49 protein-coding genes and 2 tRNA genes (2 of these 51 running past the window's edge) are annotated in these 57,671 nt (G+C 42.9%); 31 read left to right on the forward strand and 20 right to left on the reverse strand.

Translation table 11 applies throughout. From position 1 onward, the window contains the following. The 4 genes from FN831_RS19750 to FN831_RS19765 all read right to left on the reverse strand — a co-directional run. Positions 1 to 56, reverse strand: the start of a protein-coding gene (locus FN831_RS19750; RefSeq protein ID WP_142529919.1) for an amidohydrolase family protein. It extends 775 nt beyond the left edge of the window; the window shows 56 of its 831 coding nt (coding positions 1–56); the start codon lies at positions 54 to 56; the stop codon falls past the left edge of the window. Between the two features lie 11 nt (positions 57 to 67). Continuing rightward, on the reverse strand, positions 68 to 1,312 hold the full coding sequence (gene fucP / locus FN831_RS19755) for an L-fucose:H+ symporter permease (protein ID WP_142529920.1): 1,245 nt from the start codon (positions 1,310 to 1,312) through the stop codon (positions 68 to 70). A gap of 213 nt (positions 1,313 to 1,525) precedes the next feature. Continuing rightward, on the reverse strand, positions 1,526 to 2,842 hold the full coding sequence (locus FN831_RS19760; RefSeq protein ID WP_142529921.1) for a hypothetical protein: 1,317 nt from the start codon (positions 2,840 to 2,842) through the stop codon (positions 1,526 to 1,528). Positions 2,843 to 2,909: 67 nt separating this feature from the next. Further along, a complete protein-coding gene (locus FN831_RS19765; protein WP_142529922.1) occupies positions 2,910 to 3,485 on the reverse strand; it encodes an RNA polymerase sigma factor in 576 nt (191 codons plus the stop codon). Positions 3,486 to 3,713: 228 nt separating this feature from the next. Between FN831_RS19765 and FN831_RS19770 the strand changes: the two genes are divergently transcribed. Genes FN831_RS19770 through FN831_RS19785 form a run of 4 tightly spaced genes read left to right on the forward strand, consistent with a single transcriptional unit; the run spans position 3,714 to position 6,512 of the window. Then, entirely contained in the window at positions 3,714 to 4,577 is an 864-nt protein-coding gene (locus tag FN831_RS19770; RefSeq protein ID WP_142529923.1) for a hypothetical protein, read from the forward strand. A 19-nt stretch (positions 4,578 to 4,596) separates the two neighbouring features. Beyond that, positions 4,597 to 4,950 (forward strand): cytochrome c, encoded by a 354-nt coding sequence (locus FN831_RS19775; RefSeq protein WP_142529924.1) that lies wholly within the window; start codon positions 4,597 to 4,599, stop codon positions 4,948 to 4,950. Between the two features lie 48 nt (positions 4,951 to 4,998). Beyond that, positions 4,999 to 5,541: a YceI family protein gene (locus tag FN831_RS19780; protein ID WP_142529925.1), complete on the forward strand. Its 543-nt coding sequence runs from the start codon at positions 4,999 to 5,001 to the stop codon at positions 5,539 to 5,541. 2 nt (positions 5,542 to 5,543) lie between these two features. Then, the gene (locus FN831_RS19785; RefSeq protein WP_185960550.1) at positions 5,544 to 6,512 is read left to right on the forward strand and encodes a DUF5777 family beta-barrel protein; all 969 of its coding nucleotides are present in this window, start codon (positions 5,544 to 5,546) and stop codon (positions 6,510 to 6,512) included. An 8-nt stretch (positions 6,513 to 6,520) separates the two neighbouring features. Here FN831_RS19785 and FN831_RS19790 read toward each other — a convergent pair whose 3' ends face one another. Together FN831_RS19790 and FN831_RS19795 are read right to left on the reverse strand one after the other, a co-directional pair. Next, positions 6,521 to 7,711: a DUF1015 family protein gene (locus FN831_RS19790; RefSeq protein WP_142529926.1), complete on the reverse strand. Its 1,191-nt coding sequence runs from the start codon at positions 7,709 to 7,711 to the stop codon at positions 6,521 to 6,523. A 334-nt stretch (positions 7,712 to 8,045) separates the two neighbouring features. Continuing rightward, the gene (locus FN831_RS19795; RefSeq protein ID WP_142529927.1) at positions 8,046 to 8,633 is read right to left on the reverse strand and encodes a GNAT family N-acetyltransferase; all 588 of its coding nucleotides are present in this window, start codon (positions 8,631 to 8,633) and stop codon (positions 8,046 to 8,048) included. A 116-nt stretch (positions 8,634 to 8,749) separates the two neighbouring features. Here FN831_RS19795 and FN831_RS19800 point away from each other — a divergent pair, with 116 nt between their 5' ends. Then, the gene (locus FN831_RS19800; RefSeq protein WP_142529928.1) at positions 8,750 to 9,712 is read left to right on the forward strand and encodes an energy transducer TonB; all 963 of its coding nucleotides are present in this window, start codon (positions 8,750 to 8,752) and stop codon (positions 9,710 to 9,712) included. A gap of 26 nt (positions 9,713 to 9,738) precedes the next feature. Here FN831_RS19800 and FN831_RS19805 read toward each other — a convergent pair whose 3' ends face one another. The 5 genes from FN831_RS19805 to FN831_RS19825 all read right to left on the reverse strand — a co-directional run bounded on the left by FN831_RS19805 (position 9,739) and on the right by FN831_RS19825 (position 16,238). Next, positions 9,739 to 10,842 carry a PepSY-associated TM helix domain-containing protein gene (locus tag FN831_RS19805; protein ID WP_142529929.1) on the reverse strand — a complete coding sequence of 368 codons (1,104 nt, stop codon included), beginning with the start codon at positions 10,840 to 10,842 and terminating at the stop codon, positions 9,739 to 9,741. A 107-nt stretch (positions 10,843 to 10,949) separates the two neighbouring features. Further along, a complete protein-coding gene (locus tag FN831_RS19810) occupies positions 10,950 to 13,370 on the reverse strand; it encodes a TonB-dependent receptor (protein ID WP_142529930.1) in 2,421 nt (806 codons plus the stop codon). 139 nt (positions 13,371 to 13,509) lie between these two features. Beyond that, positions 13,510 to 14,175 (reverse strand): GIY-YIG nuclease family protein, encoded by a 666-nt coding sequence (locus FN831_RS19815; protein WP_142529931.1) that lies wholly within the window; start codon positions 14,173 to 14,175, stop codon positions 13,510 to 13,512. Between the two features lie 106 nt (positions 14,176 to 14,281). After that, positions 14,282 to 15,835, reverse strand: a complete 1,554-nt coding sequence (locus tag FN831_RS19820; RefSeq protein WP_142529932.1) for an alpha-L-arabinofuranosidase C-terminal domain-containing protein — start codon at positions 15,833 to 15,835, stop codon at positions 14,282 to 14,284. A gap of 31 nt (positions 15,836 to 15,866) precedes the next feature. Then, positions 15,867 to 16,238: a DUF6717 family protein gene (locus tag FN831_RS19825; RefSeq protein ID WP_142529933.1), complete on the reverse strand. Its 372-nt coding sequence runs from the start codon at positions 16,236 to 16,238 to the stop codon at positions 15,867 to 15,869. A gap of 203 nt (positions 16,239 to 16,441) precedes the next feature. On the opposite strand from FN831_RS19825, the gene FN831_RS19830 reads away from it, so the two are divergent. After that, positions 16,442 to 16,942, forward strand: coding sequence for a hypothetical protein (locus FN831_RS19830; protein ID WP_142529934.1), 501 nt, complete (start codon positions 16,442 to 16,444; stop codon positions 16,940 to 16,942). Here FN831_RS19830 and lepB read toward each other — a convergent pair. Then, positions 16,932 to 18,041 carry a signal peptidase I gene (gene lepB / locus FN831_RS19835; protein ID WP_142529935.1) on the reverse strand — a complete coding sequence of 370 codons (1,110 nt, stop codon included), beginning with the start codon at positions 18,039 to 18,041 and terminating at the stop codon, positions 16,932 to 16,934. The two genes, FN831_RS19830 and lepB, sit on opposite strands and share 11 nt — an antisense overlap. 207 nt (positions 18,042 to 18,248) lie before the next feature. Between lepB and FN831_RS19840 the strand changes: the two genes are divergently transcribed. Next, positions 18,249 to 19,595 carry a glycosyltransferase gene (locus FN831_RS19840; RefSeq protein ID WP_142529936.1) on the forward strand — a complete coding sequence of 449 codons (1,347 nt, stop codon included), beginning with the start codon at positions 18,249 to 18,251 and terminating at the stop codon, positions 19,593 to 19,595. Positions 19,596 to 19,603: 8 nt separating this feature from the next. Here FN831_RS19840 and FN831_RS19845 read toward each other — a convergent pair whose 3' ends face one another. Continuing rightward, positions 19,604 to 21,982 carry an ABC transporter permease gene (locus FN831_RS19845; protein ID WP_142529937.1) on the reverse strand — a complete coding sequence of 793 codons (2,379 nt, stop codon included), beginning with the start codon at positions 21,980 to 21,982 and terminating at the stop codon, positions 19,604 to 19,606. 223 nt (positions 21,983 to 22,205) lie between these two features. Between FN831_RS19845 and FN831_RS19850 the strand changes: the two genes are divergently transcribed. From FN831_RS19850 to FN831_RS19875, 6 genes are all read left to right on the forward strand, one after another. After that, complete coding sequence (locus tag FN831_RS19850) at positions 22,206 to 23,189, forward strand: glycosyltransferase family 2 protein (protein WP_142529938.1); 984 nt, start codon at positions 22,206 to 22,208, stop codon at positions 23,187 to 23,189. Beyond that, on the forward strand, positions 23,164 to 23,982 hold the full coding sequence (locus tag FN831_RS19855) for an acyl esterase (RefSeq protein WP_142529939.1): 819 nt from the start codon (positions 23,164 to 23,166) through the stop codon (positions 23,980 to 23,982). The genes FN831_RS19850 and FN831_RS19855 overlap by 26 nt, the downstream gene beginning before the upstream one ends. Beyond that, complete coding sequence (locus FN831_RS19860) at positions 23,982 to 24,869, forward strand: glycosyltransferase (protein ID WP_142529940.1); 888 nt, start codon at positions 23,982 to 23,984, stop codon at positions 24,867 to 24,869. The genes FN831_RS19855 and FN831_RS19860 overlap by 1 nt, the downstream gene beginning before the upstream one ends. Positions 24,870 to 24,876: 7 nt before the next feature. Next, entirely contained in the window at positions 24,877 to 25,824 is a 948-nt protein-coding gene (locus FN831_RS19865; RefSeq protein ID WP_142529941.1) for a glycosyltransferase family 2 protein, read from the forward strand. A gap of 64 nt (positions 25,825 to 25,888) precedes the next feature. Beyond that, on the forward strand, positions 25,889 to 27,463 hold the full coding sequence (locus FN831_RS19870; RefSeq protein WP_142529942.1) for a M81 family metallopeptidase: 1,575 nt from the start codon (positions 25,889 to 25,891) through the stop codon (positions 27,461 to 27,463). A 407-nt stretch (positions 27,464 to 27,870) separates the two neighbouring features. After that, complete coding sequence (locus FN831_RS19875; RefSeq protein WP_142529943.1) at positions 27,871 to 28,704, forward strand: SDR family oxidoreductase; 834 nt, start codon at positions 27,871 to 27,873, stop codon at positions 28,702 to 28,704. A gap of 124 nt (positions 28,705 to 28,828) precedes the next feature. Here the strand turns inward: FN831_RS19875 and FN831_RS19880 are convergent, their stop codons facing one another. Further along, positions 28,829 to 29,380 carry a hypothetical protein gene (locus FN831_RS19880; RefSeq protein WP_142529944.1) on the reverse strand — a complete coding sequence of 184 codons (552 nt, stop codon included), beginning with the start codon at positions 29,378 to 29,380 and terminating at the stop codon, positions 28,829 to 28,831. A 145-nt stretch (positions 29,381 to 29,525) separates the two neighbouring features. On the opposite strand from FN831_RS19880, the gene FN831_RS19885 reads away from it, so the two are divergent. From FN831_RS19885 to FN831_RS19915, 7 genes are all read left to right on the forward strand, one after another. Then, positions 29,526 to 30,803, forward strand: coding sequence for a M20 metallopeptidase family protein (locus tag FN831_RS19885; protein WP_142529945.1), 1,278 nt, complete (start codon positions 29,526 to 29,528; stop codon positions 30,801 to 30,803). A 205-nt stretch (positions 30,804 to 31,008) separates the two neighbouring features. Further along, on the forward strand, positions 31,009 to 31,956 hold the full coding sequence (locus FN831_RS19890) for a methionyl-tRNA formyltransferase (RefSeq protein WP_142529946.1): 948 nt from the start codon (positions 31,009 to 31,011) through the stop codon (positions 31,954 to 31,956). Between the two features lie 35 nt (positions 31,957 to 31,991). After that, complete coding sequence (locus tag FN831_RS19895; RefSeq protein WP_142529947.1) at positions 31,992 to 32,531, forward strand: phage tail protein; 540 nt, start codon at positions 31,992 to 31,994, stop codon at positions 32,529 to 32,531. Between the two features lie 8 nt (positions 32,532 to 32,539). Next, entirely contained in the window at positions 32,540 to 33,043 is a 504-nt protein-coding gene (locus tag FN831_RS19900) for a phage tail protein (RefSeq protein WP_142529948.1), read from the forward strand. 37 nt (positions 33,044 to 33,080) lie between these two features. Beyond that, a complete protein-coding gene (locus FN831_RS19905; protein WP_142529949.1) occupies positions 33,081 to 33,611 on the forward strand; it encodes a phage tail protein in 531 nt (176 codons plus the stop codon). A gap of 175 nt (positions 33,612 to 33,786) precedes the next feature. After that, the gene (locus tag FN831_RS19910) at positions 33,787 to 40,455 is read left to right on the forward strand and encodes an MBG domain-containing protein (RefSeq protein WP_142529950.1); all 6,669 of its coding nucleotides are present in this window, start codon (positions 33,787 to 33,789) and stop codon (positions 40,453 to 40,455) included. A 121-nt stretch (positions 40,456 to 40,576) separates the two neighbouring features. Continuing rightward, the gene (locus tag FN831_RS19915) at positions 40,577 to 41,458 is read left to right on the forward strand and encodes a PorP/SprF family type IX secretion system membrane protein (RefSeq protein ID WP_142529951.1); all 882 of its coding nucleotides are present in this window, start codon (positions 40,577 to 40,579) and stop codon (positions 41,456 to 41,458) included. Positions 41,459 to 41,569: 111 nt separating this feature from the next. Here FN831_RS19915 and FN831_RS19920 read toward each other — a convergent pair whose 3' ends face one another. Next, positions 41,570 to 43,060, reverse strand: coding sequence for a RagB/SusD family nutrient uptake outer membrane protein (locus FN831_RS19920; protein WP_142529952.1), 1,491 nt, complete (start codon positions 43,058 to 43,060; stop codon positions 41,570 to 41,572). 24 nt (positions 43,061 to 43,084) lie between these two features. Next, positions 43,085 to 46,261, reverse strand: a complete 3,177-nt coding sequence (locus FN831_RS19925; protein ID WP_142529953.1) for a SusC/RagA family TonB-linked outer membrane protein — start codon at positions 46,259 to 46,261, stop codon at positions 43,085 to 43,087. A 416-nt stretch (positions 46,262 to 46,677) separates the two neighbouring features. Between FN831_RS19925 and FN831_RS28285 the strand changes: the two genes are divergently transcribed. Further along, positions 46,678 to 46,812, forward strand: coding sequence for a hypothetical protein (locus FN831_RS28285; RefSeq protein WP_262711891.1), 135 nt, complete (start codon positions 46,678 to 46,680; stop codon positions 46,810 to 46,812). Here FN831_RS28285 and FN831_RS28465 read toward each other — a convergent pair. Then, a complete protein-coding gene (locus tag FN831_RS28465; RefSeq protein WP_142529954.1) occupies positions 46,771 to 47,037 on the reverse strand; it encodes a helix-turn-helix domain-containing protein in 267 nt (88 codons plus the stop codon). The genes FN831_RS28285 and FN831_RS28465 overlap by 42 nt on opposite strands. Positions 47,038 to 47,400: 363 nt before the next feature. On the opposite strand from FN831_RS28465, the gene FN831_RS19935 reads away from it, so the two are divergent. Next, on the forward strand, positions 47,401 to 48,348 hold the full coding sequence (locus FN831_RS19935) for a HEPN domain-containing protein (protein WP_185960551.1): 948 nt from the start codon (positions 47,401 to 47,403) through the stop codon (positions 48,346 to 48,348). A gap of 55 nt (positions 48,349 to 48,403) precedes the next feature. Next, a complete protein-coding gene (locus FN831_RS19940; RefSeq protein ID WP_142529956.1) occupies positions 48,404 to 49,159 on the forward strand; it encodes a tetratricopeptide repeat protein in 756 nt (251 codons plus the stop codon). Positions 49,160 to 49,274: 115 nt separating this feature from the next. Here FN831_RS19940 and FN831_RS19945 read toward each other — a convergent pair. The 3 genes from FN831_RS19945 to FN831_RS19955 all read right to left on the reverse strand — a co-directional run bounded on the left by FN831_RS19945 (position 49,275) and on the right by FN831_RS19955 (position 50,373). Beyond that, positions 49,275 to 49,357 (reverse strand) — tRNA-Tyr (locus FN831_RS19945). 218 nt (positions 49,358 to 49,575) lie between these two features. Further along, positions 49,576 to 50,142, reverse strand: a complete 567-nt coding sequence (locus FN831_RS19950) for a PPC domain-containing DNA-binding protein (protein ID WP_142529957.1) — start codon at positions 50,140 to 50,142, stop codon at positions 49,576 to 49,578. Positions 50,143 to 50,299: 157 nt separating this feature from the next. Continuing rightward, a tRNA-Ala gene (locus FN831_RS19955) sits at positions 50,300 to 50,373 on the reverse strand. A 225-nt stretch (positions 50,374 to 50,598) separates the two neighbouring features. On the opposite strand from FN831_RS19955, the gene FN831_RS19960 reads away from it, so the two are divergent. The 8 genes from FN831_RS19960 to FN831_RS19995 form a co-directional block, all read left to right on the forward strand. Beyond that, entirely contained in the window at positions 50,599 to 51,810 is a 1,212-nt protein-coding gene (locus FN831_RS19960) for a site-specific integrase (protein ID WP_185960552.1), read from the forward strand. Positions 51,811 to 52,028: 218 nt separating this feature from the next. Then, the gene (locus FN831_RS19965; RefSeq protein WP_142529959.1) at positions 52,029 to 52,976 is read left to right on the forward strand and encodes a hypothetical protein; all 948 of its coding nucleotides are present in this window, start codon (positions 52,029 to 52,031) and stop codon (positions 52,974 to 52,976) included. Positions 52,977 to 53,184: 208 nt separating this feature from the next. Next, entirely contained in the window at positions 53,185 to 53,496 is a 312-nt protein-coding gene (locus FN831_RS19970) for a hypothetical protein (protein ID WP_142529960.1), read from the forward strand. A 50-nt stretch (positions 53,497 to 53,546) separates the two neighbouring features. Continuing rightward, positions 53,547 to 55,373 (forward strand): hypothetical protein, encoded by a 1,827-nt coding sequence (locus tag FN831_RS19975; RefSeq protein ID WP_142529961.1) that lies wholly within the window; start codon positions 53,547 to 53,549, stop codon positions 55,371 to 55,373. Positions 55,374 to 55,870: 497 nt separating this feature from the next. Beyond that, the gene (locus FN831_RS19980; protein WP_142529962.1) at positions 55,871 to 56,383 is read left to right on the forward strand and encodes a hypothetical protein; all 513 of its coding nucleotides are present in this window, start codon (positions 55,871 to 55,873) and stop codon (positions 56,381 to 56,383) included. A 154-nt stretch (positions 56,384 to 56,537) separates the two neighbouring features. Continuing rightward, entirely contained in the window at positions 56,538 to 57,029 is a 492-nt protein-coding gene (locus FN831_RS19985) for a hypothetical protein (protein WP_142529963.1), read from the forward strand. Positions 57,030 to 57,342: 313 nt separating this feature from the next. Further along, positions 57,343 to 57,528: a hypothetical protein gene (locus tag FN831_RS19990; RefSeq protein WP_142529964.1), complete on the forward strand. Its 186-nt coding sequence runs from the start codon at positions 57,343 to 57,345 to the stop codon at positions 57,526 to 57,528. Positions 57,529 to 57,541: 13 nt separating this feature from the next. Continuing rightward, positions 57,542 to 57,671 carry the start of a hypothetical protein gene (locus FN831_RS19995; RefSeq protein ID WP_142529965.1) on the forward strand. The gene runs 704 nt beyond the window's last position, so only the first 130 of its 834 coding nucleotides appear in the window; the start codon lies at positions 57,542 to 57,544; its stop codon lies off the right edge, out of view.

Below are 57,671 nucleotides of genomic sequence, written 5' to 3' on the forward strand. Positions count from 1 at the left end.
CTGTGCTTTACCGGATCATACTTCCAAAAATGCTGATGCGAATCAATTGTTATCATATTTCTGATTGTTAGTGCGCCACACTGAGTTTGATCTTGCCAACCCTCAGGTTTGTCAATGCAAAATAAAAGATCACAGCAAAACAAACTGCCGGAACTGCGTATGCTACCTGGATATCGGTAAGGTCAGACAATCTTCCCATGAGTACCGGAAAAACTGCTCCCCCTACGATGGCCATGATCACCAGCGAAGAGCCTTCCTTCATCCTTGATCCCAGTCCGCGGATACTCAGTGAAAATATTGTTGGGAACATGATAGACATAAAGAATTCAACACCCATCAGTGCATAGACCGAAGCCTTGCCATGGAGCATTACTGCCGCAATGATCAGCAGAATATTGATCACACTGTAAACAGCCAGCAGCTTTGAAGGTGCAATATATTTCATCAGGAAGGTACCGATAAATCTGCCCGCCATAAATCCAAGCAGGGCGCCAGACAAGAACAGGGCCGCTGACTTTTCCTGGATACCTGCAACATGCGACGAAAAGCGGATGAAGAAACTGCTCACACAGGTTTGCGCACCTACATAAAAGAATTGCGCACTAACCCCAAGCATCAGGTTCTTTTCCTTTAATAACGATCCTGTAGCTTCTTCATGGCCTTTTTCATCTTCGATCTCAGGCAAAGGAGTCCTGATCAGGAAAAGTGCGATCAGCAGCACTACTGCTCCGATAATCAGGAAGGGCACCTGCACTGCAGAAGCTTCTTTATCGAGGTAAGTATTGAGCTGTGCAGGGCTCATGGCAGATTGTGCGCCGGCACTGAGGCTGTGTCCCGACAGGATAAACATCCCGCCCAGCAAAGGCGCGAGCGTAGCCGCCAGTCCGTTAAAAGACTGAGCAAAGTTTAGCCGCTGTGTTGCCCCTTCGGGATCACCTAAAACTGTGATATAAGGGTTTGCGGCCGTTTCCAGAAAGGTTAGTCCGCTTGCAATTATAAACAGGGCCGCCAGGAAGAATACGTACGATCGCGTAAGGGCTGCGGGATAAAATAAAAATGCGCCGATGGCGAAGAGCGTTAATCCAAACACAATACCGCCTTTATAGCCAAATTTCTTCATGAACCATCCGGCCGGCAATGCCAGCAGGAAATAGGCGATATAAGAGGCCGAATCGATAAAAGCCGATTGGGTATCTGAAAGCTGACATGCTTTCTTAAGGTGCGGGATCAGTATAGGGTTTAAGTTGAGGGCAAATCCCCAGAGGAAGAACAGGGAGATGATTAATACTACAGCAAAATGATTCTTTTTCATTTATTATCGTTTGTATACAGGTTTAACTATTTATATTGGCTCAGGCTAAAGAAAGGATGTTTTTGCTGAAAAAAGCAATACAAGGTTATCCAGTTATTAAGCTATTTTGTCCTCTTAACCGGATAACGCTCTCTTTTGATGCTTCAACCCTCCCAAAATGGAAGGCTGCGTTTCATTTAAGCAGAGGAATTTAATCCGCGGGGAAGGATGTTTTTAATGCAGCGAAGAGTAGCGGTTTGCGGCAAGCTTGCCTGGTTTTTTGGAAGGGAAGAGCCCGATGTTAAGAGAAAAAGCCACACCTGTGGATTTTAGGCTGACATCATAATTTCCTATTCCGGTAAGCGGCAGTTTGGCAAAAGGCTGCACGCCTACACTCAGATTGTTGCTGATCCGGTGATCGAAGCTTACGGAGATATTGGCTACGCCTAATAAATGCTGGTTCTGATTACTGAATTCTGTAGTAGTTACCTGCTGTGCCGCACCCGGTTTATCCACAACATAATCGTATTTCTCTTTCAACATAAAATAGCTGGAGAGCCCGGTATTTACACTCACAGAGAATTGTTTCTTATCCAAAACTTTGTAGTTTACGTTTACAGGGATATCAAGGACATTACAATCAGCTTTTACTTCCCAGTCTGATGATCCTGCAGATGGGGCATAAACGTTGCTGGCATCAGAACCGGCACCATAATTATAATATTTTTTGGCGTATACTGCTCCAGAAGTTAGGCTAAACTTTGATCCGAGGGCATACGTTGCCAGAACTCCTACGTTGGAACTTATTTTGGCCGACTTATTCGTATTTGAAGGGCCGGAAGTAATATCCGGGCCAGCAAGTGCGCTGAGGATCAGGCCGGGCCGCTGAGCAAAAGCGCCATCCATTTTCTTTTGCACGCTTTTGGCAATTTCATTGTGGTTGATCTTTTCCAAAGGGTCTTTACTAAGCGCCAGGGCCATTGCTTTTTGCGCCAGGATTGCGCTGTCTGTCAAAGGAGTTTTTAACGCTTCAGGAGTTTTTACCACCAGAGGCGTTTTAAACGGAACAGGGGTATAAGGAACCACAACTGTGTTTGCATTTACTAAAGCAGCAGGTGTCTGGTATGGCACAGAAGAGACATACACAGCAGGAACATCTCCGTCAGAGCCGGCCGCAATATTATTTGTCCCTGTTTCTTCATTTTTCAAAGGGGCTGCAGCAGCACCGCTTCCCGCAAGCCTCTCTGCTTTTATCGTATCAGCTCCCACAGCGGGCAATTGATTTACAGTGCCGGATTTGGCTTTACGTGCAACCAGCGGGGTTTTTATTCTTTTTTCGAACACAGAGGGGCCAGACAAAAACCAAAACAGAAAAATCAGCAATGCGGCAGCAATGCCACTGGCTGTGTACAACCAGAAGGGTAAAATTCTCCTTTTCTTTTTTTCATTCAGTTTACGCTCCATCTTCGACCAGTCCAATTCGTTGAAAGGAATTTCCGGGTCATTCAGGCCACGTTTAAATAGCTGATCTATCTCATTCTCTGGTTCCATCAGTATTTTTTATAACGTACGTATGCAGAATGTATGCGGTTGTTCATCCGGGGTAAGATCAATATCCTCATGCTTCTTTTTTTATATTTATATTATTATGCACAGATATATCATCTGCCTTTTTATCTCCCAGCGCGGCAAGCTTTTCCTGCAGCTTTTGTCTGGCCTTAAACAAATTCGATTTGGAAGTACCTGCAGAGATCTTTAAGAGCTCGGCAATCTCATCATGAGAATAGCCATCAATTGCATACAGGTTAAACACCGTGCGGTACGCAGGCGAAAGGCTTTGTACCAGCACCAGCAGATCCTTGTAGGCCAGCTGATCGTAAACTGCTGCTGCATCACCTATATGGTGATGGGTATCTACATCATCATGATCCGAAAACTTCAGGTTCATCCGGTAATGATCTATTGCAGTATTGGTGATGATCCTTCCTATCCATGATTTAAAGGGCTTTGCAGGATCATATTTTTCAATATGCGTGAAGACTTTAAGAAATCCGTCATTTAATACATCTGCCGCATCATAATCATTTAAAGAGTAACGCCTGCAAATAGCCATGCCATAACTATAAAATTCTTTATAGAGCAAATACTGACTTGACCTGTCCTGCCTGATGCACCCGTTAATTATTGCCTGCAAATTAATCCTGATTATAAGCTGCGCATTTTACCATCTCTACTACGGAGAAAACTTTAAATAGGTTGCCAAACATAGTAAAAAAATAATTTATTATTTACAAACAACTGTAAAAGAGCTAATTATTTTTATTTCATCATTTTTTTTATCCAAGCAAACAACCTTAATGAATTTCCATCCGTAACCGGTTTAACAATAAGACAAAAAATTATTCAGTTAAACTATACAACTATGGTACAAACTTTAAGAAAAACACTCCTTCCGGTATGCGTAGCTTTTACAGTATTACTGTCCGCATGCAGTGACAAAGCATCAATGCCCGCTCCTGACAATGGCGGCAGCAGCACAGGCCCCTTAAAACTGGCAGTAACACCGGATGCAAAATTCGGAAACATCCTTACTGATGCCAATGGCAGAACATTATACTTCTTTGCCAATGATCCCAATGGGACTTCTAATTGTGAAACCGGTCAGTGTGCGATTACCTGGCCATCCTACAACGCGGGCAGCGAAACTCCTCCTGCAGGCATAGATCAGACATTGATCGGAACCATCACACATGCCGATGGCAGCAAACAAACCACATATAAGAAATGGCCGCTGTATTATTATTCAGGAGATAAAATCAAAGGCGACGTAAACGGCGATGGCATCGGCGGCATATGGTTTATCGCGAAACCCGACTATTCTATTATGCTGGGCAACAGGCAACTGGTAGGATCAGATGGAAAAAACTATGTGGATGCCCTGGTAGAGGGAACGGCAAACACGGTTTATCTTACAGATGGAGCGGGCCTGACCTTGTACGGATACCAGCCGGATAAATTTAATCTGAATACTTATACCGCTGCAGATTTAAGCAATGACAGATTCTGGCCAATCTACCAGTCTGATGTGATGAATGTACCTTCAATTTTTTCAAAAGACATGTTTGCGACCATTACTTCCGTGGGCAAAAAGCAGCTGACCTACAAAGGGCATCCCCTATATTTTTATGTTGGCGATACACAAAGAGGGCAAACTACCGGCATCAATCAGCCACGCCCTGCCCCATGGCCTGTGCTCACACCAAAAACTCCGGCATTAACCCCATAAAAACTGTGCGCATATGACAATGAAGCTAAGAAAAATCTCCGCAGGGACAGCAATGGCCTACCTGCTGCTACTGGCTTGTACAAAAAAACAGGCCGAAGAATTTAAACCTTCAGCACCGGATGTTCCCGGTGCTAAAGTCAGTTATGCTGCTGTGATAGATCCGATATTCAAGGCCAGGTGCAATGGCTGTCATTCTGCAGGAAGATCCGGTACTGTAGCATGGACGTTCAGTGGTTTTAGCTCGGTAACGGCCGACGCAGACAGAATCAAAAATGCTGTAGTTGTAACCAAATCCATGCCGCTGGGCGGCAGCTTGTCTGCAGCAGACCTGCAGTCGATAAAGGACTGGTTTGACCAGGGAATGCAACCTTAAATTCGCGTAATCTATTTAAAAAATATTTACTGATAGAAACAAATCATCATGAAAACACCATTAGTAATCCTCCTTTGTGCCATGCTCAGTATTTCAGTACAGGCACAGCATATTTTAATCAGTAAAACTGCTTCCATCTCCTTTTATGCCAGTACGCCTGCGGAAGATGTAGAGGCCAAAAGTGATAAAGCCAGTTCCGTGATTGATACCAAAACACGCAACATCATTTTTAAAGTAAGCAATACTTCATTTCAGTTTCCAAAAAAACTGATGCAGGAACATTTCAATGAAAACTACATGGAAAGCGATAAGTATCCTGCATCAACCTTTAAAGGAAAGATTACTGATGATGTTGACCTGGAAAAAGACGGCACCTACAATGTAACAATAGATGGCAGCCTGGATATTCATGGTGTAACAAAAAATTATCAAACCAAAGCTACGCTGGTTGTTAACAAGGGAACTATTACCGCCAAAACCAGTTTTAAGGTTACCGTGGCAGATCACCAGATCAAAATACCTACCCTGGTTTTTGCAAAAATTGCCCAGATCGTAGATGTAAAAATCTCAGCCGTTTATCAGCCTAAATAGATATGAAGACAATACTACTTACAAAGAAATCAATATGCCTGCTTTTGGTGACGATGATGCTGGCCACTTTACAAAGTTTTGGACAACAGGACCTGGAGAAAGAACTGGGCAACACAGCGCCGGCGCACGAAAAAGTAAGCGCAACTTTTAAATCTACGAAACTCATCAACGTACATACCAATGAAACGATTTTTAAGAACGAGCTTGATTTCAGGATTGACCACCGCTTTGGGGACATTGCCGGAAGTAACGGGGGGATCAGGCGGTTCTTTGGACTGGACAATGCTACCGATGTAAGAATTGGTTTTGAGTATGGGCTGAGCGACCGCCTGAGTGTTGGCTTTGCCCGGGCCAAGGGGGCTACTGAAGTGCAGCAACTGTATGAGGGGAACCTGAAATACCGCCTGATTGAGCAAACCACAGACGACTATATTCCGGTTGCAGTTACTTTATTTGGAAGTACCACCGCTACCGGCGTTACCGCCAGCGACGATCCGTCATCAGGCACTGCCTACCGCAATTTTAGTGACAGGCTAAACTTTGTGACACAGGTGATTATTGCGAGAAAATTTAATTCCAGTTTCTCTTTTACCTTAACGCCCAGTTATGTGCACCGGAATTTCACAGCTTTCAGGGATCAGAACGACCTCTTTGCACTCAGTGCGGGCGGCAGGGCAAAAATCAGTAAACGGATGGCACTGGTGGTAGACTATACAATGCCCTTCCGTAATGGCTCAGACCAGGATTACCTGGAGCAGCAGAGCGGCATCAAGTACCGCAATGCATTGGGCGCGGGACTGGAAATAGAAACCGGCGGGCACGTGTTTAATCTCAACTTTACCAATGCGACGGCCATAGAAGAGATGCAGTTTATTCCTCAAACCACCAGCAACTGGTTAAAGGGCCAGTTTCGCTGGGGATTCAGTATTGCGAGAAGATTCTCATTTAACAAAAAAAATAAAGAGAAGTAAGTTGCTGCTTAGCAACTTACTTTTTTAAGTTTTCTTAACAGGAGGCCAAAAGGTATTTTGGGTTCAATCCAGGTAGATTTTGGGGGGAGCATAATACCCTGCTGTGCAATTTCGATCAGCTGCTCTGCATTCATTGCGGCCATGGTAAAGGCAATCGCGTTGGGGTTTTCCAGCAGAATCTTTTCCAGTTCCTGGATCGCTCCTGCCCCGCCAACAGGGATCAGCCGCTGATCTGTTTCAGGTCTTTCAATATTGAAAAAAGGCTTAAACACCATTTCCTGCAGCAGGCAGGCATCAGGCAGCATATTTGTATCTTTCAGCTTACAGGTCATGTTGTACCATCTGCCGGCAATAAACAGCCCGAATTCATTTTTCTTCATCGGCATGACCATTTCATTGCGCTGTGATTTGGTCACAGAAAATGTTTTCTTCAGGTCCCTGAAAACCTGGTCGATATAGATCTCATCCGAGGGGATGATAATACGGTGATATTCTTTGATTTTCAGCTGGTCGCTCGCCAGGTAAAACGAAGAGATAAAATTAAAATCCGTCGATTTTGATCCTATCATCTGTTTGGATTTCCGGTAATTTACCGCCGCGGCCAAACGGTGGTGCCCATCCGCCAGGTACACATTCTGAAGCTCCGAAAAGCTGCTGCTGAGCTGCTGGATCGTTTTCATATCGTACACTGTCCAGATCCGGTGAAATACCCTGTTGGCATAGTATACTGAGTTTGCTTCGGATTGTTTGATCCTGGCCAGCAGGGTACGGATCGCTGCTGTAGGCCGGTGCGTAATCAACAGAGGGCCTCCTTCAAGCCCCACTTCGTCCCTGTAATTTACAAGGCCCGAGGAGTTGCTTTCCAAAGTAGATTCGTGCGTCTTGATATGCCCGTTCTCAAAATCATCCAGATCGGTCACTGCCCAGACGCCCGTCTGGATCGTATTCCCTTCCGTGATCTCATAAATGAATATGCAGGGGTGCTCTTCCTGATAGAAGTCGCCTTCACTGATCATTTTTTTAAGGTTACCTATAATATGATCATTTGTAAGGTTCTGGTTACCGTCCTGTCCTTTATCCAGTTTCTGTGCAAGTATTCCATTGCATTTACCGGATCCTGCTGCAGAGCGCAGGGATAACATTTTATCAACGTAAACTTCCTGTGGCCTTAGGGCCATAAAGGGTCTGATTGTTGCCATAAATTGCTTAGGTATTATCGTACAAGTCAGTAACTGCCTGTGCAGCCCGTACGAGCATCGTCACAGGAAAATATTGTCCTGTATCAAGATTGTGAGTGAATTGGCTGGTCATTTGAGGGTTAGATTGGTTGTATAGCTACAAAGTTCAACAGAGAATTTTTGATATTACTATCCGCCTTCCACTAAAGAAAATTATACTGATTAACACCTGTCCAACAGAATAAACAACTGATTTTGCAGGCCTGAATTTTAGTCTGCAAAATAAAGTTTCTCTACCTGCCGCCTAAAACAGAGCAAGACGTAATTAATACACTAAGCGTTCATTATGTGGCGATTACAGCTGAAGCCCGAGTTTGGATTTTACCGATCCGAACCATTCATCCCTGAGGATACTCAGAACTGCGCTGTCCCTTCTTCCGCCATATGCGTTTGGCATATGGCTTCTCAGCACACCTTCCAGGGTACAGCCGATACTTTTCATTGCAGCCATGCTTCTGGCATTGCCTGCATCAGCCCTGAATTCTACCCTTTCCAGGCCAAGTACCTCAAAAGCATACTGCAGCAGCAGGTATTTACAGTTCCTGTTAAGTCCTGTGCCCTGAAAGGCGCTGCCATACCAGGTGTAGCCCAGCTGCAGGGTTTTATAGTTTTCATTGATATCATAAAAACGGGTTGAACCGGCATATGCAGCACTCAGCTTATCATAGACAATAAAGGGATAGGATATACCATTTTCCCTGTCGGCTACAGCCTCACGAATGTAATTCTTCAATTGGTCTTTCCCAGCCGGAGACACCAGTGAATAATGCCATATTTCAGGCTCATTTAAGGAAAAAGGCAGCAAACATTCAAAATCATCCCCGCTCAGCGGGCGAAGCAATACACGTTCATTTTCCAGTAAGATTGAAGATTCAGTAATCATAACATGAAGTTAAAAAAAATTGAATAGTTATTGATGTAATACAAACTGCAAATGATGTAATAAAATTTCATTTTAAAACCAGATCGAGTATCTTGCAATGTAATTTTATACCAGATATGAAAAAATCTAATTTCCTGCTCTTGTTTCTTCTCTGTATATATACAGGTATTTTCGCACAGAAACAAAATGTATATTTTATTAAAGATGACGGGCAGTATGTAGAAACGCGGGATAGTGCCGATTTTATCCGCATTGTGCAGGAGCCGGATAAAGGCTCTGCGCTTTATATTGTCAAAGAATTTTACCTGGACGGCAAAGTGAGGAGCCTCGGGCTGTCCCTTAAGATTGAGCCGCTGCTTTATGAAGGAATTTATCGCGCAGTCTATAAAAATGGGAACAAGAAACAGGTAGCTAACTACGTAAAGGGAAAACTCAGCGGGCCGGTTTACAATTATTATCCCAACGGGAAGCTTTATACGCGATATCTTTACGAAAATGCGGTGCCCGGATCAATTTTCACTTCCTATAAGATCACTGACGTGAACGATTCTACCGGTAATGTTCTCGTTAAGGAAGGCAACGGCGAATGTGTTTTTTATGATAACGACTTTAAGTATATCGCCGGCAGGGGGAAAATTAAAAACGGGGAATATGATGGCGTATGGACGGGCGAAGACCAGTCACAGCACATTACCTATAAGGAAACCTATGAGCAGGGCAAAATGATTGCAGGAGAAAGTACTGATCAGCAAAATGTTACTGTAACCTACACAAAAAGTGCTGTTCAACCCGAGTACAAGGGTGGCGTGAACAACTTCTATAGATATCTGGGCCAAAGCATAAGGTATCCGCCAAACTGCCAGCGTATGGGAATACAAGGAGTAGTAATGGTCACTTTTGCTGTTGATAAAGATGGCTCACTGCATGACATCAGGGTGAGCAACTATGCAAATGAGGAACTGGCTGCAGAAGCAGTACGGGTAATCAGGCAGTCTCCTTCCTGGATGCCCGGAATGATGAGGGGCAGGAAAGTACGCGTAAGGTATAATGTACCCGTATCATTCGCACTGAGCCAGTAGAAAACTGGCAAATCATGTATTCGCGGTTAGGCAAACTGTTTTTTCTTTGTTTTCTTTTTCTTTTTGAGCCAGATGATCAGTCCGGTAACAGGCAGACTGGCGGATATCAAAGCCGCTGTAAAAGCTACGATCTTTCCAAAAAGGCCAAACAGCTGACCGGTATGGATATCATAGTTGCTTGACTCCAGCTTATCCGCCAGTTTAAAGTCTTTGTAAAGCTTGTATTTAGACATTTGCAGGGTTGCCGGATCAAAGTAAAACACATTCTGTTTTCTGGACCATTCAGAAGGATAAATTATTCTTAAACGCAGTTCTCCGGTTTTTCTGACCGACAAGGCGGTTTCCTTTGCGCCAGGATATTGAGTTAAGGCCGCGGTATACAATTGATCATATTTCTGCGGCAGGCTGTCCTGAGAAAAGGATTTAGCACTTACAGCAACTTTAACAGGCTTCGTTAATTTGCTGCCAGTTAAAAATGCAGCCCCTGTCTTAACGCTGTCAAAGGCAAAATATAAACCCGAAAGAGCAATCACGATTAAAATCCCGGAGGCGTAAAAACCCAGAACATTATGCAGGTCATAATTTACCCGTTTAAATGAAGCATTCCATTTGATGGTTAGAGATTGCCTCAGCAAACGCATCTGATTAGGGAACCATAAAATCCATCCACTGATGAGCATGATGACAAAAATAACGACAGACCAGTTCATGATGAACTTACCGGGCTCGCCCAGCAGCAATGTACGGTGAAGATCTTCATCAATATCCAGCCAGTCTGGTTTTGCCTTTTTAACCAGGGCAGCCGTGTAGGGATTAAAATAAAACTCCTTTTTTTTACCGCCCGCCACCAAAACTGTTGCATCGGGACGGCTGTTATTAATTCTTATACTGGTAACTTTTGCATTTTTACTGACCTTCTCAAAGTTTTCAATGATTGCGGCAATGCCTATGAAGGGTTTCTGCTGCAGCGGAACATAAAGTTTATCTTTTTCAATAAAATCCCTGATTTCTTCTTCAAAAGCATAGATACAACCCGTTATACTGACAATAAACACAACCAATCCCGTTGCTAAACCCAGCCATAAATGTATCTGGAGGATTGCATCTTTAAACTTTTTACTTTTTGCCATTAAACCTGATGTTTCAGCGGCAAATATATACTTATTTAGATTTAATACAAACTAAAAAGGAGGCAGATCAATGATCAAACCTCCTTGTCGCTACACTAAAGTACGTTTTAGAACTTGTATGATATCGTTCCGATAAAGCTTCTCAGCTGCTGAGGGTTAACAGTTCCATATCCAATGTAATATTGTTTATTGGTAAAGTTATCAGCCTTTACAGCAAACCTGATATGCTTGTCGTAATCCCAGAATGCAGAAGCATTCAGCAGGGTGTAGGCTGGCAGGATGAACACACCCTGGCCAACAGCTCTTGAATTGATGATCTTATTGTCACTTGCATAGTTTCCACCGAAACCTACACCCAAACCTTTAATAATATGTGCCGGTAATCTGTAGCTGGCCCAAAAATTAAACAGGTATGGAGACCCTGCAGTATTTGGTCTTAAGCCATCAAGATCGGCACTTGTATTTTCATACTTTGAATCATTGTAGGCAAAACCCGTGGTCACATTAAATCCTGCAAAAGGATTGGCGGTAATTTCAGCTTCGATACCCTTACTTACCTGAGTTCCGTTTTGAATCTGGTTGTTTGGAGCAGGAAGCGTGTTGTCTGTACGTACGATATCTTTCACTTTAATATCATAGTAACTGATGGTAGAACTTAAGCGGCCATCAAAGGCATTTAATTTTACACCGCCTTCGATCTGGTTTGCCTGTTCCGGTTTAAACACTTTGCTCTGATAATCTACGCCATTTACGTTGGTAAATCCATTCTGATAATTGGCAAAGACAGATACCACATCTTTGATTGGCTGATAAACCAGGCCAAATTTAGGGGCGAAAGCAGTTTGATTATATGCGCCTACAGGTTCGGTAGATGGCGGGTAATAGCTACCCCCATTTTTGAAACGGTCAACCCTGATCGCTGCTATTGCAAGCAACCTGTCTGTAATGTTCAAAACATCAGAAACATATGCGCTATAGGTATCACTTTTATAGATATAAGGATATTCTGAAGGGGTAGTGCTTGCATACAATGCGCTCAGGGATGCTGCATTCAGACCAGCATAATTGAATGTGGCACTGTTTAGTGGAACTGCATCATACGATGCCCCCAGGTAATGCTGATTTGAATTTCTGTGCAGGTAGTCTAAACCGATAACAACACGGTTTCTCAATCCGGCAATATTAAAATCGCCATTGAAATTCTGCTGGATCTCTAATGTCTGATCTTTGCTTTTTGCAGTTGACTGGTCGTTACGTGAAATAGAGTCTCCCGGCAGCAGATAAAAATATGGCCCGAATCCATCACTGTAACTATTTGTTAAGGAAGCGTTGGTAGTGGAAGTCCATGAATCACTGATTTTGTAAGTGGCCTGCCCAAAAAAGTTTGCATTTCTGGAATACTGGCTTAAATCATTGCCCAGATAAGATTTCTTATAATCAAATCCTAGTTCGTCAGCGCGGTTTGTACCCAGTCCGGTAGTTCCCAGCAGAAAATAATACGGAGAGATTTGCGAACGGCCGGCCATAATCTCTGCTTCCAGGGTGATCGACAACCGGTCATTAGGATTATACGTAATCGTTGGGGCAATGTTGTAATTGCGGTTAAATCCTGCATCCTGGAAACTGCCTTTGTAATTGTAGGCAGAGTTCAGACGGAATAAAACTTTCTTTTCTTTATCCAGCGGGCTGTTAAAGTCAATGCTGCTGCGGAAATAATCATAGCTCCCTGCACTAAGAGCAACTTCAGCACCAACTGAATCATATGCTTTTTTCGTTACCCGGTTGATCAGGCCTCCGTATGTAGTAAGTGCATTACCGAAAAGTGTGGCTGAAGGGCCTTTGATAATTTCGATATGATCGAGGTTGCTCCCGTCAATACTGCTGGTTACGTTACCCGCAATACCATTACGCAACTTGGCCTGGGTTACAAATCCACGGGAACTGTAGTAAGAACCACCATCACCACCGCGGCCTGTAGCTTCCCAAACTCTTGCGATACCTGTTGCATTACGCATGGCATCATCAACAGAGTATACCAGCTGGTCCTGCATTAGCTGACTTGTGATAGTTGTATAAACCTGTGGGTTTTCAAGGTTGCTGAGCGGCATTTTAGAAACATATTCGCTCCTGGTACGCTTATATTTATTGGTCTTGCTTGCATTGATCATGATCTCCTGCAGCTCACCCTTGCTTTGTTCCAGCATGAAATCACTGGTAATAGTTTTATTTGCCAGCACTTCTACCGTCTGGCTTGTGGTACTGAGACCTACGTAACTTACCGTTACCGTTTGTGTACCGGCTTCTATCCTTGACAATTCATATCTACCATTTTCATCCGTAGTGGTGCTCCTCTTCAGGGCCTTGATGTAAACATTCACAAATTCTCCAGCTTTATGATCAGAGGTCCTAACCGTTCCTTTGATTGTTCCGTAACGGGATTGCGCGTAAATAGTTGAAATAGAAAAGCAGCACAATAGCACTAGAACTACTTTCAGGGAGATAAATCTTAAGTTGGGTAATGGTTTCATTTCCACGTGTTATATTAGACTAATTATAAATAGTCAGCAATATTACAAGTTTTTAGGAATACCAGGTAATTATTTAACATTTCTGCACGCAAAAAGACTGATTACGCGCAGATATCAAAAAAATTCAATGAATTGCCTGCTAAGAGTTGGCAGTTTCGGTTTTAACTCTCAGGTTTTTGAACAAATACTCAGAGATCATATGCTTTTTTTCATTGATCTGCGTAAATTCAAATTGTTCTTCACCCTCAGCTGCGGTCATTGCATCTTTAGCTTTATTGTAAGAACATCTGTACAGTTCACCGCCATTCTGCAGTTTTCCTTTTTCGTACTGGGCAGAAGATTTATACTCACTCAGTTTTTGCTGGAACATCCGTTCAACCTTTCCCAGAGTTTCGGTTTTTGCCTGAAAAATCAATTCCCAGTCGTCAATACTACCACTTTTGGAGGTAGCAATATTTAAAGTTTTGATTCTGTCTTTAACTTCGTTGGATGATCCCACTTTGATCAGGTGGTTCTTTTTAGATCCGGCAATGTAAATATAACCGGTTTTATATGTTCTTAATGCAAAAGGTATCCTGTCGGTTTCTGCCTGTACAAAAACACCATCGATATCTGTAAAATTATAATCACTGTTCTCTGAACATCCGCTGACATTGTATGCAATCACTTTTTCGGTTTCTAACATTCTTTGTATTAAGTCGTCTGACATTGCCTCTCCATTGGCATCAATCAGTACATCTTCCGAAATCTGGTGTTTTTTTATAAAATCTTTCTGCTCCTTTGTCAACGGCGTTTTAATAATCATGTACAATATTACTGATATTAATTGGTATTCATGGATGAAATTACTTTAATGACGAGCCGCGAGGCCGTGATTTTCAACTATTTTGGTATCAGATCTTCAGCGGTTTTCAGGGCTGCTCCAAAATGAGGACGGTAAATGATGCAGGGGCAAGCAGCGCATTCATATGATCAGGGCTTATTTTCCTTCTGCTTTCTTTCATGCTTACTGCATTTTCATGCCCGTATGTATTTACTGCATTCAGGTTACCGGCAGACCAGGTGATTTGTCTGATTGTACCTTTTTTAAACGCGTTGGGCAGGTGATCTACTTTGATCGCAGTATTGATCGCATGAGCAGCATCGCGGTTCACTATTGTAAAAACAATCTGTTTGCCCTGATCGGTTATGCTTGATGATACATCCAGCGCTTTGATGCCGGTCGCCATATCTGGTGATATCGTGGTTGCTTTCAATGTGTATTTACCAGAAAAATCCCTGAATGCCTTTAGCGGAGCGAATATTGTCTGCCTGTAGGAACCGGTAGAATCGGCCATAATGGGCGCCAGCACATTAACCGTTTGCGCCCAGGTAGCCATACCTACAGATGAACTATGCCGCTGAAACAAATTTAAAAAGGTGGCTACGCCAAGAGCGTGCGACCAGTTGTACTGATATTCCATTTGAAACAATCCCTTCCCTCTGTTGGAATGGATATCCCAGATCCCCCATTCATCAACCGCAAGTTGTATCGGGGCGGTCCTGGCAGGAAAACGGTACCAGGAGTTGAAATTTGTGACCTTCGCAGGAAATTTACTGAGTAAGGCTTCCATATCCAGCAATGGTTTTTCAAACTGGTCTATCGATTTGATCAGCGTGTTGTACGATGTATCTGCAGGAATAGAATAAAGATGAATGGCCAGGAAATCACAGACAGGATTCAGTTTCTCCAGCACCTGTCGGCTCCATTCCGTATCATCCTGATTGCCAACCAGCACCAGTTTTAAACCAGGATCCTGCAATTTCATAAGTTTTACAAAGAGCCAGGTATCTTTGATATACTGCTGTACCTCCTGATCCCGCCCGGCGTCTGTCTCTGCATATTCCTCATTGCCAATCCCCCAATATTTTACATTAAATGGTTCTTTAAAACCATGCGACCGCCTAAGATTGGCATAATAAGTATCACCTGTACCGTTACAATATTCCACCCAGTTGGCTGCCTCTTCAGGAGTACCGGTAGCCATATTTACCACCAGGAAAGGCTCCGCGCCAATTTTCCTGCAGTAGGAAATAAATTCTGCAGTCCCAAAGTGATTATCCTCTATACCGCCCCAGATCAGGTTTTTTCTTTTTTTCCTGTCAGATTTAGGCCCTACCCCATCTTCCCAATGATAGATCTTGGTGAATGTTCCCCCGGGGTATCTTAACAATGGTGTCCGTAGTTCCTTTACTTTTTCTATGACATCCGTTCTGAAACCTTCCTGATCTGACAGTGCCGAATGCTCATCATAAATACCGCCGGTTACCGCCCGGCCAAGATGCTCTATAAACTGACCGTACTGCAGCGGGCTGATGAGGCCAGCCTGCTGCCCTGCATCAACTGTGACAGAAGCCTGGCGTAAATTCTGAGAAAATGTGGAGAACGCAATGAAATTGAAAAGGCAAACAAAAAAAATCTTCATTTTAATGGGTAAATAGCATAAAAGGCTGAAATTAATCTTTATCCTCTGATTTTTGCGGATAATCTATATAAATTACTTCAGGTAAATCGCCAAATACCGTCTCTGTAACCGAACAAAGCCACAGTTTGTGATTAAAAGCTTTGCCTTTGTAAGTTTCCATTAAATAATCCCCGCCGCCAAGTTTGCAGTTACTGCGGTCTTTAATCAGTTTCATCCGGTCGGCCCCTTTAATGGGTTCGTCGCTCATCTTTAAAAAGCATTCATTTTTGTTGCCCGACACTTTGTCGAGCATCGTATCTGCCCCTTCTACCATTTCCAGGTCGACAATAGATTTGGTCCATTCCGGCAGATCTACATACCACTTTTGTTCTTTTGTTTTATAAAATCTGAATGTTCGGTTCATGTTACAACATTGTATACTTCTCCCAATCAGAATTTATGCCAGCAATGCCATCTGCCAAAATAATATGTGGTTGGGGCTCGATATCCCCCAAATTACATGTATATATACCGCATTTAGGTGATAGGAATTAACATGCAGGATACAGAATTTTACATCGGAATCTATTCGCCTCAATTTAGTTATTCCACACTAATTATTTACCTATGGATAAATTCTGCAAAGAGCATCTGCATCTGCAAAGTATGTTTGCTAATGAACCTCACATGAAGCCAATTTCGGGGCTGAGGATAAACTACAGATTTACGATCAAGGTATGGCTAACCAGCATTCTGCTGGGCACTACCCTTTTCTTTGCGTTTAAACTGATCAGAGATCTGTCCCTTTCTGAAGGCCCCCATACAGACGGGATCTCCCCATTGTTTTATTTTATCATTGCCCTGGCACTGGCGGTGATATTATCAGTCCCTTCCCTGCTCCTTTTTGCAGCAGGCTATAATTTTATTGCGGGGTATATCTACAATTCATTCAGAATTAAATTTACACTTGTTCTGATTGCAGAGGCATTGTGCTGGCTATCGTTCTACGTTGGTTTTGGCGGATGCCCGGAGGCGGTCATCATGAATCTGGATATTATTCTCCCCTACGCTATTGCCATATTTATCAGTATCATCGTTTACAGGCTAAGTTCAGGATTTAACGAATAGGCTTTAGTACCCTGTTCCATCTTACTTTGTGCAGCAGGTTCTCTGCAGAATCAATACTCAGCCAGGTAATCATTGCTTTTCCAATCACATGATCTTCAGGAACATACCCCCAGAAGCGCGAATCCAGGGAATTATGGCGGTTATCCCCCATCATCCAGTAGTAATCCATCTTAAATGTATAATGATCTGCCTTTTTTCCATTAATCAGAATGTCATTGCCTGCGGTATCTACTCTGTTATGCTCATAGAGCTCAATCGCCCTGCGGTATAAAATCAGTGAAGACTCGTTCAGGCTGATCGTCATTCCTTTTTTTGGCAGGGTTAGCGGGCCAAAGTTGTCCATGTTCCATTTATACTTTTCGTTATGCGGAAAGATCTCTGCATCAAAATGACCTGCAGGATCTATAACCGGCGTCACCTTTTTGATATAGGAATATCCCTTAAATTCTGACAGGCTTGCTGTGGGTATGATCATCGTATAGCTGCTCAGATCTTCCTGGCCGATGATCTCGATACCCATATCATCAAATATCTCCGGGTTAATGGTATTTCCATCGGTAACAACATGATAGGAGGTCTGTGCTTTTTCTGCATTCGGGGCAGCCTTGCCATTTACAAAAACCTGTCCGTTCAGAATACTGAGCACATCGCCGGGTGTAGCCTGACAACGTTTGATCAGGTTAGTCCGCACGTCGACCGGCCTGTCATATGAAGGATCTGCCTCTTCAGGTTTATTGAAAACAACAATGTCACCTTTTTTTATTTCAGTTAATCCCGGAAGGCGAAAATACGGCAAGTGGATGCCATCCCAGTAAGTTTTGATTTGGTATTTGGTAATAGTTGATTCCAGAAACGGATTTTGGACCGGCGTAAAGGGCATCCTTGCGCCATAGCTCATTTTACTTACAAACAGATAATCACCCGTTAACAACGTTCCTTCCATCGACCCTGAGGGTATGGCATAGGCCGAAAAGATCAGTCCGCGGATGAGTGTAGATGCAACAAGGGCAAATACCAGGGCATTGAGCCATTCACGTTTCCTGGATTGCTGTGGCTTGCTGTCCTCTGTTTTCTTTTTAAAGGGAAAGTTTAAGTTCATGTCAATAGTTTTAGTTATTCATTTGACAGTGAAGCAGATCAGATGTTACAGGATCAGTGCATCAAATCGGGAACAAAGAAATCTCTGCTGAAATACAGATATGGGTGATGTTTATGCCCCATTTTGGTGATTGGAGATCATTCCTGTTATACCCAATTTTGCACTGGCAGATGAATATTTGCTGTAAACGACTAACGAATTGTCAAGATGAGAAGTGCAAAAGAACAGTTAACAGGAAAAAAAATTTTATTCGCGACCATACCAACCGACGGCCATTTTAACCCACTTACCGGCCTGGCCAAATATCTACAGTTGTTGGGATGTGATATACGGTGGTATACCTCTGTATCGTTTCAGGAGAAATTAGACAGGCTGGAGATCCCATTATACCCATTCCAGCAAGCAATTGAATTTGACCAGACAAATTTTATTGAGCTATTTCCTGAAAGAGCAGGCATCAACGGTGTGACGGCAAGGATGGAGTTTGATCTTCATTATCTATTGGCCGATATGGCACCAGACCATTTTGCTGATATCGTAAAAATACACGAATCTTTTCCCTTTGATATGATGATTGCCGACTGCTCCTTTACGGCCATGCCACTGGTGAAACATAAACTAAACATCCCTGTAGTATCTATTGGTATCTATCCTTTGCCCGAATATTCGACCAACCTTGGCCCTTACAGCATGGGATTGCCACCCGCAAAAAACGAAGCTGAAATGGAAGCCTATGCACAGCTCCATGAAGAAGCGCTGAATAAAGTTTTTAAGGGATCGGTTGACAGCTTTCATGCCATACTTGAAGACTACGATATCCATCTGGACAGAGCGCTTGTTCTTGATCTTCTTGTAAAAGAGGCTAGTTTATATCTTCAGATCGGCACACCAAGTTTTGAATATACCCGTGCCGGTATGGGAGAAAATATCCGCTTTGTAGGCTCTTTGCTCCCTTACTCGTCCAATCGTCAAAAACAGCATTGGTATGATGAACGGCTGGAGCAATATACAAAAGTAATACTGGTGACCATGGGTACCATAGAAAAGGATACCGAAAAACTTATCATTCCCACACTGGAGGCTTTCCAGCATTCTGATACGTTGGTCATCGCTACTACCGGAGGCAATGACACAGCAAAACTGCGTGCAAAATATACCGGCAAAAATATCATCATTGAAGATTTTATTCCTTATGCCGATGTGATGCCATATGCCAGTGTTTACATAACCAATGGAGGATTTGGCGGCGTATTGCTCAGCATCAGCCACCAGTTGCCCATGGTGGTTGCGGGACTGCTGGAAGGCAAAAACGAGATCTGTTCACGCGTAGGGTATTTTAAGCTCGGGGTAGATCTGCAGACAGAAAAACCAGCACCCGGACTCATCCGGATTGCTGTGGAGGAGGTGCTGGCAAATGTGCAATATAAAAACAATATCACCAGTTTATCAGTGGAAATGGACAGCTATCGTTCTACCGAGCTGTGCGCCTCATACCTGGCAGAACTGCTCAGTGAGGTTAAGGTAAATAACGACGGCCCTGTTTATAAAGAATAAAATCCTGATCACTCATATTTTAGTGCATCTACAGGGTTTGCCCTGGCTACTTTAAAAGATTGCAGGCTTACCGTGAGCAAGGCAATAACCAAAGACATCAGGGCAGCCAGCATAAATGGCCAGATGCTGATATCGATTCTGTAATCATACTTTTGCAGCCATTTGCTGGCCAAAATGTAAGCCACAGGAAATGCGATCAGGTTGGCCACAAGCACCAGTTTAATAAAATCTTTGTTGAGCAGGAGCAGGATACTTTTTAAATCGGCCCCCAGCACCTTCCTGATGCTGATTTCTTTTTTGCGCTGTTCTGCCATGTACAAGGCCAGTCCGAGCAGGCCAAGGCAGGAGATGAAAATACAAAAACCTCCAAACAGGTTGGAAAGTGTGCTGAGTATCTTTTCATTGCTCAGTTTCTCTTCCATGGCCTCGTCAACAAATCCGAGCTCAACGGGATATGAGGGGTTTAAACGCTGGGCAGTTTCCTTTACGAGCTGCACGGACCTGTTCAGAGCCATGTTGGGATTTAGCCTGATCAGTAATTCTGAGACAAGGTGCATATTGTAATAGAAAACTGTAGGCAAAGAACTGGCGCCGGCAGAGCCATTTGCATTGTCTTCTATCACTCCTACGATCGTAAGTGGTGGATTACCCACCCAGCTGATGACAGTTCCAACAGGGTTCTTCAGCCCCATTCTCTTCACCGCTGCCTGATTGAGTATAATACTGGTAGTGGTATCTGCCGGAAATTGCCGAGAGAAGTCCCTGCCCTTAACAATCCTGGCCCCAACGGTTTTTGCATAGTCATAACCGGTGCTTCTGATTTCGAATAATGCATTGTCACTTACATCCTTCCCAGGCCATCCGATATCGCTGCTATTGTTAGACATTCTGGTGAAATCACCGGCATATTCAGTAGAAACAACCACGGCTCCGGATCTTTTCAGTTCCTCTTTGAGCAGCAGAACTTTTGCATGATCTTTAAAATTACCTTCAAGAGAAAGTTCCAGCAGGTTCGCCTTCTCAAAGCCCAGGGGTTTATTTTTAATAAACTGCATCTGTGTGTAGATAATAAGCGCACAAATAATCATACAGATAGACAGGCTGAATTGTATAATTACCAATCCCTTCCGAATAGATAATGCACCACCGGCCGCTCCTTTGAATCCTTTCAACACCTTAATTGGTGTAAATGACGATAAATAAATCGCCGGATAGCTTCCTGCCAGCATACCTGTGATCAGTATCAGTGCAATCAGGACAGCCCAGAAAGTAGAAGATGTATAGTCTATGTGGATGGCTGTATTCAGCAGTGTATTGAATTGCGGTAGAAGCAGCTCGAGCAGTGCAAAGGAAATCAGCATGGAAATTGTTGATAACAGCAGCGACTCCACGATAAATTGTCCCATCAGTGCCTTTCGGGATGAGCCCAGTGCCTTTCTAACGCCCACTTCCCGCGCTCTTTTTTCTGAGCGTGCAGTAGAGAGGTTCATATAATTGATGCTGGCGATCAGCAAAACACAAAAAGCAAGAAAGCCAAACAGGTTTACCTGGTCAATTTTACCGCCCGTCAGTTTACCGTTTTCAAACTCATCATACAAATGGTGCTTTTTAAAAGGAAATAAAAATGCCTCCAGCCGGGTCTCAGGATCATGTGATCTGATCAGTTTTCTTAAAGAGGCATCACTGGCGGCAACATTTGTGTTTGGTTTAAGTTCAAAAAACGTCATACAGGAGATTGCTCCCCACCAAAAAGTCTTTTCTGCGGGGGACACGTTATTCTCAAAGAATGACCAGGATTGTATGGCATCAAACCGAAAAGTTTGATTTTTTGGCGGATCAGCGATAACCGCCGTTACCTTTACCCATACGCGGTTATCCCATCTCAGGCTTTGTCCGATGGCATTCTGATCTCCGAAAAATTTCTTTGCAGCAGTGGCTGTGAGTATTACTGAGTTAGGATCATTCAATGCAGAAGCAATATTTCCGCTCTTTACATCGTAGTCAAAAATCTTTACGAATGCAGGATCTGCCGTGAGGGTATTCAGTTTAAATTTATTATTATCATGAATGAATAATCTGTTACTTCCGTTGGTGGTTACCCGGCAGGCAGCTTCTACACCCGGCAGTTCCTGTAATCCCGCAGCGGCCAGTTTATTTGGCGTATAAGGATAAGTTTTAACGGTTCCATCAGTTTTATGGTTGAGCTCTGCCACATAGATGCGGTCGACCGCCTTATACTGCCGGTCGTAACTATATTCATAATTCACATACAGCAATAGCAGCAGGCATGAAGTAAGGCCGATCGCAAGGCCCCCGATATTAATCAATGAGAATCCCTTGTTTCTTCTGAGATTCCTTAGCGCTATTTTGAAGTTGATGAAAAACATACGTTATGAGATTTGCTGCTACGTTTACGAATTGCATGCCAGCTTACCATAGCCAGTTTAAACCATCAAGATAGATATTACAATGGAAAAACTGTTCATTACCGGTCAGCGGATGTTCGGAAATGCACAGGACTGATGCGATGTCTTCAGTTTTTACCGATAAATAAAGTCCATTCTCCGGTAAAGGTGTGCAAACAACAGATTTTCTCAGTCTTTTTAACGCATGAAAAGATCCATTTCTGTAATTATTCCTAATTACAATGGCAGAGAGTTATTGGCATTATACCTTCCATCTGTAATTAATGCATTAACAATAGCTGATATTCCTTATGAACTGATTGTTGTAGACGACTGCTCCAAAGATGACAGTGTGAAATTCATTCAGACTGCATACCCGGAGGTGATCTTGATTGCAAACAGGAAAAATTCTGGTTTTTCATTTACCTGTAACCAGGGGATAAAAATTGCAAAAATGGAACTTACCTTACTGCTCAATTCTGATGTACAGCTAAGTCCTGATTATTTTACCGCACAATGGAAATATTTTGACCATAATGATACCTTTGGTGTGATGGGCAGAATCATGAGCAGGGATGGCAGGAGGATTGAGGACGCAGCACGGATCTTATTTTACAAAGGCTGCCGCCTTAAAGCCAACCAGTTTTATTACAGTAATGATAAAGACGCCAGGTCTTATACAGCCTACCTTTCTGGTGCCAATGCACTGGTCAATACCAGGAAATTAAAAGAACTGGAAGGCTTTGATGAGATATTTTCTCCTTTTACCTCCGAAGATTCTGACCTGAGCACCAGGGCATGGCTGCTGGGCTGGAAATGCTACTATGAGCATTCATCTGTTTGTTATCACCAGGTGAGCGGAAGTATCCGCAAGAATATGAATACCAACTTTGTAAAGACAATCTATTTCAGAAACAGATTTATATTTCATCGTATACATTTAACAGGATTCAGAGCTGCAGCACTGCCCCTGTACATTGTTCTGGCAGAATTGCTCACGAAACTACTGACAGGTAAGATCTGGATACTGGATAGTTTCAATGAGTATAAAAAAACAGAAGCAAATATTAAAATTTCAGTAGATAAATTAAACGCCCTGAAAATCAGGCATTCATCTACTATGAACATAGAGGATATTATTCAAAAGATAAATCATTCGATAGATGGAAAGCCAATTATACGCCTGTAGAGAATATGATTTTCTAAAGAAGATTGAAGCGGCTGAAAGACCAGCTTTCAGTTATTCCGTCTGTACACTTACCACCAATATCAGCGAATATTATGAAATGGTAGATTCATTTATCCAGGCCGGATTCGGAACTGAAGATTGTGAATTTCTATACATTGACAATTCGGCACATCATCATGCAGATGCTTATACTGGTATCAATTGGTTCCTTGCACAGGCTAAAGGAGCGTACATTATTATTTGCCACCAGGATATATTAACTGATAAAGATATCAGGGCTGACCTGGAGACAAAACTTGAAGAATTGCAGCAACTGGACAGCAACTGGGCGATCTGCGGCAATGCAGGTGCTGCAGGGCCCAACCATATCGTTTATCATATTTCTTACCCCAATGATATCTTTAAGCACAAGGGCAATTTTCCCCTGAAAGTATCTGCTCTGGATGAAAATTTCCTGATCATCAAAAGAACTGCGATGCTGGCTGCTTCCAGCAACCTTTCAGGCTTTCATTTATATGCCACTGATCTTTGCCTGAATGCTGAGCTCAGGGGATTTACTTCCTACGCTATTGACTTCAACCTCACACATAAAAGTTATGGGAATGCGGATCAAAGTTTTAAACAGTCGCGCAGGAATCTCCTCAGAAAGTATAATCACTTTTTCAGGAACCGCTGGATACAAACTCCCTCTGCGGTGTTCCTGCTGTCGGGATCGAAATTGAGATGGTTGTATGCCAACCCTGCTGCACTTTTCATAGTAAGAATGTTGAACGGCGTTAAAAAGAGAATGTAATGGAAATAACAGCTGAACTGATCTCAATAGCATTGTGCACTTATAACGGGGAGGCATACCTTGCAGAACAACTGCTTTCGCTGACCCGCCAGACTTATAAAAATATAGAGATCGTCATCGTTGACGACTCCTCTTCTGATCATACCGTATCCATCATCAGGAATTTCCAGGCTGCAGATTCCCGGATTAAATTGTACTGTAATGAACAGAACCTGGGCTTCAATGCAAATTTTAAAAAAGCAATATCGCTTTGTACGGCCAAATATGTAGCCATTGCAGACCAGGATGATATCTGGATGGAAGATAAGCTCAGCATCATGATGGCAAAGATCGGGGACAATCTGTTGTGTTATCACAACTCAGCCTATATAAACGATCAGGGTACCGTTAGCGGAAAATCCACTTTATCGGCACATCGTTTTACGGAAGGGTTTTGCAGCAATTTGCTGGTGCTGAACAACTGTGTTTCAGGCCATGCCTGCCTGATCAGGAAGGAATTGCTGGACCAGGCATCCCCATTCCCTCAAGATTTATACTATGACTGGTGGTTGAGCTATACCGCAGCCTGCCAGGGCAGAATTACTTTTACTACTGAAACACTTGTTCATTACCGCCTGCACAACAACAGTATCACCCGTGCAGATAAAAAGCACTCAAAGGCATTGCGTATTCAGAACTTCAGGTATTTCAGGGATCATTCTCTCACCCCTCCCAATGTGAGTTTGTTCCTCTCAAGCCTGTTATATCAATACAAAAAATCTGAATCCCGCTTTTTTTCCCTGCCGCTATTTACCATGTTATTAAAAAACTACGCCGTTTTATTTTACACCCGCAAACGTTCGCTTTTTTCTAACCTCAGGTTCATTTTTAGAGAAAGCATAAACTAACCAAGCAATGAAAACATCACAACCTGAAGAAAAGCTTCTTGTCTCGATTGCCGTTTGTACCTACAATGGTGAGAAATTCCTGAGAGAGCAGCTCGACAGCCTGGTATCGCAAACCTATACCAATAAGGAAATCATCGTAACCGATGATTGTTCTGCTGATGGTACAATTGCTATCCTTCAGGAGTATAAAAATAAATACAGTTTCTTCAATTATATCCAAAATGATTACAACCTGGGATATGTAAAGAATTTTGAGAAGGCGATAAGCTTATGCAAGGGCGAGTATGTTGCACTTTCAGACCAGGATGACATATGGGACCCGGAAAAGATCAGCTTGCAGATGAAATATATCGGTGAGCATGCACTGATCTATCATGATTCTGCCTGCGTAGATGAAAATGGCCATACACTGCATAAAAAACTGAGTGATGTATGCCTGCTGTACCAGGGTGCCCTGCCCTATCCTTTTATGTTCTTTAATTCTGTATCCGGCCACAGTATCCTTTTCCACCGCAAACTGATTCCTGATATTCTGCCCTTTGATCCCAAATACTTTCACGACCGCTGGATTGCATTTGTAGCCTCAGAAAGAGGGGGCATCAAACTCCTGCCACAATCGCTGGTAAAATACAGGCAGCACAGCTCGTCATCCACTGATCTCCTCGAATTAAGAGCTTCGAAGGAACATGTGAGACATATCTTTTTTAACCGCGAAGCGATAGACTGGATCATCAAGTGCAGTGAAAGATCTATCGGCTACAAGGCGTTTTTTAACGAGATCATCTCTTGTTTTGGCCAGGATTATAAATTGATCAACCGGCTTAAATTGTACAGGTTGCTGGTTGGAAAATCTGCAGAGGTTTTGTTTGTTTATAAGAAATCCACGATCAGCAAAATGAATTACCTGCGGAAGCTGTGTTTTTCACGGAAGTATTCCATTGGGGAGTTGCGTTAAATTGCAAAAGTTTTTTACTATTATTATCAAGGAATTTATTCCGTTCTCAATTGATAAGATAAACATGAAAAACCCTTTTGCGAAGATCTTCGCCTACTCTATCTTAATATGTACCATTTTTTCTTGTGCAAGGAAGGCATCAGACAAGGAGCAGCAGCTGCCACGCATAGCTATTGCGGGTCTGGCAATTGAGTCGAGCACCTTTTCTCCGGCCCTCTCCAGCGAAGAATCTTTCCGCGCAAAATATGGCCAGGATGTTTTCTCCACTTATTCATTTATGGGAATTGATTCCCCGCTCCGTCAAAAAGCAATATGGATACCTACCCTGGTTGGTCATGCTATTCCGGGAGGTGCAGCTACAAAGGAAGCGTATGAAACATTGGTTGGCAGAACGCTGGATTCATTAAAAAAACATTTACCATATGATGGTTTATATTTTGATATCCACGGTGCGATGAGCGTAGTAGGACTGGATGATCCTGAAGGCGATTTTATCGAAAGAATACGCAAAGTGGTTGGTAAGAAAACGCTCATTTCAACATCTATGGACTTACATGGAAACGTATCTGTGCGTTTGGGAGAGCACTCGGATCTGATTACCTGTTACCGTATGGCACCACATGAGGACGCAATGGAAACAAAAAAGAGAGCCGTAACCAACCTGATCGACAGGATCACCAGCGGCAAAGGAAAACCTGCCTACAAAGCGTGGATACCCGTACCTATCCTGCTGCCGGGTGAAAAAACAAGTACCAGAATAGAACCTGGAAAAAGCATTTATAAAGCCGTAGCCCCTGCGGCAGCCCAGGAAGGCATCGTTGATGCCGCAATCTGGATAGGTTATGCCTGGGCAGACGAGCCGCGCAATCATGCTGTTGTGATGGTAACTGGTGATGACAAAGATAAGGTAACAAAAACGGCCGAAAAGCTGGCACAAAGCTTCTGGGACGCCCGGTCGCGTTTTGAATTTGTTGCCCCAACTGCTACGCTTACAGAAAGTCTGGACAAAGCGATAGCCAGTAAGAAACACCCTTTCTTTATCAGCGACTCTGGGGATAACCCTACTGCCGGAGGCGCGGGTGACGTTACCTGGACCCTAACAGAAATACTGAAACGGCCTGAGTTTAAATCTGCGAACGGACCTTCCCTGATTTACGCTTCAATTCCGGGACCAGAGCTGGTGGCTAAAGCACTTGCCGCAGGCGTAGGTAAACCGGTTGAAGGCACTGCGGGTGCCGCAATCGATGCACGCTATGCTCCGCCGGTTAAGTTAACAGGAACAGTTGAATCTATCTATAAAGGTGATAAGGATGCTGTAACCGAGGTAGTGATAAAAGTAGGAAGTGTTCACGTTATCGTGACTCAGAAACGTAAACCTTATCATAAAGAAATTGACTTTACCAATCTTAGTTTACAACCCCGCAAGGCGGATATTGTGGTCGTGAAGATTGGCTATCTGGAACCGGAACTGTATGCCATGCGTGCCGACTGGCTTCTTGCTTTGACACCTGGCGGAGTAGACCAGGACCTGGACCGCCTGCCTTACAAAAGAATCCGGCATCCTATGTTTCCTTTGGATAAAAACATGAAAGACCCTGATTTAAAGGCAAAGCTGCTGCGCTTGTCTGACCAGCTATAGAGCTGATCGTTCAACTTTGAAAAGCGGAGGAATAGTATCAGTTTCGGGTGCCGGTGAGCGTAGATATATTGTTTATAATAACTGGAAAACTGTACTATAGCTTTCTTACCAACCTGCTGACTCCTCTTAATAACAACGATTTACGGGATGGACTATGTTTCCACTTAATTAACTCATTTACAATATATCTATAAAACATAAAGCCTGTTTTTGTAACATTTGTAGGGTAAATTTGTATTTTTGTGTCATATTTACAGGGTAAATTTTTGTGTTTCTTGTAACCTTTGGAGGGTAATTTTTTTTATAGCCCGTTTTTTCGGTTACACACTTGTTCAGATCGGTTACACCGGGAGGGTTACGATAACTCACCTTTGTTATGAAGATTCAATCACCATAACAAGATCAATATGAAAACGATTTTTATCACCGGCGCATCAGCCGGATTAGGCAAAGCCACAGCAAGATTATTTCAGTCAGAAGGATGGAGAGTTATCGCCACTATGAGAAACCCCGAAAAGGAAACCGAACTAAACCAGCTGGACAACGTTATACTTTTACCCCTTGATGTAACAAACATCGAACAAATCAATTCAACTGTACGCGAAGCCTTTAATACCGGCACCGTAGATGTAGTATTTAATAATGCAGGATATGGACTGATTGGCCCCCTGGAATCCTACTCCGAAGAGCAGGTAAGAGGTCAGTTCGAAACCAACTTTTTTGGTGTTGTATGGGTTACGCAGGCATTCCTCCCTTACTTTAAGGAAAGAAAAAGCGGCTTGTTTATTAACACTACTTCTCTGTGCGGCTTAGTAACATACCCTCAGTCGTCAGTTTACAATGCATCAAAATGGGCAGTAGAGGGCTGGAGCGAAAGCATGTCATATGACCTTGCAGTGTTCAACATCGGTATGAAAAATGTAGCGCCGGGAGGGATCAAAAGCAATTACATGAATGTGATGGATGTAACCGAAGATGAAGGCTATGCTGCTTTAAAACAACGGATGATGGAAGGTTTCACAGACGGAACATTAATGGAGTTTTCTGAAACAGAAGTCATCGCAGATGTAGTTTACCGGGCTGCTACAGATAAAAAAGATCAGCTCACTTATCCTGCTGGCGCAGATGCCCTAAGGATTTATGCAGAGAGGCTGAAGAAAGGCCCTGAAGCTTACAGAAAAGGGTTATTTAAATATCTCCATATTGAAAGCCCTTACACTTTGACGGCGCCGAAAGTATAGGTCCTGCCTGATCAAAATAAGACCGTGACATTTGCAGGTGTATGGTAACATGAAAATCTCATATAGGTTTTCATGTTACTTATTCCGGTAAATTCACCCGGAAACACTTACAATCCCCGAAAAATTAGCTCAGCAATCCTGCTCTGAGATCCGTCAGTTCTTTAAGCAGTTCATTCTTGATTTTATCAAAGTAGAAGTCAGATTCATTATGGGCAAAATCATAAAATTTAGACTTGTCATTCTTTGACAGGTCGCCCAGTTCAAAAGTGGCATCAATAACCGCTTTCTGAAGTTCAAGACTGTTATCGCTTTCCTGAACATCTGCAATTACAGTATCCAGGATCATCAACCTGTCTTTCCTGTGGGCATCCGCATTAAAGATGAAGGAAAACAGCGATTCTGCATACGTACGGATCGCATCCAATACCATTTCATTACGGCGGATACCTTTTTTTACTGCCGCAGCAATCTTAACCTGTAAGGGTTTCGGCGCTGCATCACCTTCAGCATCATCCTGCGCTACAAGGCTGCTATGATAACTCTTTAATTCATCAATATCAGTAAACATAATGCTGATCCCGCCTTCTGTAGCTTCAGTAAACGGAGGCTCTGGGAGTTCGGTATTGAAATCGCTAATATGTACACCCTCTATTTCTATAATTATATCTTTTATCATTTCTTTTCTTTGGAAGCCGTAAAGGTATAAATAAAACTTAGGGATGGCCGCTTTTCAAAAACACAGAAACATCAGCTGAATTTCTTAGTAACTAATCTGCTTCAGTCCCGTCTCATTGTCAAACAATTAGTAAACAGAAATAAATATGAAAAGACTCCTGCCAATAGTCATACTGTTCATCGTCCTTGCCGGCTTCCGGCAGAAAACAAAAGAAAGTTTAACTCATGAAACCGTTAGAACAGAAACTGACAAAATTTATGACAGGCTGGTAAAGATCAGAAGAGATTTTCATGCAAGCCCCGAACTGGCAGGGAATGAATATCGTACCCGGGAAATCATAAAGAAACATTTGCTGGGCCTGGGGCTTGAGGTAGAAACCGGCATTTACGGACAGAGCATCGTAGGCATCTTAAAAGGAAAGAACAAGGGAAAGAAGATAGCCTGGCGGTCAGATATGGACGCCCTGCCAAATAATTTCCCCGATGCAGCAGCATTCAGATCAACAATAAATGGTGTACAGCAGGGCTGCGGGCATGACGTGCATATGGCCATTGGACTGGGGATAGCCGAAGTCCTTGCAAACCACCGGGAATCGTTAAATGGAAGAGTATACTTTATATTTCAGCCCGAAGAAGAAACCTTTGCCGGTGCAAAGGGTATGATTGACCAGGGCTTGTTTTCCAGAATACATCCTGATGAGATTTATGGCTTACACGTAACCGCATTGCCTGTGGGCCGGATTATGGTTAAGCCAAATGAAGTATTTGCTTACCAGAAACGGATTAGGATTGAGCTGAAAAATGACGTTTCCAAAGCAGAAGGCAAAGCGCTGGCCGGAAAAATCTACAATTCCTTATCCCGTTCACAAGCCGGCAGTAAGCCCTGGGAAATACAAAATATCAGCGACGCTCAAAAAGGATTGATCAATCCAAATACAATTTTTAAAGATTACCTGATCATGAATCAGAATTTTAACATTTATGCTAAGCAGGACAAACTTTTTCTTGAAGCTTATCTGTATGAGACCCGGCAGGCGAATATCCAAAACATCATACCAGAAATTAAACGTTTAATCTCAGCGCAAAAACTTGATGAAAAATTACTTTCCGTTTCATTTATACAGGAAAATCCGACAGTAGTTAACGATGAAAAACTAACCGCTAAGGCAATAAAAACCCTCAGCGGAATCTATGGAAATGATCTGATGCTACCTGATTACGGACAAGTGCCCTACTTCAATGACGACTTTGCTTATTTTCAGCAGAAGGTACCTGGTGTTTACTTTTTCCTGGGCGGTTCCAATGCCGGAAAAGGAATAACTGCAATGAATCACGCGCCCGGTTTTATGGTGGATGAAGAATGTATCAGAGTGGGCGTCAGGAGTTTTACCTCATTAATCATTGAAAGGTTAAAGCAAAAATAAGAGAGCGGGCATACAGCTAAACAGCTAAATCGAAATAGCTATTATTCATCAAAAACATTTTTATCACTGAACGGACTGAACGATTTGAACAGCCATCTTACTTGATTCTTTTGCCCGGAAGTTTCAATTTTAGATAAAATTTTTAAGATCACGAAGGAAGCAAACCCTGCTGATTAAAAAAGATTTAACGCTAACTCATCTCTCAATGAAGATCATCTTACTGGCAAGCAGTAACACGGTGTTTCCGTCGCTGCATTTTTTGCAAAACCAACAAATGCTTGCCGGGATTATTTGTCCGGAACGGTCTACAGAAGATATTTTACAAATTCAGGAATGGGCAAATACTAAAGCAGTACCTGTTAGTCTGATCACTGAGAAAACATTATCTTCTGCAATCTCAGAAATGATCCGCACAACTGCTGCCGGGCTCGTTTTAGCCTACACATTTCCCTTTAAAATTCCTGTATCCTTATTTGAGCTGGTGAAATACGGCTTTTACAATGTGCATTACAGCCTGCTGCCCAAATACAGGGGGCCGGCACCAATTTTCTGGCAATTAAAAAATGGTGACCAAAATAGTGGTATCACTATCCACAAAATGACCGGACAGTTTGATGATGGCCCCATTGTCAGCCAGCTGTTGGTTCCTGTACTTGCAGGAGAAAATGAAGGGTTGCTTAATTCAAGGTTAAGCCATCTGACCGCAGGACTGTTAAAAGAGCTGGCCGACAAAGACTTTACTTCAACTTCCCCACAAACAGTCCACACAAAAGAAGATTCATCCTATTTTGGCCGGCCCGCAGAGCAGGACATTTGCATCAATTGGGAAAGCCAGACTTCCATAGAAATAGAAAACCTTATAAATGCCTGCAATCCTTATTGCAATGGTGCAGTTACGTTTTTCAGGGGTCAGCCCCTGCGCATATTAGAAGTAAACCCTACAGATTCTGCCGGGGCAGCTCCCGCTGCAGCAGGACACATTGTACACGCTGATCAGCAATATGGCCTGTTTGTGATGTGTGCAGATCAAAACATTCTAAGGATCAACATCATAAAAATGAACGAGGGGATTTTTACTGGTTTCAAGCTATCAGCCATCGGCATAAAAGCCGGCGATAAATTTGAAAGCCCCGGCATCGCCACGCTTGCATAAAAACACTAAAGCAAATTATAAACAAACATTAAAAAATGGATAATTACGTAGGAGAAATTAGAATGTTCGCCGGCAATTATGCGCCGGCTGGCTGGTCTTTATGCGATGGCAGTACCCTGTCTATCGCCGAGTATGAGGTACTTTTCACTTTACTGGGCACCACCTTTGGAGGCGATGGCCAGACAAATTTTATGGTGCCCGATCTGAGGGGCCGTGTACCGGTGCATAGTGGCAACGGACCAGGCGGACTTCCCAATATCATTCCGGGAGCAAAAAGCGGAGTGGAAAGCATTAGCCTAAGCCAGGCAAACATGCCGCCTCACAACCACCAGGTAAATGGGGTAACCGCCACAGGAACGGCGGCAAGCCCGGCTGGCCTGTACCCTGCAACAGCATCTACTGCATCAAGAAACGCTTATATAGCGCCTGCAACTGTACCAGCGCCCACTCTCGTTCAGATGAATACAAACAGTATTGTTCCTGCCGGAAACGGCTTACCTGTTTCAATTATGCAGCCATATATGGCAGTTACCTATATCATCGCCCTTTATGGCATTTACCCTTCACACAGCTAAATCATCATATGGAAAATTATCTTGGAGAAATCAGAATATTCACATTGGCCCAGGCTATCCCCAATGGATGGGCATTGTGTGACGGTACCTTACTGCCTATTCAACAAAATGCGGCTTTGTTTTCCCTGATTGGCGTTCAGTTTGGCGGCAATGGCGTTACTACCTTTGCCTTACCCGATCTGCGCGGACGTGTGCCCTTATCCACCAGGTTAAACACCCCTTACATACAGGGAGCAGCAGGCGGATCGGCAAGTACAACATTAAACCTTACAAACCTGCCGGCGCATAACCATCAGCTGCAGGGATCATCAGCTGCCGCAACTTCACTGGTTGCAACCAACAACTACCTGGCAGCTGCCGCCGATAATGAATATGCAGCAGGAACACCCGTTACCATGGCACCCGCAATGGTGTCTGTTACAGGCGGCAGTACTCCTGTAAGTAATGTACAACCTTACCTGGGCCTCACATTCGCGATCGCAATGGTAGGAATTTATCCCTCAAGACCATAACTAATTCATTAACCTATCCAATATAAAAAATAAATCTATGGATGCATATGTAGGAGAAATCCGAATTTTCTGCGGCACGTTTGCCCCCAGCGGCTGGGCTTTTTGCGACGGATCAATACTAAACATTACTCAGAATACCACATTGTTTTCAATATTGGGCACCGTATACGGAGGCAATGGCACACAGACATTTGGCCTGCCAAACCTCAACGGTATAGCCCCTATCGGAACAGGGCAAGGCCCGGGCCTCTCCTCTTACGTGCTTGGGCAAACCGGCGGCAGTACAGGTTATACCCTTGATCAGACCACCCTGCCGCCACATAACCATATCCTGAGCGGCTCAACAGACAGTGGTTTGCAGGCCAGTCCCCAGGGAAACTACCCTGCGGCCATTACACTGGGAAAAACAAAAATCAACAAATACAATGATACGGCAAACACACAGTTAAACCCGCTGGCAATTGCACCGGCGGGCAGTCCAAGCCCTGCCCCTGTCAGTAATATGCAGCCTTATTTGCCGCTGATCTACATCATTGCACTTGCTGGGGTTTATCCTCCAAGACCATAACCAGACAGAGCTGCTCTTTACAGCAGCTCTGTTACTAATCAAATTATAAGCTCAAAATCTGTATATGATATCACTCTCTACTTAATTGTGTAAAAAAGATATAAAGCGCTAACAGGGGGAAGCATTTATACAAAACATCTATTGCTCCCTATTAACTCTCTTTTATCTCTTTTTTATGAAAAAGTATTATTTACTTACAGTACTGCTGTTTTTTATTGCTTTTAATGCCGGCGCCCAGGTGACCACCAATTTTTCAGGCACTTTAAATACATCACAAGTTTACACCCGGCCGGATTTGGTAGTCGATAATCCAGGAGATCCCAACAACTATACCCGGCAGCTGCTTCCTGCAGACCTGAAAGCCGGAAGCGGTACATACAATTATTATTTCCAGAGCTTTATCCCAGCTGTCTCCGGGGTATACAGCAGCATCAGGGTAAACTCTGCTAATTTAACTCTGGATGATAACGGCAATATTGATGACACGTATCTCTACATCTACTCAGGTAATTTTGTGCCCTCATCACCTCTGACCAATATTATACGGGCAAATGATGACGAGACTAACCTCACTCTGCGTTCTGCCGTCACAAATGTGACCTTAACAGCAGGACAAACCTATTACCTGGTACTCACCTCATTTACGGTTAACCAAACGGGCACATTAGATTTCACGATCACCGGTCCGGGCAGTGTAGCTGTGGGGCAAACCACCGTTTCTTCCATCACCAGGGCATCAGCAAACCCCAGCAGCCAGTCTACCGTAAATTATACTGCTACCTTCGCAGGAGCAGTAAGCGGTGTAGATGCAAGTGATTTTACACTTGTCCCCTTAACCGGTACAGCTACAGGAACTGTAGGCACACCTACCGGCAGCGGAAACATATGGACCGTTCCGGTCAACTCCATTACCGGAGACGGCACATTTAAATTGAATTTCACAGGTCTCAGCGGCGTAATGCCAAATGTAACCACAGCATATACCACCGGCGAAGTTTATACCATAGACCGTACGGCACCAACAATATCAACAGTAACCTCAACAGCATCAAACGGTACTTACGTTTTAGGAAATACAATACCCATCACAGTGGCCTTTTCAGAAAATGTTACCGTTACCGGCACGCCTGTGATTGCCCTTAACTCCGGAGGGACTGCCAGTTATGCCTCAGGTTCAGGCACCGGTACGCTTACTTTTAATTATGTAGTTGGCTCAGGCCAGTCTGCTGCAGATCTTGATTATACCACCACCACTGCGCTTAGCCTTGCCGGGGGAACAATCAGAGATGCCGCGGCCAACAATGCTTCTTTAATCCTGCCCACTGTTGGCGGGGCCAATTCTATTGGGGGACAAAAAAATATTGTCGTTGACGGCCTCCCACCCACCATCACCAGCGTGGCAGTTCCTGCAAATGCAACATACAGAACTGGGCAGAACCTTGATTTTACGTTAAACCTGAGCGAAGGCGTTACCGTAAACACCGGCGGCGGTATACCTTATATCGGCATTACCTTAAATACAGGCGGCGCGGTACAGGCCACATATCTGTCTGGCAGCGGCACTGCTGCACTCAGCTTCCGTTACACTGTAGCTGCCGGAAACGAGGATAATGACGGGATTGTTCTGGCCGGCACCACAACGTTAAATGGAGGCACGATTAGGGATGCTGCCGGCAACGACCTCAGCTTAACTTTGTCGGGTGTGGGATCAACCACCGCTATTCTGATAGACGGGATCGCCCCTGCGGTTAATTCGATCAACAGAGTCAGCGCAGCTTCAACCAATGCGTCAAGCGTAGATTATACGCTCAGCTTTTCTGAAAATGTTACCGGGGTAGATATCAGTGATTTTACCCTGACCACTACCGGTACCGCTGCCGGAACGGTTGCTTCCGTCAGTCCGGTATCTGCATCAGTATATACAGTTAACATCAATACCATTACCGGAACGGGTACGCTGCGCCTCGACCTTGAAAATACCGGAACGGGAATCATGGATGCGGCAACCAACGCCATCACAACCGGCTATACCAGCGGACAGGTTTACACGATAGACCGTGTGGCCCCTGTAATTGCTACGGTTGCTGTTCCTGCCAATGCAGTCTATTCCGCAGGCCAGAACCTGGATTTCACTTTAAATTTCAATGAGCCCGTTACCGTCACCGGAGCGCCTCAGCTGGGCCTGACATTGAATAGTGGTACCGTTCTGGCTACCTATCTTTCTGGCAGCGGCAGTTCGTCTTTAATTTTCCGTTATACGGTAGTTACCGGGAATACCGATAACGATGGTATCCTGCTGGATGCAGCCGCCGCTTTAAACGGGGGCACCATACAGGATGCCCTTACAAATAATGCCACACTTACCTTAAATGGAGTTCCATTAACATCGGGTATCCTCATCGATGCGGTGGCACCAACCATAACCAGTGTAGGCGTACCTGCCAATGCCACCTATGGTACAGCACAAAACCTTGATTTCACCGTGACGCTGAGTGAACCTGTAACGGTAAATGCCGGAGCTGGCAATCCATATATTGGCCTGAGCTTAAATACCGGCGGCACTGTACAGGCAGCCTACCTGTCCGGAAGCGGAAGTTCTGCCCTCACTTTCCGTTACACTGTGGCTGCAGGAAATATGGATAATGATGGCATTGTCCTGGCCAGTACAGTGACCTTAAATGGTGGAACAATAAAAGATGCTGCAGGCAATAACCTTACACTTGCCTTAGCCAGCGTTGGATCTACAGCCGCAGTAAATGTTGATGGGACTGCACCTTCAGTAAATACCATTGCAAGAGTTGGCGGCGCCGGTGTTACCAATGCAGCGAGTGTGGATTACACGGTTACTTTCTCAGAAAATGTTACAGGTTTTGACACCGGAGACCTGAGCTTAACCTCCTCTGGCACCGCAGCCGGAACTCTAGCGGCAGTTACACCGGTATCGGCTTCAGTTTATATCATTACGGTAAACGCCTTAAGCGGAGCTGGAACTTTGCGGCTGGACCTTAACAATACCGGCACCGTAATAACAGATATTGCAAACAATGCGATCAGCGCTGGTTTTACCGCCGGAGAGGTGTACACAATAGACCGCGTGGTACCGGTAATCACTTCAGTAGCGGTACCTGCCAGTGCAACCTGGCTGGCGGGGCAAAACCTGGACTTCAGCTTAAATTTCAATAAAGCTGTAACCGTTACCGGAACTCCCCAGCTGGCACTGACTTTAAACACAGGAGGCACGGTACAGGCTGCTTATCTTTCCGGAAGCGGAAGCAATGCTTTGGTTTTCCGTTATACCGTTAATACCGGAGACCTGGATAATGACGGTATCAGCTTAGCTGCTGCTGCAACTTTGAATGGTGGTAGTATCCGTGATAATGCGACAAACGATGCCGGGCTAACCCTGTCCGGTGTTCCGCCAACAACCGGGATACTTATAGATGCCGTTGTACCTGTTATTACCAGTGTAAACGTACCGGCAAATGCTACTTATGGAATTGGCCAGCATCTTGATTTTACCGTAAACCTGACTGAAAACATTATTCTGAACACTGCCGGAGGAATCCCATCCCTTGATTTAACCTTAAATACCGGCGGTACTGTACAGGCATCTTACCTGTCTGGTAACAATACAACTGCCCTTACCTTCCGCTACACGGTGGCCGCTGGAAATGCAGATAACGATGGTATTGTGCTGGCCACAGCAATTGCCTTAAACGGAGGAACGGTAAAGGATGCGGCAGGCAACAACCTGAGCACTGCACTACAGAATGCCGGCTCCACTGCCGCAGTAAATGTTGATGGGACTGCACCTGCGGTAAATGCTATCGCAAGAGCAGGAGGAGCTGGCACAACCAATGCAGCGAGTGTTGATTACACCGTTACCTTCTCTGAAAACATATCAGGAGTTGACATCAGCGACCTTAGCTTAACCACCACCGGCACCGCTGCAGGAACCGTAGCTGCAATAAGTCCGGTATCGGGATCTGTCTATACCGTTAGTGTAAACACAATAACGGGTGCAGGAACCTTGCGCTTAGACCTTAAAAACACCGGAACCGGCATAATTGATGCGGGCGCTAACCCCATTAGCGGCGGTTTTACTGCCGGAGAAGTTTATACCATAGACCGGATTATACCTGCGCTTACTGCAGTAAACATCCTGTCAAACAATGCGCAGCCAACCAAAGCAAAAGCGGGCGATATCATTACCCTTACTTTTACTTCGGCTGAGACCATCCAAACGCCTGTTCTTACCATCAATGGTAACGCCCCAACAAGCTTAACCTCTACCGGAAACAACTGGACAGCAACCTATATGTTAACAGCTAATGATACAGAAGGGCTTGTTCCATTTAACATCAGTTTTACCGACCTGGCCAATAACGCAGGTGTTCCGGTAACTGCAGGAACCGGCTCAGTGCTTTTTGACAGGACCCCGCCGGCAATACCAGGCGGACTTGCAGCAGTTTCTGGTGATACACAAATCCAGCTCAGCTGGAATGCCGGTACAGATGCAGACCTGGCCAGTTACAGGATCCTGTCGGGCACCAGTCCGGAGCCTACCGTAGTCTTGAGCAATATCCCGGCAGGAACTACCAGCTATACCCATACCGGCCTCAGCAATGGTGTGGCTTATTACTATAAGATCCAGGCATTTGACCAAACCGGCAACAGCAGTGCTGCCAGTGCAGATGTGACTGCTATACCAAAAGCAAATCAGGTCATAACTTTCAACCCTGTTACTGCTAAAACCTATGGGGATGCAGATTTTATTCTGGGCGCAGTCAATTCATCGGCAGCATTGCCTGTTACTTATACCGTTGCAGACCCTGCTATAGTGTTAATTACAGGAAATACCGCGAAGATCCTGAAATCAGGTAGTACCACAATCACGGCAACACAGGAAGGAAATTCTTCTTTTAATCCTGCCGCAGCTGTGCAAAGAGCACTGACCGTAAACCAGAAAGACCTGGTAATTGTAAACAATAACCGCTCAAAAGTTTATGGCAGCACATTAGGCAATACAGATTTTACCGGCAGTATCACTGGTGTAGTCAACAATGATAACATCACTGTAAGCCGCAACAGCACAGGAGCGGCCGCAGCAGCAGTTGTAGGAACTTACCCTGTCAGTGGTACGCTGGCAGATCCGGATAGTAAACTCTCAAACTATAATCTGAGCAATCCAACAGCGCTGTTAACCGTTACACAGAAACCCTTAACGATTACAGCGTCAAACCAGACCAAAACCTATGGTGATGCACTAACATTTACGGGTACTGAATTTACATCCCTTGGATTGGTGAACGGGGACCTGATCAGCTCGCTCAGCATATCCAGCCCCGGGGCTACAGCTACAGCTACTGTAGCCGGATCACCCTACGTGATCATACCTGCATCAGCTGCTGGCACAGGCTTATCTAATTATACGCTTGCTTACGTGAACGGCACTTTAACAGTAAACCAAAAAGGCCTGGTGATCACAGCAGATAACAAAGAGAAGTTTGCAGGTACAGCGAACCCACCTTTAACAGCTAGCTTTAGCGGATTGGTGAACGGTGAAACCAGAACGGTATTAACCACGCAGCCTGTATTATCCACTACCGCCATCCAGAGCAGTCCGATAGGCAATTACCCCATCACTGCAGGATCTGCCGCGGCAGCCAATTATGTGATCAGCTATGTTAACGGAGCCCTCAGTGTTAAGGCGGCGGCACCAACAGATATCAGCCTCAGCCTTTCAGCCTTTTACGAAAACCAGCCTTCAGGAACCAATGCAGGTTTGCTGAGCGCTACTTCAGATGACCCTGCCGCCACTTTCAGCTACAGCTTAATCGGCGGATCGGGAGATACGGACAACAGCTTGTTTAGCATCTCCGGTACAAATGTGCTTAGCACCGCTTCACTGAACTATGAGCAAAAAGCAGTTTACAGCATCAGGGTACGTGTAACCACACAATACGGTTTCACGCTGGACAAGGCTTTCAGCATTAACCTGTCTGATGTAAATGAGATACCTGCACTGGATGCAGTTACCAACCAGGTACTTTGCTACACCAGCGCTAAACAGGACATCAGCTTAACAGGAATAAGCAGCGGGCCGGAAACGGCGCAGACGACTACTGTTACTGCCATCAGCAGTACAGACCTGATCCAAAACATCAGCGTTACCAAAAATGGTGCAGCCAATGCTACGTTAAGTTACCGTATTAAAGACGGTGCTGCCGGAACAGCTACCATTACTGTAACCGTAAAAGATAACGGCGGTATAGCAAATGGAGGGACCGACACCTATACCCGCAGCTTTACGATCACTGTAAATGCACTTCCTGTAATTGCCATTACCGCAAATCTGGGAACAGAAATTTCCAAAGGCAAAACAGTGCTGTTAACCGCTACCGGTGGAACGTCCTACAGCTGGGCCACAGGCAATGGGATTATCAGCGGGCAGCAGACAGCAACGCTGACGGTTAGGCCATCTATAACCACTACCTACACCGTAACAGTTACCAACGCTTCTGGCTGTACTGAACAGAAAACTATTACCCTTAATGTGCTGGATGATTTTAAAACGCTTGATGCCACCAATATCGTCACACCAAATGGTGATGGACAGAATGATTTCTGGCTCATCAGGAATATCGATCTGTATCCCAACAACGAGGTAAAAGTATTTGACAAAGCCGGCAGGATAGTATTCAGCCAGAAACACTATCAGAATACATGGGATGCCACAGTAAACGGCTCTCCGCTCAGCGAAGGTACTTATTATTATATCGTAGATTTTGGTGAGGGCAAAGGAAGGTTAAAAGGCTTCATCACCATCATCAGGAGACAGTAGTACAGACTCAGTTATCCATCGTCAGGGGCATGATCCTGACGGTGGTATTACAAACCAACAAGCTTAAGTGATGCTCTGCTTTTCAGGCAAATCATTACCAACAGAAAAAAATACGGATCAAATGAAAAAACTACTTCTAGTTGCACTGCTTTTCACAGCGATAACCAGCAGCAATGTAATGGCACAACTTAACCCTTTAAGCGCTTCATATTATCAAAATCAGTACCTGGCCAATCCGGCAATGGCAGGTATCAATCAGGGATTAAACATCAACCTGGCTTACCGCGACCAATGGAGCTCCATTCCCGGCACCCCCAGCTCACAGGCCATTACCGGTGATTATGGATTCAATAAAGTAGGTGTAGGTGTAAACTTGTTCAACGATAAGTCCGGCCTTCAGCGCTGGACAAGGGTAGTTGGCACATATGCTTATCATCTGAAACTAAACAACGATCAGCACCAGTTACACTTTGGAGTTTCTCTCGGTTTTTCTTCAGAAAGACTGGATAACGAAATGATCAATGGCAGTACAAATGACATATTGATTGATGCCTATAACCGCAGGGGTACTTATGTAGACGGAGATTTTGGCTTAGCTTATACTTCCGGCAAACTGACTGTGCAGAGTGCACTCCCTAATCTTAAACATCTTTTTAAAGACAATGACCCCGCCAGCATGGCAGATCGATCCACCTATTTTGCTGCTGCATCATACAAATTAAGATTAGGCAATGCTGCCGATGGCACCGGACTGGAACCTAAAGTTGTAATGCGCGGGATCAAAGGCTTAGACGACATTCTTGATGCCGGAGCCAACTTAACTTTCATCAATAACAAACTTAATCTGATGGCCATTTACCATACCACCAAAAGTGGCACGTTTGGCGTAGGCATGCAATACCAATGGCTAAACATTAATGCCGCCTATACTACAGAGACCTCTGCACTCAGAAGAGATACGAATGGAACGTTTGAGATTAATTTAAGGATCAGCACCTTTTAAGTTTACCTGACCGAAGATCATATAAATGCAGAAGCCGTCTCACATTGCTGATGAGACGGCTTCTTAAAAAATCTTCAGATTACGAGAGTAAGCTGCAAATTATAATTTTAATTACTGTGCATTTTGTACCACTACCCCATTAGAGATTGTAATCTCATCCTGAGGAATCAGGAACTGCCATCTGATATTGGTAGCAGGAATAGATAATTCACCGCTGGTAAATGTTGCACTGTGGTTTCCACCAGTTCTGTCTAAAGCAGAGTTGGTACGTTTTAAATCGTAGAAACGGAAGCCTTCGCCCCAAAGTTCTACTCTTCTTTGTGTCATGATCTCATCGATCAGGGCAGCGCCAGTTTTAACAGATAACACATAGCTAGGATCTCTGTTTACAGCCAGCGGATAAAGTGCCGCAGCGGCTCCTGTATTGTCTCCGCTTCTGGCCAGTGCTTCAGCTTCGATCAGGTACAGTTCAGCAGCTCTCATATAAGGAACATCACCGATACTCAAACTTGCGTCTGCCACTTTAAACTTTCTGCTCATGTAAGCATATCTCGAAGATGCAGTCGTTGGGATTGGGAAATCTGCAGTGTTCTTACCGGTTGGGTCCCAAAGTTTTTTACGTACGTCTGTAGTGGTGATTTTATTATATAAAACAGAGTAAATAGACTTCGGACTTGTACGGATTACCGTAGAGCTATAATTAGCAGACATATAAGCAAAGAACGAATAGAAATAACTTGTTTGATCTGATTGTATTTTTGACGCCCATAACCATTCGCTGTTGCTATAGTCGTTAAAACCTGCCAGATACTGAGTATTCGTCATTAAAGTAAAGCCAGACCTTGCTTCTTTGGCAAACTGAGCTGCAACAGTCCAGTTTTGCTGGGTAAGCGCAATCCTTGCCTTGATACCTTTAGCTACATTCACATTTAAGTGTGATTTGTTTGCACGTGTGTAACTTGCCAGAGAATTGATTGCCTGATCAATATCAGCATTGATTTGTGTATAAACCTCAGCTACTGTATTTCTTGGCGTAACAGTATTTCCCGGTACTAAAACCAGAGGCACTGCCAGTGAGTTATTTGCAGCACCTGCTACATAGCGCTCACCAAACAATTGTACCATTTGGAAATAAGCCCAGGCACGGTAAGCTAAAGCCTGACCTTTGATTGCAGCTTTATCAGCATCAGCACCGCTTGCGGCGTCAATGTTGGCAATGATCATATTGGCGTTACCAATAATTACATAGTAAAACTGATAGTTATAATAGAGCATAGAGCTGCTTGGATTTCTGTGTGAAATCCATTTGTACTCGCTTAATAACCAGGTGCTGGCAGCGGTGTTAAACACCACATCATCACCAAGGATATCCATGTAAAGCATATTACCGCTTTGTCCGCCCTGCGCCTGTACACCAAAAGTTTGAGAGTACATAATCCTGTGGATACCGTTTAAAGCAGCCCAGGCATTAGTTGTGGTACTGAAAGCTACAGATGTAGCTACTCCTTCAGTAGGTGTTGTATTAAGGTAGTCCTTCTTGCAGGAAGTAATGGCTGTAATGAATACAAATGCCAGAATCACCTTATTGAATATTATCTTCATATCTTTTTTTTCAAAAATTAAACACTAGAAATTAACAGTTGCACCAATTGAAATCGTACGGCTAAAGTTGTAGTTGTTACCAACGATACCGTTAAATGATGTAGATGAGCCCATACCTTTTCTTGCCGAAGCAGTTGCCAGGTTATCGCCACTTACATAGATACTTGCTCTTTCTGCACCGATGCGCTGCATCCAGTTTTTAGGCAAATTGTAATTCAGTGTAACATTGTTTAATTGAAAATAGCTTGCGCTGGTTAACCAGCGTGTACTTGCTCCAGAGTTGTTAGTCACCTGTGCGTTATCGAATGCCGGGACATCAGTAATGTCACCAGGGTTCTGCCAGCGTCTAAGTGCATCAACAGACATAGCAGTTCCGTACGTTCCGCCATGCATCAGGGCAGCATAAGCACTGTCATAAACTTTACCGCCAGTTTGGAAAGTGAAGTTGATGCCCAATGTGAAGTTTTTATAATTGAACGTATGCAACATTGAACCGTAAAGATCCGGAATAGCAGTATCACCAGTGTAACGGTAATTTGCTTCTCCAATCACATTGGTAACTGTATCCTGACCAACGATCTTAGCATTAGCCGTCATCGTGTTGGTTTTGTATAATGCCCTGCCTGTTTGTGAATCTACACCGTAGAATTCGCGCAGGTAGTAATCATAGATCGAATGACCTACACTGTAAGCCTTAGTTCCGTCCTGGATCAAAGGTTGTGTTGGCGGCATTTTAGTTACTTTATTTTTCAAACGCGTCAGGTTCAATGTAGCAGAGTAGTTAAAATCTTTGCTTTTAACAACCTGACCAGTAATTGAAAGCTCTGCACCTCTGTTATAAAGTGATCCGATGTTGGTTGCTACTTCGAAATTTCCGTCAGCAGAAGTTCCACCGTTTGAAAGTGGTTGCTGCACGTTAAAGATCAGTCCATCAGTTGCCCTGTTAAAGTATTCAACGCTACCGCTCAAACGTCCTTTAAGGAAAGTATAATCAATACCCAGGTCAAAGTTTTTAGAAGTTTCCCAGGTCAACTGATCGTTTGCCAAAGCTCCCTGAGTAAATCCTGCTTCTGCCTGGTTGTTTCTGCCCAGTGTATATAATGCCTGGTATGGATAGTTTCCAAGTCCGCCGTCATTGCCCAATACACCGTATGAACCACGCAGTTTCAACTGGTCAACCCAGTCAGCTTTAAAGAATGATTCGCGGTTGATATTCCATCCCGCACCTAAAGACCAGAAGTTCTCCCATCTTACGTCAGGGCTGAATTTAGAGTTTCCGTCTCTTCTTAAGCTGGCGCTGAACAGATATTTACCATCGTAGTCGTAAGTCAGACGTGAGATGTAACTGTCAATCGTAGCAGCACGTTCGAAAGAAGTAGTTCCCAGAACAGTAGCGAAATTCACTAATTCTGTGATACCATCTACGATTAATCCACTACGGCTACCAGAAAGGTAATTGTATTTATAGCTGTAATTTTCATGACCAGCGATGATGTTGAAATTATGCTTTCCGATTTGTTTCGTATAATCCAGCATTTGTGAAAGCGTGTACGATGTAGTACGTCTTGAATACTGGTAAGCTCTTCCGCTTGGAGAACCGTCACCTACAAGAGGGTTATCATAGTAACGCTCCTGAATATCCTGGAAATCAAAACTCACATTACCAGTAGCTTTTAATCCCGGAAGGATGTTTACCGAAGCATATGCTCTTCCGTTTAATGCACCTTTAGATGAATTTTGTGTGTCATTTAAGTTTTCATAAATGGCATTTCTACCAGATGCAAATGGGCGGGTTGCACCTGTATCATATTGCGACTGGCCATTGGCATCCAGTACCAGTGCTCCTGTTGTAGCATCGTGCAGGTGTACAGGATAGATTGGAGCAATTAATCTTGAAATATAAAACGGGTTAATCAATGCAGTCTGGCTATCCGCATCAACATTGGCAAACTGCGCAGTTGAATAATTACCTGCCAGGTTGAAACCTGTGCTGAACCATTTTGTAGGTCTTGTGTTGACGTTAACCCTTCCGTTATAACGTTTCAGGTTTGATTTAATCAGATAACCTTCCTCGTTAGTATATCCCATTGAGGTATAGTAATCGCTTTTGTCACTGCCGCCAGAGTAAGACATTGAATAGTTTTGTCTTTTCTTACCACCCTGTGCTGCCTGATCAGCCCAATCCAGATCGTCGCCATATAAAAGGCTTGCATTAGGATTCAGAACGCCATCTGTACTTACAATAGCATTGTCAGCAACATTGAAAGGGTTATAGCCCAGTAAGCTTTTGATACCAGAATAGCTGTTTCCATTATAGCTGGTGGTTAAACCAGATGCAATGCTGTTTGCTACTGTACGTGGAATCGCCAGTGAACCATACTGTAAAGTATTTCTGTAAGTTTCCCACATCAAAGGATAATACTGTTGTGCGCTTACACGTTCATATTCAGGTAATCCCCTGCTGATGAAACCAGTGCTTGCTTTGAACTGCAGGTTGTCTTTTCCTTTTCTTCCTTTTTTTGTAGTGATCATTACTACGCCGTTACCACCTCTTGATCCATATAAAGCTGCAGTAGATGCATCTTTTAATAAGGATACTGAAGCTACATCATCAGGATCGATATTTGCGATCTCTCCATCATACACAGCACCATCAACTACGAAAAGGGCATCATTGGAAGCATTGATTGAACCAAATCCCCTGATCCTGATAGACGGCGACGTTCCCGGAGCACCACTTGCACTTGAAACCTGGATACCCGGAGCAACTCCGCCAAGGGCATTCAACACGTTTGTAACGGGTCTTTTGTCAAATTCAGCACTGTTCAACTGTGCAGTTGAACCGGTAAAAGTGCTTTTCTTTGCTGTACCATAGGCAACAACCAATACTTCACTTAACTGAGTATTGTCTGGTGCAATAGTTACGTTAACAGCAGTTCTGGATCCTACAGTAACCTCTTGCGGAGTATAACCCACATAAGTAAATACCAAAACGGCATTCTTGCCAGGAACTTTGATCGTATATGTACCGTTTACGCCTGATTGGGTACTGATTGTGGTCCCTTTTATTTTAATTCCAACGCTTGGAATTGGTAATCCGTCATCTTTGGAAACAACGGTACCGGAAATAGTTCTTTCTTGAGCTAAAGCAGTGCCTGCAATAAAAATCAAGATGAACAAACTTTGTAAAAGTTTACGCATTCTGAGTGTTTTAGGTGAATAGTTAATAATTAGGGCTCTAATATATCACTTACACACTCAAAATTTTGGTTAATTAACGAAATTGGTAGACGTTTTAACCATTTTTTTGCTAAAATTCTGTTGGACTTATAAGAATTGTTGTATGATTTAAACAATCGATATGCCGTTTTGACATAAAACACAAAAAAGAAGTAAGTTTATCGATTATGAGAATAAACACTAAATGGTAGATAAATATTGCAGGGAAATAAACGCAAAAAGCTAAGTTTTAAACTATTAAGATATTTTAATCGGGTTTTAATGTGGGGTTTCAGCATTGTTATGTTGCGCTGATAAACAAGGTTCCGCGGAGTCAATGATTTCATCACCTTCATCCATATCTGAGCCAATATCGTTTGAATAGTTTCTCCTCACCCATGGAACCCATAGAACAAGGTTACAATGTAGAATCTGTCGGCAAAAAGTCTTTGGGAGACATTCCAAAAATTATTATTAAAGAAGAGGAAGAACTACTTAGTGATTTTCTCCTTCAAGTCACTAAAATCGAATAAAACCATCGGATCAACATTTAAGTGTCTTGCATATGTTGAGACATGGCTGATGCTCGTGTTGATCTGTCCAAGTTCTGTTCTGGCTATTTGGCTTTGTGATATTTCAGTTAATAAGGAAAATTGCTCCTGTGATATACCCCTTTCCTCCCGTATCAGTTTTAGTTTTTGTCCAAACTTCTTGATAAAGTTCTCATCTTTTAAATACTTCACTAAACAAATAGACATCAATATTACAATTAATTCAATAGCAAATTTGCTATTGAATTAATTACTCCCTACATTAGTATTAATGAATAAATGTAGCAAATGAGATAATAATGCAGTTCTAAATCAATGATCAGGAATTGCTTGAAAGCCTCGCAACTAAATCTGACAGTTTATCCCGCGAGTGTAAGTTGAGCAACCAAAACCCTATATTAGCTATAGGGTTGGTGCTCGCTTATGTTTGTTGTGGGAGCCCTTTCGAAAGGAGGGTGGCTTTGTCAGAGCCATGTTACATCAGACTAAGTGAGTTGCCAACCCTATAGTTGTAAATGGCATCCACATTTTATGAGGCTTATTTAATTGAAAACTTAAATGAGAACAAGAATGGAAATGCAAGTCCTAACGCCGACAAACCGCCAAGCAAAACACTTCAATAAGTTTATCCAATCTTTGATCCTAAGATTTCAGCCGCTGCAGCTGTTCTGCATTAGTGAAAGCATAACATCAGAAGAAAATAAAGGATGCTTTAAAACTGCAGAGGCAAATCAAAGATGCGATTACTGCTTATTAATGGTTACCGAAAACGTTACCCGGATTGATCATGACGTACAACACTTTGCTAATATTCATTACCGGATGGGTAACATCACATTTATATGCCACGCAAAAAAGGTAGTCCAGAATGCAATCAGTCAAAATAGCCGTTTTTTTATTAGAGCATATCAATCAGCAAAACTACTATACAGCCATGATGGGCACCACCCTTTTGACTCAAGCGTCCAATTCATTCCAACAGATACAGCATCAAATGCAAAGGAGCATTTCAATTATTGTATATCCCTGGCAGATGGATTTCTTCGGGGAGCTGTTGAATGTTTAGCTAATCAGCGGTTTACAGCTTGTATGTTTATGTTGCATCAGGCTGTTGAGCAATGTTGTATTACCTTAATCAAAGTGCACATTGGTTATCGTTCCGAAGTCCATAATTTACAAAGGCTACTTGGACTATGCAGAACCTTTTCAGAACGGCCTTATAAATTATTTATGACGGGAAGCGATGAAGATAAGCGGTTATTTGATTTGCTTGTCAAAAGCTACTGTGATGCCCGTTATAGCAGAAGTTTCTCGGTTACAGAGGCAGATGCCATAAAACTACAAGAGCGTATATCAGCATTTGTTGAACTCACTCAGGAAATGTGTGAAACTCATATAAGAAGGCTGGCGAAACAAGATGATGACCACCAGCATCTTCAAAACAGCTTGATAAAACCTGGTCTTTCTATGTCTGTCACAACTACCAGTAATGACAGCAACCCAATCCTAACGAATTGAAATGAAATTAACTCAAATTAATTATGAAAAGCTACATTTAATAAAAAATTAGCACATGTTCTCTCTTTTTGGCCTTTTAGGCGACTATTACTATTTCATAATTCCCGTTCAGGTCATAATAATCATACACGCCTTGAAAACTGGTAGGCGTCAGTGGCTTTATCTCCTTATTTTTCTTCCGTTAGTAGGTGCTCTGGTCTATTTAGTCATGGAGATCTGGCCGGAGATCAGCAGAGGAACATTTAAGGCTAACCTTCAGCGCTATTTTTTTCCTAAACAAAAGATCAAAGAATGGGAACGTAAGGTAAGGATATCGGATAGTGTAACAAATAAACTTGGGTTAGCCAATGCCTATGCAGAGCAAGGAGAGTATCACAAAGCAATAGAACTGGCGAAAGATTGTTTAAAGGGATTTTATGTAGATGACCCCGCAATTCACCTACAATTGGCTAGATATTATTTCAACAATAAAAATTACAAAGAAAGTCTGATTCATTTTGACACCCTCAACGCTATCAACAAAAATAGATTCGGTGTGATGGAAGATGACTTGATATATGTACGTGCTCAAGAAGGTTCTGGACTGGCTGAAATCGCTGAAGAGGGGTATAAAAGAGTGATCCGCATTCATCACTCGCTTGAGGCGAGATATTATTATGGCCTTTTTCTAAAAACGCAGTCAAGAAAAAGTGAAGCACGCGATCAGTTTCAGACCATTAGGGAGGAAATCAAGTTATTGCCGCGATACCTCAGAAGACGTTACGGACAATGGTCAAGACGAGCACTAAAAGAAATGCTCTCACTAAAATAATCATTAGTGGTGAATAACAGAAGAAAAGTATCAGTAATTGATATTGAAATAAAATCCTAACTGATTCTAAACACAAATAGCTTTCCATTCGCATGAAAAGCTATTGCATTTTATGTGGGGGGAGAAGGATTCGAACCTTCGAAGTCTTGCGACAACAGAGTTACAGTCTGTCCCATTTGGCCACTCTGGTATCCCCCCTGTTAATCATCTGTCAGCTACGACAGAAAGCCAGTTATTTTTACTGCCCGGCAAAGGTATAAGTATTTTTGAGATTGTGTTATTTTTATTTTATCATTTTTAAAACACTGACTAGTAATTAGTTACATAAACATGAATCATAAACCAGTGAAGAGTCCTGCCTACTTAATCCATTATATATCACTAAGAATGAGGGGGTTTCAGGCAGGCATTATTATTTATTTTTTGAGTTCAGGATCAATCACCCCTGCACCAAATTCCTGATCCAATTTTTTATACAACGCGGTTGGCTCAACAGTGATGGTGACTTCCATCGTTGGTCCGATAATCAACTCCAGCAAATGCCCCCCATGCACCAGACCGTCAAACGTAGCTGCACTGAAATGCGTATGCGCAACAGGCCTTCCATTAAACAAAGCGACATCGCCAATAAAGGAAGTGATCTCTGATGTATCTACCCTGATGACCTTGAATTGTTTCCTGGCATAATCATAGAATCCGGCTTTAGCTGAAACCGCATCGCCAACACCTTTATAATGAGCACTTTTTACGTTGTACTTCTGCGCAAATTCTGTCAGACCAGAAACCACTTCATCGCCATGAGCAAAAACGAGCATATATGTTTTTGTTTCTCCTGCAGTGCTTAGAAGCTTAACTTTCATACCTGGAGCCTTCCCGGTTTCTGCCGGTTTAATGGGAGATACATATTCCTGTGCATATGCCTGCGAAGCCAGGGTGGCTGATAATAGAAGTGTTGCTGCGAAGTAGATTGTCTGCTTTCTCATAGTAATAGTTTTATACAATATGACTACAGAGATCCCGGGGATATTGTTTAGCCGTCTGTGTGTAAAAGAGGTCGATGTGACTATCGTATGAATAATCAGAAATGGTATTTTAATAGATAAGGCCCATAGAAAGTAATCTATGAGCCTTATAATGAAGTGGAGAATACCGGATTCGAACCGGTCACCTCTTGCCTGCCAGGCAAGCGCTCTAGCCAAATGAGCTAATCCCCCGTGGGTCGCAAAAGTAGCAATTTGTTTGTGGTTTGCAAATTTAAGTTGAAATAAGTGGCTATTGAAGCGTTTAGAGGCATGTCAAGGCAGTTAACTATCATGCTGTGCTGCGATTGAATCTCTCTTTCTTATGAGTACAAGTTGGCTTCATTCCTATTGAATGATGCGAAATTTGTGCGAAAAACGTGCGAAAAGAACGCGATGTCTGACCATAACAAATCAATTATGGTAAACATTAAAATCATTTTAGACACCAGAAAAGCTAAGAAAGACAACTCCTATCCAGTTTGTTTTAGAATCTATCATCGTGGGAAATCGACCATAAGATCAGTAAAGATCTATATCAAGGAGGATCAATGGGATGATCAGAAGAAAGTAGTATTGAAGAACCACCCCAATTCAGTTACATTGAATAAAAGGCTCCTTAAAGAGTTCGCAGATTTGCAATCTGAATTATTGTTGGCCGATGATGATAAGGTATCACAATTCTTTAAACCCGCTCCCGTTATCAAATTACAAAAGGAAGTGGCTAAACAGACAATACAATCGTTTGTGAATGAATTGATAAGGGAACTTAGATTAGATGGTAAAGTTGGAAATTCCTGGGTCTATGAAAGTGCGCTAAACGCATTGAAAAAGTTTCATCCTGCTGATCTAAGCTTTGAAGAGATTGACTTTCAATTCTTGGATAAGTATAATAAACATCTGCTCAGAAGTGGTGTAAAGCACAATACCGCATTCTTTTACTTGCGGACACTACGCGCCTTCTACAACAAGGCAATTAAGCATAAAATTGTGGATCGAAGTCTTTACCCGTTCCATGATATAACCTTAAAGGCAGAGAAGACAAAGAAAAGGGCTATTGACAAGTTACTTATCAAGGAGATTGTTGATCTGGCTCTACCGGAACAATCTACCATCTGGCATGTAAGAAACTGGTTTATGCTTTCATTTTACCTCATGGGTATATCAATTGTGGATCTGGCGCTCCTGACACCTAGCAATATTAAAAATGGTAGGATCTACTACAAACGGCAGAAGACAGGGAAGCTCTACGATATTAAATTGTTGCCACAAGCCTTAGCGATAATTGATCTTTACAAGAAACAGCCTTATGGTTATATCTTGCCAATAATAAACAGGAAAACTAAAAACGATGAAGAGCGTTTACGCTTGGTAAAAGATCGTACTCGGTTAGCTAACAAGTATCTAAAACGAATGGGGGATCTGATAGAAACTGATCAGACCATCACAACATATACATCAAGGCATTCATGGGCTACGATCTGCAAGAAGCTCGGGTTTAGCATTGAGATAATAGCTGAAGCGCTCGGACATGAATATGGCAACAAAACTACAGCTGTCTATCTGGATTCCTTTGATCAGGATGTGATCGACAACGCAAACGAAGTTGTTGCAAACTCAATCGACAAGTAAAATATCAAGCAGGGTGGTTCTCAGCCACCTTGCTTTTAAACATTGTTACCTTTTAAAAGAATAAAAGCGTGTAGGATCTTACTGTTGGTCAATTACATATTATTAGCTATACAGGAACAGGACTACTTCGCCGGTATTCTCCCACCCCAAATGATAATAATAAAAAGTCCTCAATGGTTAATATCTTTATAGCGGAGTGAAGAGCCTCCACTTATCCAATGAATGCTATCGTCTCTAATCTTTCGGATGCCGCTTTAGAAGGCACTCCTCATTATAAACTTAATGTACTCTTTCCACTATGGCTTAGTCTATATAAAAAGGAAGTTTACATTAAGCACTGTGCTAACTTTGCGATTAATGAATCTGATACGGTTGCTTTTAAACAGGTACTAGTTACCAAGAACATGGTAACACATTTAGCCGCATCGACTGAGGAGCAATTCGAATTGCAACAAGCATTTAACTTATTGCTTGAGCTTAAGGATTTGAGCAAGTATAAACTAAGAGCAGTTGCCGATACATTATTTTATACCAGTTTGCACTTCCTTGCTGTTTACTGGGCTGAGAGTACCGACCAAATAAAGGATAGATCCAAGCAAAATCGCAATCATTACTATGCTGGAAGTACACAGTCCTCGAGGACAAATATAAAAGAGCTAAGTAAGTTATTTCTGGCATACAACAATAGCCAGAATAAACACTGCGTTACAGACATAAGTATATCGATCAACGGCATACCTTTTCCGATCTCAGGTGAACAATTAAGGACATGGATAATTGATTCTTTAGAAACTAATATCATCGCCGGTTCTGCACCCTTAGGTGCATTGGGTGAAGAAATGTACCTACTTCAGCAGGTACTAAAAAAGAAATATGCTCCTGTTGTAGCTGGGCAGACTGACATGCTCGTTGATCTTCAACTCTTGTCATCACAATCAAATCACAAGTATATTGGCGAGGAATATAGAATAATTAAAAGCTTCTGCAACGCTATACATCCAATCTTTAGCCATGTTATGAATGAAGACCGTTCTAAGTTCACTAACGCCCAACTCCGTTTATATGTGCGTATTTTAAAAGTGCTAAGAATCATCGATCTTACTTATGGACACCCTTCTGCGGGTAAGCTAGCTGATCGACTAAGATCGATATTGAAACAGGCTTAGAAAGTACGATTGAAATAGTAAAATCAGTTGCGACACAGTCGTAAAAATCGCTCCGATATTCGCATTCGAACGGCATAGTTAACGTCGTAATATTATGTTAGAGAATAAAAGAGAAGGGTATTCCCTTTTGCATGGTGCTGAAAAGTCACCAGAGAATGTCATGGACGCTGTCAAAGCATTCAAAGATAACCATACTAGTGGACCTCTCGTGAAAGCGGAGTTTCTTGAGTTCATCAAAAAGCTGAGAACTGATGATTATGATCACCTCGACAACCTATTTAAGTGGCTGAAAGAAGGGCTACGGATGACTAATAGCCTTAAACTACGTAAGGACAGAGGGGGAACATTCTACTACTGGGGAAAGTTTGCACGTCAAAATAGTGACGAAGAAGCTAAGATCATAGCACATCCCGGAATAGTTGAACTTGTAAAGGCTTATAGAGAAGGTACGGTAAAGATAGACTTCTATCTGGATGACCTGATCAGTGAAGCTCTAGGCACTGGTACATCACTTGATTAGTGGACTAAAGGTCAGGAGGCAGCTCCTGACCTTTTTATTTAGGACATGACATGAACGAACTAGAAATTGAATATCAAAAGATTAATAAGGGTCAATGGCTATCTCAGACGGAACGGTTCTTAGACGGCACACCATCCAACTACATCATTTTTAAAACCCTGACGAACATCGGAGCAACGCATGGTGAGATAAAGGTCTACAACTGGCTCAATAGCATAATCGTTGAGCCAAATGTTCCTGTCATCGTTGGTAAAGAAAGCGAACTCGATATAGATGGGAATCTGGTGTATCCAGATATGTTAGGAGTTTACAACGTAGTCAGTAAAGCAGCTGTGATACGATATCTAAAAAACAATACTACACCTAAGAAGATCGTTTGCACTCCAGAGGCATTTGAAAGCAAAGTCAAACCTGCTATACTAGAAGTCGAAGGCTTTGACCTATACAAAGACTTCTTCCTACTACTAGATGAATCCGATAAGTTGACTACTGAGACTGACTATAGAGCGAAGATCATTTTGCCAATGGAAGACTTCTTTAAATTTGATCATAAAGCAATGATTTCAGCTACTGCACTGACTCCATCAGACCCAAGGTTTGCAGAGAATGGCTTTAAGATACTAAAGGTTTTACCACAGTATGAACATAAGAAAACAATCAACTTAGTAGGCACCAACAATGTTATCTCTGCACTTAACAATGTACTTGAGAGTTACCCGAGCAATCGGTTCTTCATTTTTGTAAACTCTGCGGACTTAATATATGCTATCACGAAATCCTTAGATATAATGGATCAGAGCAAAGCTTTCTGCGCAGATCAAAGTGTGAGAAAGCTTCAGAAGATGGGGATGAACAACGTATCAAATAGACTGGGAGATTTTATGCGGTTCAATTTTATCACTAGTAGATTCTTCAGCGCAGTCGATATCAATGTTACTGACAAACCAGTAGTTATAGTAGTGACCAATGTTTATCTAGCTCCACATTCGATAGTAGACCCTTATACAGATGTGGTACAGATTGCAGGAAGATTAAGAAATGGTATCACGGGACTAGTACATATTACCAACTTTAATCCAAATATTAAATATGAAGAACGAGATGTGGCGTTGAAAGATATCTACGATGGTTACGAAGAATACTGTCAGATGGTCAATAGGCTTGGTCAAGTAACAACCGATGGTGGTAAAGTGGCATTAATACAGGCTACACAACGAGTAGATGTAAAGAAGTTTGTAAATGATCAGCATGAGGTACTACCATATATGGTAGACAATCACATATACGAACAACAGGTACTAAGTTACTATCGAGATTTCGCCCAACTCAAAGCAGCCTATGACGCGGTTAAAACATTGAATTTTACGTTTAAGTTCATTCAGTTTAGTGCGTCAGATGCGCAGTTGTATAATTTGAGCCGTGCTCTAGGAAGGTCTAATGTTATTAGATGTGTAGCGGAAATTCTTCACTCCTATGATGTTGAACCGGAACCTGGGGTTATCACTTTTCGCTGGGGAGATACAAAAGCTGACGTTGAAAGAGATCATCCCGATATTGTTAAGGATTATAATGCTATTGGTGGTTATGACGTAATGCTGAAGCTGAATTTTGACCAAGCTAAGATCACGCGTGAGATAAAAAAAATCAAGAAAGAACGGGAATTGGACAATCCGGCTATGGTTAAGGAAATTAAATCGTGGTACAAGCCGAATGACGAACCGACAGCTACTGGTTTCAAAGCCAGATTAAGGACTATTTACAAGGAGTATGGCGTTACAAAGCCTGCCAGTGGCACTCATATATTGCGGTACTATAATGCTGAAATAAGTACAAATAGCGCTAACGTGAAAGTATGGAAAATTCAAGGTTTAAAATAATAGATCAATCGATCTAATTACCATATCCATAAATAGATAGAAATCCTAATATTAACGGAACGATACCAAAAAATGGATATACAAGAATCAGGCACTATCATTAGGTAGTGTCTTTTTTATTGGTAGCAATGTGATAATACATCTTTGAGATGCTGTTGCAAAAACAAATAATTTTTTCAGCTAGTCTGGTTACCTGCCCCCCTCCATCTTTGAATTGAATATCAACTTCCGTTTTGAGTTCCGCTCAGAGAGCGCGTTTCACTTTCAGCACATATCCTTACGTTTTAAAAGGTGACTTAGGTTGATCAAACTCTTATATCAATAGTGCCAAGAAGCGATTTTATGTTTAAGATGAGCGGAAGGCAGCAGTTAGGGACATCACCCCCGATCCTTATCTCGAGGCGAAGCAAAAAGAAAGTCCAAGCTTTTATAGCAGGATAAAAACCGCTTTTCATCAACAGTCAACCTAAAGCAATTCACCTTTTAAACAGAAGAACATGCAGCAATTTAAGAAGCACTCACAAGAAAACAACAAGGATCAGACGGTAGTCGCGGAACTTGAGGCGATGTGGAATACCACAAAGCATGTAAGTAAGAACTACAAAAAGATGCTACACAACAGTACAACTACTCAGAAAAAAGTAAACCCGATGATTCACGACATGTACCACATGGCTGTCGAAAGTGTAAAAGAACTTTACAGTAAACTCCCTAACCAAGATGACCGAGTTATCATTGAACTCAACTTGAAAGCCTGCCCACTTGACGTGGAAGGACTCTACTGCATAGCCACGCCTCATTTCTTCTTCCATTTGGAATGTGATGTATACACGAACTACAAAATTGAATACCAGTTCTGCAACTGTCCATTCGAAAAGGAGATCCAGGCTATGATAGATAAGTTTGCGCTCAGAAGCTACAGTACAGAGGTCATGAGACAACCAGACTATCCTTCATTCTTTAATCGTGCGCTGCGAAATCAACCCGAGAGATTTATCAGAGTTCTTTAATCCATCTCGTTAAATGCCTGCTGACTTAACAGTGGGCATTTTCTTTTAAAAGGTAAACCATCCCAAGATGCAGCACTACAGCTATCTGACCTTTTAAACCAATAACAAACAGTATCAACGTATCAATCAATTCACAATTTAAAACCGTACAGCAATGACAAAGAAAGTAGAACAACAATCTACAGGTACAACACCTGACCATTTGAGAAATGAAGCTGTCACCAAAGCATTTGAGAAGATCTCTGAAGAGAGCTTACACCTACTAAAGGTGTTTGAATCTGCCCAGTACAGAACAGTAGCAACGGTTGATCATTTAGGTAATGACCGTTATCCAAACCTCGTGAGAGAGAGCATTTCCTACTTCTGGAACCTTACCCTGAGCAAAAATAAAACAGGAAACCTCGTTATTTATTTCTCCTACGACACAGAGGCTATCTCAAAGTTCGGGACAATGATCTACAACCAAACGCTAAGAACGATCTTCGCAACGACAAGCGCTGCAACAGCCAATGTGAACATTGAGGATTCTGTGAGGATCAATTCAGTGACCAAGAACGTAAAGGACTTCTTCTTCAAACGCATTATGGATGGAGAGAATGAATCAGTAAGCATCAAGGCTGTTGAACATGTGACACAGCAAAAATAATCACTTCAGATTAGCTGTTGTTTCTTTTCTCTTCTTATCTTTACCAGACATAAAAAGTAATAAACAGATCAGAAAGTAAAACAAGGATCACATCATTTAATATATAAGCGTTACTAAAGTTCTTGTCTAAGAAACCTGAGAAATTTCAATGTACAACGAGAACAGTAGACTAACGTCTTACGCAATAAGCGTAGGGCGTAATCTATCTGTTTGTACGGGCTTCTCAGGGCCTCTTAGACGGATTAAGGTTACAGTCCTACGCTTATTGTGTTTAAAGCCGACTTAGGACTATCGGTATAAATGAATAACCTTAATGTCTAAAACTACCTACTTCACTTTAATGTGGCTGATCCTCTCAGCTATTCTTTATGCCATCTGTTCCTTTATTGAATGGGATTATATGATCGATAAATGGTCTATGACTATTAGGGCAATCTTTGGTATCGGTACGCTCGCTCTCGGAGTATGGAGTATCTACTGTTGTGATAAAGCTAAATAACAAATCTTCAAATATGAAACAATCTCTCCTCATGCTCTCAGCATTTATTTTGCTGATCGTAGCCTCATGCTCTAAAAGTAGTGATAAACCAATGTCACAAACAATACCCCCAGAAATTGGCACCTTTCTTCTGAGAGATATTA

The organism is Pedobacter westerhofensis, assembly GCF_900182595.1.
Classification (GTDB): Bacteria; Bacteroidota; Bacteroidia; order Sphingobacteriales; family Sphingobacteriaceae; genus Pedobacter; species Pedobacter westerhofensis.

Excerpts from the sequence above, each read along its gene's own strand:
- FN831_RS19885 (WP_142529945.1), top strand. The coding sequence starts at position 29,526 with ATGAAAAGACTCCTGCCAATAGTCATACTGTTCATCGTCCTTGCCGGC.
- FN831_RS19795 (WP_142529927.1), bottom strand. The coding sequence starts at position 8,633 with ATGATTACTGAATCTTCAATCTTACTGGAAAATGAACGTGTATTGCTT.
- FN831_RS19770 (WP_142529923.1), top strand. The coding sequence starts at position 3,714 with ATGGTACAAACTTTAAGAAAAACACTCCTTCCGGTATGCGTAGCTTTT.
- FN831_RS19960 (WP_185960552.1), top strand. The coding sequence starts at position 50,599 with ATGGTAAACATTAAAATCATTTTAGACACCAGAAAAGCTAAGAAAGAC.
- FN831_RS19855 (WP_142529939.1), top strand. The coding sequence starts at position 23,164 with ATGGAAAGCCAATTATACGCCTGTAGAGAATATGATTTTCTAAAGAAG.
- FN831_RS19915 (WP_142529951.1), top strand. The coding sequence starts at position 40,577 with ATGAAAAAACTACTTCTAGTTGCACTGCTTTTCACAGCGATAACCAGC.
- FN831_RS19940 (WP_142529956.1), top strand. The coding sequence starts at position 48,404 with ATGTTCTCTCTTTTTGGCCTTTTAGGCGACTATTACTATTTCATAATT.
- FN831_RS19850 (WP_142529938.1), top strand. The coding sequence starts at position 22,206 with ATGAAAAGATCCATTTCTGTAATTATTCCTAATTACAATGGCAGAGAG.
- FN831_RS19980 (WP_142529962.1), top strand. The coding sequence starts at position 55,871 with ATGCAGCAATTTAAGAAGCACTCACAAGAAAACAACAAGGATCAGACG.
- FN831_RS19860 (WP_142529940.1), top strand. The coding sequence starts at position 23,982 with ATGGAAATAACAGCTGAACTGATCTCAATAGCATTGTGCACTTATAAC.
- FN831_RS19790 (WP_142529926.1), bottom strand. The coding sequence starts at position 7,711 with ATGGCAACAATCAGACCCTTTATGGCCCTAAGGCCACAGGAAGTTTAC.
- lepB (WP_142529935.1), bottom strand. The coding sequence starts at position 18,041 with ATGAACTTAAACTTTCCCTTTAAAAAGAAAACAGAGGACAGCAAGCCA.
- FN831_RS19935 (WP_185960551.1), top strand. The coding sequence starts at position 47,401 with ATGGAAATGCAAGTCCTAACGCCGACAAACCGCCAAGCAAAACACTTC.
- FN831_RS19775 (WP_142529924.1), top strand. The coding sequence starts at position 4,597 with ATGAAGCTAAGAAAAATCTCCGCAGGGACAGCAATGGCCTACCTGCTG.
- FN831_RS19900 (WP_142529948.1), top strand. The coding sequence starts at position 32,540 with ATGGAAAATTATCTTGGAGAAATCAGAATATTCACATTGGCCCAGGCT.
- FN831_RS19965 (WP_142529959.1), top strand. The coding sequence starts at position 52,029 with ATGAATGCTATCGTCTCTAATCTTTCGGATGCCGCTTTAGAAGGCACT.
- FN831_RS19875 (WP_142529943.1), top strand. The coding sequence starts at position 27,871 with ATGAAAACGATTTTTATCACCGGCGCATCAGCCGGATTAGGCAAAGCC.
- FN831_RS19800 (WP_142529928.1), top strand. The coding sequence starts at position 8,750 with ATGAAAAAATCTAATTTCCTGCTCTTGTTTCTTCTCTGTATATATACA.
- fucP (WP_142529920.1), bottom strand. The coding sequence starts at position 1,312 with ATGAAAAAGAATCATTTTGCTGTAGTATTAATCATCTCCCTGTTCTTC.
- FN831_RS28465 (WP_142529954.1), bottom strand. The coding sequence starts at position 47,037 with ATGTCTATTTGTTTAGTGAAGTATTTAAAAGATGAGAACTTTATCAAG.
- FN831_RS19880 (WP_142529944.1), bottom strand. The coding sequence starts at position 29,380 with ATGATAAAAGATATAATTATAGAAATAGAGGGTGTACATATTAGCGAT.
- FN831_RS19785 (WP_185960550.1), top strand. The coding sequence starts at position 5,544 with ATGAAGACAATACTACTTACAAAGAAATCAATATGCCTGCTTTTGGTG.
- FN831_RS28285 (WP_262711891.1), top strand. The coding sequence starts at position 46,678 with ATGGAACCCATAGAACAAGGTTACAATGTAGAATCTGTCGGCAAAAAG.
- FN831_RS19870 (WP_142529942.1), top strand. The coding sequence starts at position 25,889 with ATGAAAAACCCTTTTGCGAAGATCTTCGCCTACTCTATCTTAATATGT.
- FN831_RS19760 (WP_142529921.1), bottom strand. The coding sequence starts at position 2,842 with ATGGAACCAGAGAATGAGATAGATCAGCTATTTAAACGTGGCCTGAAT.
- FN831_RS19975 (WP_142529961.1), top strand. The coding sequence starts at position 53,547 with ATGAACGAACTAGAAATTGAATATCAAAAGATTAATAAGGGTCAATGG.
- FN831_RS19910 (WP_142529950.1), top strand. The coding sequence starts at position 33,787 with ATGAAAAAGTATTATTTACTTACAGTACTGCTGTTTTTTATTGCTTTT.
- FN831_RS19815 (WP_142529931.1), bottom strand. The coding sequence starts at position 14,175 with ATGATTATTAAAACGCCGTTGACAAAGGAGCAGAAAGATTTTATAAAA.
- FN831_RS19810 (WP_142529930.1), bottom strand. The coding sequence starts at position 13,370 with ATGAAACCATTACCCAACTTAAGATTTATCTCCCTGAAAGTAGTTCTA.
- FN831_RS19920 (WP_142529952.1), bottom strand. The coding sequence starts at position 43,060 with ATGAAGATAATATTCAATAAGGTGATTCTGGCATTTGTATTCATTACA.
- FN831_RS19905 (WP_142529949.1), top strand. The coding sequence starts at position 33,081 with ATGGATGCATATGTAGGAGAAATCCGAATTTTCTGCGGCACGTTTGCC.
- FN831_RS19895 (WP_142529947.1), top strand. The coding sequence starts at position 31,992 with ATGGATAATTACGTAGGAGAAATTAGAATGTTCGCCGGCAATTATGCG.
- FN831_RS19820 (WP_142529932.1), bottom strand. The coding sequence starts at position 15,835 with ATGAAGATTTTTTTTGTTTGCCTTTTCAATTTCATTGCGTTCTCCACA.
- FN831_RS19780 (WP_142529925.1), top strand. The coding sequence starts at position 4,999 with ATGAAAACACCATTAGTAATCCTCCTTTGTGCCATGCTCAGTATTTCA.
- FN831_RS19890 (WP_142529946.1), top strand. The coding sequence starts at position 31,009 with ATGAAGATCATCTTACTGGCAAGCAGTAACACGGTGTTTCCGTCGCTG.
- FN831_RS19925 (WP_142529953.1), bottom strand. The coding sequence starts at position 46,261 with ATGCGTAAACTTTTACAAAGTTTGTTCATCTTGATTTTTATTGCAGGC.
- FN831_RS19845 (WP_142529937.1), bottom strand. The coding sequence starts at position 21,982 with ATGTTTTTCATCAACTTCAAAATAGCGCTAAGGAATCTCAGAAGAAAC.
- FN831_RS19865 (WP_142529941.1), top strand. The coding sequence starts at position 24,877 with ATGAAAACATCACAACCTGAAGAAAAGCTTCTTGTCTCGATTGCCGTT.
- FN831_RS19985 (WP_142529963.1), top strand. The coding sequence starts at position 56,538 with ATGACAAAGAAAGTAGAACAACAATCTACAGGTACAACACCTGACCAT.
- FN831_RS19990 (WP_142529964.1), top strand. The coding sequence starts at position 57,343 with ATGTCTAAAACTACCTACTTCACTTTAATGTGGCTGATCCTCTCAGCT.
- FN831_RS19840 (WP_142529936.1), top strand. The coding sequence starts at position 18,249 with ATGAGAAGTGCAAAAGAACAGTTAACAGGAAAAAAAATTTTATTCGCG.
- FN831_RS19805 (WP_142529929.1), bottom strand. The coding sequence starts at position 10,842 with ATGGCAAAAAGTAAAAAGTTTAAAGATGCAATCCTCCAGATACATTTA.
- FN831_RS19950 (WP_142529957.1), bottom strand. The coding sequence starts at position 50,142 with ATGAGAAAGCAGACAATCTACTTCGCAGCAACACTTCTATTATCAGCC.
- FN831_RS19830 (WP_142529934.1), top strand. The coding sequence starts at position 16,442 with ATGGATAAATTCTGCAAAGAGCATCTGCATCTGCAAAGTATGTTTGCT.
- FN831_RS19825 (WP_142529933.1), bottom strand. The coding sequence starts at position 16,238 with ATGAACCGAACATTCAGATTTTATAAAACAAAAGAACAAAAGTGGTAT.